Below are 55,987 nucleotides of genomic sequence, written 5' to 3'. Positions count from 1 at the left end.
GTGTTGGATTTACTCGGTTTAATGAGCAGTTTTCCTTTGTACTTCCTATGATTAAAACCTAGGAAGTCAAAACCACGGCTGATGTGGGTAATGTGCGTTTTCTCTTCGGAGAGTGTTAAGCCTCTTTCCGCTAAGAACTCAGCGATCAACGGTTTGATATCGTTCTCCAGCACTTCCTTTGAAGCACATGTGACGACGAAATCGTCGGCGTATCCAATAAAATTGGCTCTAGCACCCTTTTTGAGTGCGGTAGACTTTATGCGTTGCTCAAGTCCTGCAAGAGTCATTAGCATCAAGGTCGGAGATATGACCCCACCTTGTGGTGTTCCCTCGTCAGTACGGTAGAACAGCCCTTTGTCCATAAAACCAGACTTTAACCATTGTTCCAACATGCGTTTATCTACGGCAATGTTGTCCATAAGCCATTGATGCCCGATTTTATCGAAACAAGATTTGATGTCTCCCTCAAGAACCCATTGAGCAGATCGTTTCATAGCTAAGCACTTAAAACACTGCGCGATAGCATCGGCAGTGCTGCGGTTTGGTCTGAATCCATAGCTGTTAGGGTCGGCAAGTGCTTCTGATACTGGCTCCAGTGCAAGAAGATGAAGTGCTTGCTGCGCTCTATCGACCATGCAGGGGATACCAAGTGGTCTGAGCTTGCCGTTTTTCTTGGGAATGTAGATACGCTTGAGCGGTTTGGCTTGGTAAGCTTTTCTGCTCAATTGATTGACTGCTTTCATACGGCGCGTGTCTGTGTTCCAGATAACGCCGTCTATTCCAGGCGTTTTGCTGCCTTTATTTTGTGATACCCGCTTAACAGCAAGAAGTTTTGCCGAGCGCGAGTGAGTCAGTATCCACTGCAACGCTTTCGCTTTGCCGTGTTTACCTTCTCGTGTTGCCTTTGCAATACGCATCTGAAGCTTTAAAACATGGGATTCAACGGCTTTCCAGTTTATGGATTGCCATTGAGCACTGTCAGGAGAGGCACCAATCTCTTTTGAAATCATCATTTGCATTTCTCCTTGAATAAAGTTCTTCAAATTATCTTGCAACGGAAGACCAGTCGGAAGTCAGCCCACTTTCGTGCCAGACATTTGCCTGTATCTGCATCGTTACAATGCAGCCTTCGCTTTTTCCAACATCCTCTACCTGCATCACTATCGGTCACAGAGACTTTCCCAGAGGGAGTGATACAGGCTTACCGTGTTCCGTATGTCGCGCAATGTCAGTTTAGATGCCCGCTATGGTGCGGAGAGTTCAACGATCACGAAAGAGCATGGGGCAATCTCTTTCCAACTCTCGTGCCTTTTGGCTACAGCGTATTAACCACTTCCGCTGTTTCGAAGGATAACGCACCTTACGCGGATTCACTTGTGTTCATCATGCTGACTACCTAGCACTCACCCGACTTGTGGTTATCAAGAGGATCGTCCTCTCACGATTTAGATCCCGATCGGCAACTACCAACCTTCGTTACATTGTCAGAGCCGCTACTTTATTCAGGCTCCTAGGTTCATCTGGTGATACAGATGGTTCACTCGTTGAGCGGTGAACAGCGCTTCATACAACTTCACGTCGCACGCCCCAAAGCTTCTTAGAGTAAAAGCTCATAACATGCTTGTTAACGTGCGTTTCCCCTACCAAAAATTATCCGAACGAGCTGATAAATTAACATCCCCTGATTAAGCCTATCTTGCAAACTAATGTTCGTTCACCTGACTTAACCTATTGACTATTAATTAAACCAAATGAGAAAAACTGCATTTTAAGAAGGTGAAACCACAGTTAGGTGGCTAATAAGCGTTATATCACTCCTCTACTGTCTTCATCTGTGATTAGCTGGTTGAACTTCCTACAAATGTCGGTATTCTCCGTGAGATAATGTTACTTGCTGATAGGAATGCGAAAATGAAAGAGTTTTCTTTAAGAATTGCAGAGCGAAAAGATGTGCAAGCGCTAGTCAATGCCTTGTCTGCCTCAAGTAAAGGTGATGATAGCCTTGAAGCAATGAATAGGTTAAGAAACAGAGTGTTAAATGAAATAAATGGACTTATTCCTAACAGCAAAACTTACATAATAGAATACCTTGGTGAGAGCGTCGGCCGACTCCGTTTGGTCGAAGAAGAAAACGAGTTGTTCCTAGGTGGTATACAATTACTGCCAGAGTATCAAGGCATAGGATTGGGAAGTTTGATACTTCGGCATCTTATTAATCATTCAAAAAGTGAAAACAAGTGCTTACGACTTGAAGTTGAAAGAAATAACCCGAGAGCGAAAAAATTATATTTAAGTTTGGGCTTTGTAGTTGAGCAGAGCTTTGAAGACAAAGAGTTCATGGTTAGAGCAATATACAAACGAGTTTAAAGGGAGTGCTGAATGATGTACTCTGGGCTATTGTCACTGGCGTTATCACGGGTCTTTGGTTTGACAGTATGACGTTGGGGAGCGTCATAGGATGGCCATTGTGACAAACATAATAAGTGCTTCACTCGCTGGTATCTTTATCCCTGTTATTTGAGATACGCTAAAAATCGACCCTGCATTATCAGTTTCTGTCATATTGACTACAGTAACGGATGTGGTTGGTTTCGTCGAATTTTAGGCTTAGGTACACTATTTTTAATATAAATCTTCGCGTACAACTTTAGTTATTTTCGGCGGGTGCTCTGACGTTGAAAAAAATAGGTGTTGCCAACAGCGGACACCTATTTAGGGGGACGGAGTTAGTTGTGTATGATGATCGCACCTCGTTTATTGAGTCATACCCATCCGCATCTAGAGGTTTTTAATAGATTATCAGCTATCAATAATCGAACATCTAGAGATGTTGTTTTGATTAAACGGTCGCGTGACCAAGCATCTAGCGTGGTTTCATGATTGAGTTAGTGTCGAGCATGAGGTAATTGGGCTAACAGGTTTGCAAGATACGCAATACTTCAAGTAATTTATGTGCTGCTAATTTAGCGAAACGCATGACACGTTTCTGTCCGTGCGACGTGAAGTCGCATGAAGCTCTGTTCACCGCGATAAGAGTGAACCGTTTGTATCACCAGACGACCCTAAGGCTCTGAATAAAGCAGCGAGCCTGACAATGTAACGAAGTTTGGAATTGTGCCAAACGGGAGCAAAACCGTGAGGGGATGCTCCTCCTGATAACCACGAATTGGGTGAGTGCTAGGGAATCAGTATGATGAATGAAAGTGAATCCATGTAAGGTGCGTTATGCGTGAAGCAGCGGAAGTGGTTAATACGCTGTAGCCAAACGGCTAAGGGAGTAGGAAAGAGGTTGGACAGTGCTCTTTCGTGATCGACAGGCTCCCCGCATTATAGTGGACATCTACCCTGATATTGCGCGACATGCGGAACACGGTAAGCCAGTATCGTTCCTTCGGGAAAGCTGTCTGTGAAGAGAGCCGATAGCGGTGCTGGTAACGGAGGTTGGAAAAAGCGAATGCTGCAGATACAGACGGATGTCTGACACGAAAGTGTGCCCACTTCCAACTGGTCTCCCATTGCAAGATGATTTGGAAAACTTTATTTAAGAAGGAACGCAGATGATCTCTTCTCATGAAGTGAGTGCCCCTTCTGGCAGCGCCCAATGGCAATCCATCGACTGGAAAGCGGTTGAGCGCCATGTGTTAAGGCATCCAGATGCGCATTGCAAAAGCAATCCGAGAAGGTAAACACGGTAAGGCGAAAGCACTACAGTGGATACTGACTCACTCGAAAACAGCAAAGCTTCTCGCTGTTCGTCGAGTATCACAAAACAAAGGCAGTAAAACGCCAGGAATTGACGGCGACACCTGGAACACCGATGCACGTCGAATGGCGGCAGTCAGTTTACTGAGCAGAAAAGGCTATCGGGCCAAACCGCTCAGAAGAATCTATATCCCAAAGAAAAACGGCAAGCTTAGACCATTAGGTATCCCGTGTATGATAGACCGAGCGCAACAAGCGTTACATCTTCTAGCACTAGAACCTATATCTGAAACAATTGCCGACCCTAACAGCTATGGTTTTAGACCCAATCGAAGCGCAGCCGATGCAATACAGCAGTGCTTCAAATGCCTATGCAAAAAGGGAGCAGCACAATGGGTTCTTGAGGGGGGATATCAAAGCTTGTTTTGACAAGATAGGTCACCAGTGGCTACTTGGATAATATCCCGACAGACAAAAGGATGCTCAAGCAATGGCTGGGATGTGGCTATATAGACAAGGGGCTGTTCTACAAAACGGCAGAGGGAACACCACAAGGCGGGATAATTTCACCCACCCTGATGTTGCTTACTCTTGTCGGACTAGAAAAGTTAACTAAGTCTATCGCTCGCAAAACAGGCAGCAGAGTAAACTTTATAGGTTATGCTGACGACTTTGTTATCACAGGATCTTCAAAGGAAGCCCTTATGAATGACATTAAGCCGCAACTGATGGCTTTCTTACAAGAAAGAGGCTTAACGCTTTCTGAAGAGAAAACGCATGTGACTCATATCAATGATGGCTTTGACTTTCTTGGTTTTAACGCCAGAAAGTACAAAGGGAAATTGCTCATTAAACCGAGCAAGTCCAACGTATTATCATTCTTACGAAACATGCGTGACCTCATTAGAAAACACGCAACAATCCCAGTAGCCGATCTCATCAAGATGATGAATCCGAAACTACGAGGATGGGCGAATTACTATCGCCATTGTGTTGCTAAACAAACCTTCGGCTATGTTGGCCACCAGATGTTTCTAGCGTTATGGCGATGGTCAGTCAGGCGTCACCCAAACAAGGGGCGCAAATGGATCGCACATAAGTACTTTCTAAACTATCAAGGGCAATGGATTTTCCATGGCTGGTTTAAAAAGGATGGACTGTATGGCGTGATCCGACTGTTTCAAATCGGTCAGATGCCAATTAAGCGACATGTAAAAATCATGAGTCAAGCGAACCCGTTTGATCCTTTTTGGGAAGGTTTTCTCAATGAACGTAAGGTGAAAAACACAGGTCGTAACTCATGGTTTGACCCTGTCGCCACTGCTTTGTGAGTTGCTGGGTTACAATAACGCCTTAGTGGAGGCTTGAGCCGTATGCAGTGAAAGTTGCACGTACGGTTCTTAGGAGGGCGGCATCTGGTAACAGGTGTCGCCTATCCGACAAATAACGTTCAGAAAAAACTGTATGGTTCGATGGAGGAGTTACAAAAAGATCTGGACGAATGGATGGACTACAAAAATCATCGTACTTATCAAGGAAAAATGTGCTGTGGCAGAATGCCAATAGAAACATTAGAGGATGGGAAATCAATCTGGACTGAAAAGAATCTAGCCCAGACGTAATTTGACAGGCACTGAGTCGAAAAGTGTGTAACTGTCAGATCATGTCTGAACTATTACAGTTTAGTTGATCACTACGGTGCTAGCTGTTACTTTCCTTCTATTATTCCTGATTATGGTTTTTTTTGAAAACAGTTCTGTCAATTATTGCCTTTGTCACTTCCTTATTTTCATCCGAACTCTTTTCCTTTATCGTGTTGACTTGTTTATGCCTCTTTCAAAGTTAAAAACAGGCTTCATTGTTGTATCGAATATCTGTTTGCAATAATTACTCTAATGATACCGTAGATTTTAATCTGACGTACCATTTTTTTACTATGCTCCTCCCTGTAAGTGATTGATTTAATAGATAATAAAATTTTAATCAAGAAATGCATATCTATTATTTACACATAGTGTATAGTATCTGAAGCTCAAACAGTGAGCTATTGATAATACATTTAGTTCAAGATCTTCTCAGTTTTTATTCGATTAAGTTCGTCATATCTATCCTGCGATACCTTTTTCTTCATTCCTTATTTAGTAGCTTTCTTTTTTATTAATTCAATGTGTCGAGATATATTATGTCAAATAAAACAACTGGATCAGTAAAATGGTTTAATGAAACTAAAGGTTTTGGATTCATCACTCCAGATGACGGTGGTACTGACCTATTCGTTCATTTCAGATCAATTGTTGAAGAAGGTTTCAAAACATTATCTGAAGGCCAAAAGGTTTCTTTTAATGTTGAACAAGGTAACAAAGGCCCACAAGCTGACAACGTTACTTTAGTATAAGAATTATTTAAAAGATCTCTTCGTTAGTCGAGGTCTTTTTTGTTTAATTTTAATAATCAGCCCGATGACTCTAAAAAATAATCTAAAATAATATTGGTATTTCTTGGTCTGTTACCAGAAAATAGGTAAAAAATGATGTACTAAAAAACCATGTTCTTACTAGGTAAAATACCAGCTTCTTTGACCTCTATTTTCATTTTGTGAACTTGAAAATCAAAGATTCATACGTGAGGTTTCGGAGGCATTTTTGTACTCATATCAAAGAAGGAGGCTATCCTTTGAAAAAACCATCGATTAAGAGTAACTCAAGAGTGGTAAAAAATAAAAGATCTAGTACAAATGATAATTATAATAGTATTCATAAAATTAGAAAAAAAATTGAAGATATATTGTTAGAACGAGAAGAAAAAAAACTTTGGGATTTATAAGGTAAGTAGTTATATGAGAAAACCAGTAAGAAAGAAATCGATAAAAAAAACGCAGAAAAACAACTTCGAAGAACGATTTTCTATGATGGTAAAAGAATATCAAGAAGCTAAAGAAACTCTAGAATCTATGGAAGTAGGTTCAAAAGAATATATGGTTCAAAATAAGTTATGCGATAAATTATTTTCAAATGCTGAACGATACATTAATAAAAATTAACCATTTGAAATAGTTTCGTCTACTCTATATCAAATTTACCCAAACTTTTTCTACTAAGAATTACGACCTCTCTTACCTCTTTTAGTATTGATGTCTTAAGTGTTACACTGGTGTTGAACATAAAGTTACGTAAGAGAGGCGGGGTTGTTGAGCACTTTTATCATGGCCTAGGTTTTACCAACTTGAGCAAGTTTCTTGAGCTTAGTTTCTCCCCCAGCAACTACTTCACTTGATACATGGCTGTTTCGGAGAGTGAGCACTTGCCATAACCATAGCGCTTTTTCCACTTCCTATTTGAACCGTAGAGCTTCTAGCAATGCGAGGATCTCCATGTGCCCTTTCGTTTGTGCTGGTGTCTACGACTAAATGTAACTTGCGCCAGATTTTACGTTTTCTTTCAGTTGACCTTCCATTCATCATAAACCTGACCCCGGTAGCAACAATGGCTAGATGTTCTATTACGCCTCTGGTTTCATACTTCTCTACAAGGCTCGTTCCGTTGTAGAAAAACTACCAAATCTGTCCTTATGCGGACATAAATAACCTATACTAATAGTTAAAGATGTATGCTCTCACATAACTACACGTCGCATAACGCTAGTGATAAAAAGAGCCTAGTAATTAGGGGTTACTGTAGAGCTGAGATATAGTTAGAAATCATACAAGCTAATAATTTCTGATTATATTAGAAGTTTAAATAGACCGTCCCTATCCTAAGGCAACACTTAGTAACTAATCGTAAACTGCACACAATTTACTCTAGTTGATTAAGCGCTACCTACCTCATTCAATTTTGCATAGGTCAAATTCCTTACCTATAGCCGGAGGGCATGCTCATGCTCCCAAGTAACAATTCTTCAGGAAACCCCTGGGGCGGAGGTCAGCAAGATCCTCCACATTTGAAAAAAGCTTTTCATACTATTCTTCAGCACTTCAAGAAAATTCTTATCGGTGGCGGACCGTCGAGCTTTTTTTCTCCATTTATTATTTTATTTTTAGTTCTCATTTTATGGTCAACATTTTATACCGTTCCAAGTGATTCTGTCGCTGTCATACAACGCTTTGGTAAGTATGTAAATAATGTTCCTGCGGGGCTCCATATCAAGGTTCCACTTGGTATTGACACGGTAAAAATAGTTCCAGTTAAACGTCAGCTGAAACAAGAGTTTGGTTTTACGACGCCAGGAGCTAATGATCCTCACCAAAGTCCCAGAGTGAACGATCGTCGCCAAGAGACACAAATGGTCACTGGTGATTTAAATGCTGCCCTTGTGGAGTGGGTGGTTCAATATCGAATTTCTGAACCTATTAAGTTTTTGTTCGAAGTCCGGGAACCTAGTGAAACGCTTCGATATGTTTCTGAGTCCGTAATGCGTGAAGTTGTCGGGGATAGAACTGTGGATGAAGTGATCACAATAGGCCGACAAGAAATTGAATATGAAGCGCTTTCAAAAATGCAGGCGCTCTCAACGAAATATGCCTTAGGAATCAGTATTGACCAAGTGCAATTGAAAAACATCAACCCTCCTCAACCTGTTCAGGCATCATTTAACGAAGTGAACCAAGCCCAACAGGAAAAAGAAAAGCTTATTAATGAAGCTCGTCGAGATTACAACAAAGTGATCCCTTTAGCTTTAGGAGAAAAAGATCAAAGGATCAGAGAGGCTGATGGTTATCGTTTAAAAAGAGTGAATGAAGCCGAGGGGGATACAGCGCGATTTAATGCACTATTGTTTGAGTACGTTAAAGCTCCAGAAGTGACCAAACGAAGAATCTACTTAGAAACCATGCAAGCTGTATTACCGAATATTCGGGCCAAAATTATCATTGATGAGCGAGCAAACAATATCTTACCTTTACTTAATCTCAATAAGACACAAGGAGATGCACAATGAAACCGAAAAAAATAGGAGTCATAACCGCATTAGTTTTATGTGTCTCTCTTGGTATATACAACGCACTTTACACCGTGAGTGAAGTACAACAGGTCATTATTACTCAGTTTGGTAAGCCAATAGGAGAACCTGTTGTGGATGCCGGGTTAAAGATAAAAATGCCATTCATTCATGAGATTAACACTATAGACAAAAGAGTGTTGGAGTGGGATGGCAACCCTTCCGATATGCCCACAAAAGATAAGCTGTATATTTCAGTTGATTTATTCGCTCGATGGCGAATAACCGACCCACTTCAATACTTTTTAAGAATCAAAGATGAGCGTAGTGCACAATCTCGTCTTGACGATATTTTAGGAAGTGAGACGCGAAATGCTGTCGCAAAGCATGAACTAATCGAAATAATTCGTACCAACAAAAACAGAAAACCGTTACGAGATGCCTTATTAAGTGACAGTGACGGAGAGTTAAAAATTGGCACCCTTGTTCCTATTAAAAAAGGGCGTCAACTAGTAGAACAAGAAATATTCTCTGCTGCGTCAGAAAAAATAAAGATATTTGGTATTGAATTGCTCGATATTCGCTTCAAACGTATTAATTACAATGAAAGTGTTCGCCCTAAAATTTACGAACGAATGATTAGTGAACGTCGGCAAATCGCGGAACGTTTTTTATCCGAAGGGAATGGGGAAGCAGCGAGGATTCGTGGTGACCGCATCAGAGATTTGAATAAAATCCAGTCTGAAGCCTATCGTGAAGTCGAAGAGATTCGCGGACAAGCTGATGCCAAAGCCGCCGAAATTTATTCGTTAGCTTACAATAAAAGCCCTCAAGCGAGAGACCTTTATGAGTTCACGCGAACAATGCAGTCTTACTCAACTATCATTTCAGAAAATACAACGCTTGTTTTATCTACTAACAGTGACATATTCAGGTTTCTCAATAGCATTGAAGGTAACTTAATACCTACAGTTGAAAACAATGAGTAAAAAAATCCCAATAGTACCAACTAATCCGACTCGATTACCCAAAGAGTACATTGATTGGGTTGCTCAACCAGTAAACCGTTTTATACATATTGAATCCGCAGCAGGCATTGTTCTATTTGTTTCAGCAGTACTTGCTGTTTTACTTGCCAATTCAAATCTAAGTGAAGAGTTTGCTCATTTTTGGCAGATTTCGGTAGGGATTACTTTCGGTGATTTAGTCTTTGAGCGTTCTTTACACAAATGGATAAACGATGCTGGAATGACTTTGTTTTTCTTTCTCATTGCCTTAGAACTTAAGCGTGAGTTGGTGCTGGGTGAACTTCGTAATCCAAAATTAGCTGTACTTTCCATTGCTGCCGCTCTTGGTGGGATGTTGTTACCTCCTCTTTTCTATTTATTTATCCAATTTGGTGAGCCAGGGCATCATGGTTGGGGGACTGTGATGGCGACGGATACCGCATTTGTAATCGGGTGCCTAGCACTCTTAGGACGAAGTATTCCGAGTAGCTTACGAATATTCATGTTATCAATGGCCGTAGTCGATGATATTGGCGCAATCTTTGTTGTGGCTATTGGTTATGGTAATGACATTGAATGGCGGCCCGTGGTTTATGCATTGATAGGTTTTATTATTGTTCGAGGTATGAGCTTCTTGGGAGTTCGCAGTATTGTACTCTTCTCTCTTGTTGGAGGAATGATATGGTTGTCGGTCGACATGTCTGGTATACATCCGACAATTACTGGTGTGATTCTAGGCTTATTAACCCCCACAAATAAGTGGGTCAGCAAGCAACACCTCTCCACTATTGTGGACTCAATAGTGGCATCATCTCCTATGAAGCAATGGAGCGGAGATAAGATTGAAGGAGAGACTTTAAGGACAGCTGCTGCGGCGGCCCGTGAAACGCTTTCACCGGTCGAGCGCTTAGAAATGTTACTTCATCCTTGGGTCGGGTTTATCATTTTACCACTATTCGCCTTTGCTAATGCTGGGATTTCACTAACCAGTACGAACGCGACTTCTCCAATTACTTTTGCTGTCTTTTTGGGTTTTGTTTTTGGCAAGCCTATAGGTATTGTGCTGTTCAGTTGGATATCCGTAAGACTCCGGTTAGCCATGCTTCCAGAAAATATGAATTGGGGAATGATTTTTGGGGGGGGGATGTTGGCTGGCATTGGCTTTACGATGGCCTTGTTTATCTCAGAGTTAGCCTATAGCCCTGATCAAATTAATGCAGCAAAACTTGGAATTTTCTCAGCTTCCATCTGTTCAGCTTTACTCGGTCTCACTTTTTTACGGTATTTCTCTGTAAGAGAAAAACAGAACAACATCTGAATCTGAAATGTATAGACAGTCTGCGGTGAAAAACTACCGCAGACTGCTACCCCGTAATCTAAGACGCGAGACTTCACTATGACATTTTAGGAATATTAGCTGTCAGCTGCTTCAGAACATATTGAAGAATACCCCCCGAGTTAAAATACTCCAGTTCCTTAGGGTTATCTATACGAGCAGTAACAGGTATGGTGAGCTCAGCACCTTGCGCTGTTACTACGATAATATTGAGCTCCAATAACGGCTTAATAGGTTCGTGGGGGGCAATAAAAACAGTCTCATTACCCTCTAAAGTCAGTGAATTTAATTCATCTGGTCGCATCAGTTGAAGAGGCAGTATGCCCATACCGACTAAATTACTACGATGAATTCGCTCAAACGATTCCGCGATGACCGCTTTCACATTCAATAACAAACAACCTTTTGCCGCCCAGTCACGACTAGAGCCTGAACCATAGTCTTTGCCAGCAAATATTACCAACGGAACGTTAAGTTCGATTGACCTCCTGCTGGCGTCGTAAATAGGAATGATGGGAGGAGCTTTCTCAGTGGTTGACATGTTACAGTCATCCAGTTTGGTATCGCCATAACATCGCGTGACACCGCCTATCGTCGGTAAGGCGATTTTGTTTTCCAAACGTACATTTGAAAAAGTCCCACGAACCATGATGTGATGATTTCCTCGGCGTGAACCATAACTATTAAACTCTTCGGGTGTGATGTTTTTTGAAAGTAGATATTGACCCGCCGGACTATGCTCTGAAATGCGGCCTGCTGGTGAAATATGGTCGGTCGTAATTGAATCCCCCAAAATGGCTAATACACGCGCTGATTCAACAGGAAAAGTCGGCGGTGGTACTTCCAAAAAAGGAGGGCGTTGTATGTAAGTGGAGCCTTCGTCCCAAGGGTAGCAGGGGCTATCTTTCATTGACAATTGCTCCCACTCTTCATCACCTTCAGTAATGTCGCTGTAACTCAATCTAAAGTGGCTCTCATGGACTTGATTTAGCATTTCATCTAGCATGGCTTGGCTTGGCCACAGATCTTTTAGATAGACGGGCTCGTTGTTAGTATTGAGCGCAATTGGGTCTATTTCTAAGTCAATACAGGTCGTACCCGCTAACGCAAATGCGACGACTAAAGGTGGCGAGGCAAGCCAGTTTAGGCTAACAGAGGGGTGTACTCTACCTTCAAAGTTGCGATTACCTGATAATACCGCCGATACATTCAGGCTGTTTTCCAAGATCTCAGTTTCAAGATTGTTTTTTAATGGGCCAGAGTTACCAATGCATGTTGTGCAACCGTATCCAACTCGATGAAATCCCAATAGGTCGAGGTAGTCTTGCAAACCCGTATCATTGAGATATCGAGCGACAGCTAATGAACCGGGGGCGAGAGAAGTTTTGACGTAGCTAGGAATGGTTAACCCTTTTTTAACTGCTGCCTTAGCCACCAAACCCGCAGTCAGCATAACAGCGGGGTTTGACGTGTTAGTGCACGAGGTGATAGCTGCAATGACGACATCACCATTATGTAAGGGTCTGGATGAGCCTGGCTGGCTTGAGTTTGCGGCACCTTCAATAGCACATTGGTCAAGAGTCGCTTGCTTAATGGCGCTGATATTAAGTCTGTCTTGAGGTCGTTTGGGCCCTGCTATTGAGGTACCGATAGCAGATAAATCGACTACAACATTTTCGTCATACTCTGGTGAAGGGCGGTTTGTATCCCACCATAGATCTTGCTCTAGAGCGTACGCCCGCACTCTATCAATCAGTGAAGAAGGGCGGTTTGTCAGGGTTAAATAGGCGATAGTATTTTCATCAATTGGGAAAAATCCGCAAGTGGCTCCATACTCTGGTGCCATATTGGCAAGCGTTGCTCGGTCTGCCACCGATAGAGTTGCTAAGCCGTCACCATAGTACTCAACGAACTTACCAACCACGCCATGAGACCTTAACCTTTCTGTGATCGTCAAAACCAAATCGGTCGCAGTCACACCGGGACGCAATTGCCCATCAAGACGTACTCCGACAACTCGTGGGATAGCGATATTTAGTGGCTGACCAAGCATTGCAGCTTCGGCTTCTATGCCTCCCACTCCCCAACCCAACACGCCTAACCCGTTTATCATAGTGGTGTGGCTATCGGTTCCTATTACCGTGTCTGGTGTTAACACTCTTTTTTCGTCTTCGCGCACAACTTGAGATAGATATTCCAGATTAACTTGATGGCATATCCCCTTACCGGGAGGGATCACTGTCAAGTTACGGAAGTTCTTTTGTGCCCATTTTAGAAATGTATAACGCTCTCTATTTCGTGCCATTTCATGTGCGCGATTTGTTTGTATCGAAGATTCTGAACCTGATTGATAAACAATTAACGAATGGTCTATGACAAGATCAACCGGACATTTAGGCGTTACATAACTCGGATCTCCGCCTTCTTGAGCTACTGCATCTCTTATTGCGGCTAAATCGACTAAAGCAGGTATCCCAGTATAGTCCTGCATCAGTACTCTACTAGGATAGAAACTTAATTCTGATGAATTACCGTTGCTCTCTGAGTCGAGAGCCTTATTTTTAAAGAGCAATGCTTCAATAATTTGAGATGACTCTTTTAAATCAGAGGTTTGTCGCATTACATTTTCAATAAGCAGACGTTTAGTTACGGGAATTTTGGACAGGTTTACTTGATAATCTTGGGCAAGTTTTTTTAATGACCAGTATCTGTATTCTGTACCTTTTAAATTCAGTGAACTTAGATATGTTTGGCGCCATGTTTTCTCGTTGGTGGGTATCATGATTTGTTTCCTTTCAATGATGGTTGACCTTTATAAAAGGCACCTCCTTGTCATAGACTGTTTTCTGGGACACTTTTATATTTCCCATATCCAAATAGCTTTGATCAGCTGAAAATCTATAACCTGAAAGGACCAGAGTTGAATTTCGAAAAGAAGGAAGAAGTTGGAATGGACTTTTACCATCAAACAATAACTAGACAAAAAATGAAGGCAAAGCTTTTGATTGCTATGCCTTCAGCCGTATCTAGATGAGAGCCACGTTTGTTGCGTGCGGTCCTTTCTCACCTGGTTCAACTTCAAAACTTACTTTTTGCCCTTCCAACAGGGTCTTAAACCCATCAGACGAAATCGAACGGAAATGGACAAAAATATCCTTGCCATCACTATCTTTGGTGATAAATCCAAAGCCTTTATTCTCGTTAAACCATTTTACTGATCCAGTTTCTCTGTCAGACATATATACCTCGACTAATCCTATAGGTTAAGGCTCTGGTAACTAGAGCTATTTCATAGTCACTCAAGAGGGCTGTCGCAGAAGTTAAACGAAAAATTTCGAAAATAACTGTGAAAGGAAACTTGTTTTATAATGAAAAAATAACTCAAATTCGCGGAGCTACTTTAAGTATAAGTCTTAAATTGAAAATAGTTAGTTTAGTCTTCGGTCATATTTTAATTTGGCTGTAAGGTTATGATTTTAAAAAGCATTAGTAAGTTTCCAATGCATTCGCTAACAAAAAACGACTTTATGCCGACTGCGAGCAAATAGCCGAAGTTGCAACTAGCTAGTTTTTGCGATACTTACAATGCTAATTTAACTAGTGCTACTCACTTTTGTCTATTTTATGCTGACTTGTGTAGTATCATTGTTTATTTCATAGCCAACGTGGATGCGGTGCGAAATTCAGTCAACCATCAAAATAGGATTATATGTGAGCAAATTACCTAACCCGACACAAAAGCAGAAACAACTTGGTCTTAATCCGAAAGGAAAAAGGATTAAATGGATACCAGAAGAGCTTAAGAGAAAGGATGTCCGCAAACGAACAGAAGATATTGAGGAACAAAAGAAGTGGAATAAGGAATGGGGATTGTGAGTTCAAGAAACCTCTCTGAACTTATCAATACGACACTCCTCATGCATTCTGAAAAACTGAGTAACTTGGAAAGAGACATGCTTTCAGGTTTACTCGACCAACTCAACCGTGAACAAGCTTTGACAGACAAACAAATTAAATTTTGTCAAAGGCTAGTACGAAAAACTAAGCAAGCCTGTGTATTTATTGATGACACTCCAAACGAACCGTGATTGCTCGGCAATATCAGTCTTCGATGTTATCAACCCAGCCTTGTTCAAGCATCAATCGAGTCAGAACTTTATCCATTAAATCTTTGATTTCAATTTGGTCAGTACCCTCTGGTGCATGATGCTCTGCGGAACGCTTTGCGTTGGTTAGACTTTTCATGAATATAGATTCGCTATCCATTACGGCGTGTTTCGCGTTGAAGTAAGTGACCTGGTAGGTCGGCATAGTATAATTCCTTTTGTGGGGGGGCGTGAAGATGTGATGTATTCAATATAGCACTTTTTCATGCTTGAGCGTTCTAACTAACTTCGCCTTCTGGGATCAAACTGACTAACCAAGCAGCTGATTATCAAGAAATATGAACGCAAAGTCTACTTCTCCGCCTTTCAATATTATGATGCTGATCGACTCTCGCTGTACTCTCCAAATCCACATACCAACGCGCACTATGACTGACATTTGTCATCGCCCACCATTGTTTTAACAACTCAATGCCGCTCTCTTCAAGATATGATGCCCTGTCCAGACATGTCGTTGGTGTAGACTGTGTTTAGGGATTATCTATTGAAGACAAGGTCTTTCTATGGGCAAATATTGAGCATGCCGTGATCTGAAACGCCCATACTTTTTCCAATACTTAATAAATATCTTTCGACAATAAACTATAGGTCATAAGCAAGCCTATCGATCTCTAACGACTAATAAAATAATATACACACTTGCACAATCGTGCATGTATGTATATTATCCAAAATCTCTTTTTACTTGCTAGAGATTACAATTTTGGATACTAAATTACTTATTGCGTTCAACGAGTTCTTTTATGTAGCGAAAGGCTTAGTTCTTATCATCGCCATCGTGTCACTTTTAACCGGCATCATGCGCGAATACATCCCCCAAAAAAAACTCCAATCAGCGCTGACCAAACACGATAAATGGGGAACCCTTTTGGGTACACTGTTTGGCATGTTAACCCCATTTTGTAGTGCTGCGGTTGTTCCTGTAACCATGGCAATGGCATCAATGGGCGCATCCTTGGGTACAGTAATGAGCTTCATTATTTCTGCACCATTGTGTAACTTCATTGTATTAGCGATGGTGTATGCCACTTTCGGATTAAAGATCACTGTGGTGTACTTCTTGGTGACGTTCACCGCTGCGGTATTGGGTGGCTACGTGATCTCCAAGTCGCCTTGGAAAAATGAAATCAAGCGTGCCGATGAATTAGAAGACAACAAAAGTAAAGGATGCGGCAGCAACACTTCTACTTGTGGCGCAGCACTTTCTTCTACCTCAAGACCGCGCAATGCAATGGCTGGAGCTTGGTCTTTATTCAAACGAATAATCCCATACGTATTGTTAGGTGCAGCGATCAGCGGATTCTCTGCGGTTTACCTACCAGCGGACTTAGTAGATAAATATGTGGGTGGTGATAGCTTCCAATCTATCGTGGTGGCTTCATTTATTGGTATCCCGCTTTACCTACGTATCGAGATGGCGATCCCGCTACTTAACGTGTTAATAGCTAAAGGAATGGGCTTAGGGGCCGCATTGGCACTAATTATTGGCGGTACAGGTGCCAGTTTGCCTGAAATCGCGTTAGTATCTGCAGTTCTAAAAAGAAAAGCAGTAATCGCGTTTGTAGGGATAGTCTTAACGACAGCGATCATTGGGGGCGCTATCTTCCAATACGTTGTGTAAAATCGGTTACTCTGAACAATATAAAACTCGCGCCACTCATCGAGAGTGGCGCCAATCAGTTGAAAGGGTAAAACCATGATGGATGAAAAATACATTGATTCGTTAAAAGCCTTATCAGAACCAAATCGATTGCGATTGTTCTGGTTGTTCCTGCATGTTGATGAATGCATGGCAGTAGCTGAAGCAATGGACATCATTGGTGAAACTCAATACAACGTATCTCGTAATCTTAAAATACTTTACAAAGCTGGCCTCCTGAACCACGAGAAAAAGGGGAAATGGGTTTTCTACACTTTAAAAGAGCAAACCGCCCCGCATTGTCAAGCCTTGGTCGACTCGGTAAGACATTTACCCGAAGACGATTTCAAGGAAGTGGCCAAACGCTGTCTTATTCGGTTATCAATGAGAGTAGACGGCGAATGTGTTATTGGCCCAGATAGCGAGATATGGCACAGCAAGATTAGCTAAATCAAGATAAAGGGGGGCCTAATATTGGTATCCCCTATGAGAATAGAGGTGTGAAGTATGAATACATACACTCAACAAGAGCTTGATTCAGTTCTTGAGCAACACAAACTGTGGTTAGACAAGCAAGGCGGTGAGCGTGCACAATTATGTAATGCCGACCTAAGCAATCGTACAATTAAAAATGCTGATTTGCGTTGCGCCAATCTCACCCGCACCAACTTCAGTGGCGCCAATTTATCAGGTACGAATATGAATGAGGCTGACATTACTTATGCCAATTTCAGTCACGCTAACCTGAACAACGCAACGTTCCGCGATGCGGATTTGAGAAACGCAGACATGAGTTATGCACAAATGAGTAAGGTCGATTTGTATCGTGCGGATCTATTTCGTACTGATTTTGATCACGAAAATATAAGTGATGAGGCATTTAACCGTGTTGATCAAAGTAATACCATCATTGAACTACGTAACCCAAACCAGCAGTGCTTCACCACATAAAAGTTACTCTGATCATCGAGTTACCTATGGATGTGTTCCGCATAGTAGTACCACCTTTAATGGCTAGGGTGCTCCCTGCGAAAGAGCAGGGAGGGGAATAGCCAAAGGTGCGATAGCGCCTTAATGCGGTCTATCCTGTTGCTCGATGTACTGACGAATAACAGTTAGTGGCGCACCTCCACATGTTCCAGCAAAGTAAGACCGACTCCAAAGCACATTCTTACCAAACGCTCCTGCTACATCATTAAATTCCCTGCGAATCCTGCGTGAACTGGTTGCTTTTAACGAGTTCACCAATTTTGCAACGCTAGGTGTATTCGGAGATGTTGATATTAGCAAATGAACATGGTCAGGCTCTCCGTTAAATTCCTTTAGCTCCGCATCAAAGCCCAAACAAAGCTCCCTGAAAGTCGCCTCAAGACTTTGTAGATGCAAATCTCCAAACACTTTCTTTCTGTATTTTGTCACGAAAACGATATGTAAATGCAGTGAATAACAACTATGCCTACCCTTATTAAAATTATCGCACACTGATATTGTCTTTTGTATGTAAGTTGATAATATAAATATATTATCAAGATTCACACTGATTGTCATGTTAATACGCAAAGCATACAAATTTCGGTTAGAACCTACCGCTACCCAAGCGGCTAGACTTGCTGTGCTTTGCGGTCATGCTCGATTTGTGTGGAATCAAGGCTTGCGCCACTGCTTAAACAAGTTGGACTCTGGCGAGAAGATCCCGAACTACGCTGAACTGTGTAAGCAACTCACGCAATGGAAGAAAGAAGACGATCTTGCTTGGCTCAAAGAGGCATACACTGACAATCTACAGCAAAAGCTCAAAGACCTTCATACGGCTTGGATGCGATGCTTCGACAAGTCATTAGCTGCTGATAAGCCTAGATTTAAAAATAAAGGCAAAAACCAAGATTCAGTGCGCTTTGTTAACTTCAACAAATACTGCGAACTAGATGGTAAGCGTGTAAAGCTACCGAGCAAGCTTGGCTGGCTGAAGTTTCGCAAATCACAAGAAGTACAAGGCAACATTAAGAACTGTACTGTTAGTTTTAAGTCTGGTCACTGGTATATCTCGTTCCAAGTTGAGCAAGAAATTGATGAACCTAAGCATACCTCTAGCTCTGCCGTTGGTATTGATATGGGTGTTGCCAAGTTAGTCACATTGTCAGACGGCTCATATCTAAAACCGCTTAACGCATTCCGTAAGCATGAAAAGCGCTTAGCTGTCGAACAGCGCAAGCTATCAAGAAAGGTTAAGTTTTCTGCTAACTGGCAGAAACAGAAAGCCAAAATTCAAAAGCTACACACTCTCATTGCGAATTGTCGCAAGGACTACTTACATAAAGCCTCACATCAAATCAGCAAGAACCACGCGATGATAGTGATTGAGGACTTACGTGTATCAAACATGTCTAAGTCAGCAAAAGGCAATGCAGAAAAGCACGGTAAAAACGTGAAAGCTAAGTCAGGGCTGAACAAATCAATACTTGATCAGGGTTGGTATGAGTTCAGAAGACAACTAGAGTACAAGCAATTATGGAATGGTGGTTTAGTTGTCGCTGTGCCAGCGCAATACACAAGCCAAACCTGCCCTTGTTGCAGTCATGTATCGAAAGATAACCGTAAAACTCAATCTCATTTTGAGTGTATTAAGTGTGGTTACACCAACAATGCAGATATTGTTGGCGCATTAAATATTTTAGAGCGGGGACACCGCTTGTTAGCCTGTGGAGAGTCGGCGTTAGCCGCTTGATGAATCAGGAACTTGCACCTAAAGCAATTTAGCGTGCGCCCATGTAATGGGAATCCCCTAGCGAATCAGCTAGGGGAGGATGTCAATTAGGCGCAGGTCAGTGGTGGTCGGTTCCAGTTTCAGTATTGATTGGTATCCCTCTGTATTCTAATGCGACGGGGGTGATTCCTATCATGGAGAGTCTACTGAGAAATGGTCTTCCCATTAGTACGACATTAGCGTTTTGTATGAGCACTGTCGCTGCGAGTATCCCTGAATTTGTCATGCTGAAACAAGTGATACAATGGCGGCTTACTGGGATTTCTTTTTGGTCTACTGCTAACAGCGTTTACTGTTATGGGGTGGATATTTAACTTACCATTCTGGCAATTTTAGGGGATAGAAATGAAAGCATTTAAGAGTGATTCCCCACGCTTGGCATTTTTAGTTTGGGTCAAGTTTAGTGTTTACGGCGTCCAAGTTAAGTGTCGTGATTGCGTGGCTGGCGTTATATGCCCGTAATAAGAAAGTCGATAGCAGAGATGATCTCGTCTCTAAAAGTGCTTAGATTGCTTACAGGTTCTCTTAGAATTTTGGTTGGTACACTTGCCATTTGATGCGTCAGAATTACGAAGTCACCTTCATCAATATGGATTATGGGGCATAGATGACTGGGTGCTTTTTTCTCTAACAGCTCAATAGGCGTCAACGGAATAACTAACCGAGTGTTCAATGTATCCAGCAATCCACTTTGAACGTCAACAAAGTATGGATATGCGGTTGCAGTGTTTTTATCGTTGTTTTTGTATAGCGAGAATTGTGACATTAGAATACTCGGTAAGAATCAGAAAATAGTCCGTGATTTTCAGTTAGCTCGTTACAAGCATTAATGGCCTCAGAATTTTGCTTTAACCATTCAGCTTTAAGGCGTTGACGTACTTCTTTTTCAAGTGCCTTTTCCATTGTTGCCGAAAGGTTTATATTTAAGCGTTTAGCCTCCGCAAGTAACTCACTGTTTAAGCTTAAGTTTGTAGCTTTCTTTGGTGCTTGCGTACTATATGCGTTTCTCATGATAGTAACCTGTGCGTATTGTGTGTGCGCATAAATTATAGGTGCAATACAAGCATATAACAAACTGTTCGAGATGACTTCGTAACACTTGGCGCTTTCACTCCAAGCCAGTTTAGTGTTTATGACACAATTGTTTAACTAAGGTATTAGCGTGGTTGATACCTTTACAGGGCATTATGATCCACAAGGTAGCGAACATCAGAAGTAAGGTAGTTTGTACTAAATTACGGTATTATGTGTAATTAATCAAAATGTAGCTACTTATGAACATACCCACCTTTTCTACACCAGCTTATTCCTCAAATATATCTTGTTCTAACTGTAAAGCATGCTGTTGTCGGCTTGAAGTAATGATCATTTCTGATACGGGAGTACCAGAACAATTCATCAAACGTGATCAGTATGGTAGTGAGGCAATGCTGCGTCTAAGTGATGGTTGGTGTGCTGCTTTAGATAGAGATAGCTTAATGTGCAAAATTTATGAAAATCGTCCTTGGATATGTCGCGAGTTTGAAATGGCTTCAGATGAATGTTTGGATGAGCGAGATAAGTTCATATAAATCATATTGCTAAGGTTTGTTTTGTTCGTAAAATTAATCGCTCAAGAATGATTCGGCACACGCGGCAATTTCAATATGCGTTTGATGTTTATAATTAAGGTGCTGCAATATTACGTTACTTACTCTTAAAATTGGGTTCGAGCTCAATCCAGTAAAATAAAGCTTTAGAAGCAGATAGCATTTCTTACTACTCGCAACTTGAGGAACGAGAAATGAGCTAACCTGTAAAAGATTATGTTTTTTACATCGAGACTACTTACATGTTGGATTACGAGATAGACGAAGCTTGGTAACAAGTTTCGCTTGCTTGACTTGACAAAAAAATTCTTATGAGACAGCTCAACCTAATACACTTGAATTTTAAGAGTAAAGGTATCTTGAAGTTGTGAACTTTATATGTTCGCTAAGTCTGAATTAAGTTACAACGAACCTAAAGTAAATGACACATTAAATTGATCGAGTCAGTTGACCTTATGCACCTCAGTTCTATTTCTACCGTTATGTTTTGCCTGGTAAAGCGCATCATCAGCACCTTTAAGAATAGCGTTGATCGGTTCTCTTTCTGCAAACCATTGAGACATGCCGATAGAAATAGTCACGTGACCTACAACATCAAACTCGTTTGAATCAATGGCTTTTCGGATTCTCTCAGCAACGTATTCAGCTTGACGTATGTCAGTTTTAACTAAAAAGACCATAAACTCCTCTCCGCCAGAGCGGCAGACAATATCCATCTCTCTCGCCTGAGCCTTGATAATATTTGCCACACTGACAAGTAAGGCATCACCGGCATCATGGCCAAAGGTATCATTGACTTTTTTGAAATAGTCAACATCCAGAGCGAGCACAGAAAATGGAGTGTTTTGTATACGCAAGTTATCAATGGCTTTATCTAAACCTCGACGGTTTAACAGCCCAGTCATTGAATCCGTTAAAGTATCGATATGCAGTTGGTCAATGGTGTTGGATACAATGTTGAATGCGCTGAGAAATGAACACTTTAGATGTGAAGCTTCAAAATACCAAGGTTTAACTTCATTTAAGTCTCGTATAGCAGAAGTACGGTTTTCAAAGCTTTTGACTACATTAGCTAGCTGCCACAACGGTTTTGAGATAAAAGCCGCAGATATCCAAATAACTAAAAGCGTGATGGCTCCAATTGGAAAAGTTTCTACAAGCACATCCCACATTTGGTCGTTAAGTACAGAAAAAGTTAAGCCTTCTGATTTCTGTGCAACTATCCCCCAACCTGAAGCATTAACTGGTGCGTACCCAGTAAGCATATCAATACCCTTGGAGTTAATGATGGCTTTACCACCTTTATTTCCCTGAATAACATCATTTATCGCGTCATTATTAACAATGACTTCTCCCACTCTTTGCCGATCAGGGTGATAGATCAATGTCTGATTCTTATCCACAACGTAGAGGTATGACCCATCTCTATAGCTATGTTGCCCAAGTATGCTCATTAACATGTTCTTCTTATCGAGATAAATAGAGCCACTGACATATCCTAAATACTCTTTTTGTTCGGAGAAAATAGGGTGGGAAATACTTATCAGATAATTACCTGCAGGAGATACGAAGGGATCAGTCACGATTGGAGACTTAGCTTTCAATGATTGTAGCGAACTTTCACTTGTTAATTGGACACCTTTCACTTGTATTGCTTCAGGTGAAACGGCAACAATAATTCCCTTCGCATTGACGATGACTACAGAGTTAAAGGCATTGGTTTGGAGCCTCAACCGATCCACTTCTTGTTGCAACTCATCTGTATCTCGCACCTTGCTTCTAAGCATAAGTGCGCTGTACTCCAATTGTGATAGTGCTGATTCAATGAAAGTGTCCGTCATTCTGGCCATTTTTTCAGCATAAACACGATTGGATTCAATGGTGTTAGTGACAGTTAGTTCACGTTGAACATGATATATGGAGTAAAAAGCGTTTAGAAGGGTGACCATCATACTAAAGATGCTTAAAAATAGTATCAGTTGTCTTAAATTTAACTTATCTCTCAGCCGCTTTGATTCACCCAGGTATTCCATAAATTAAGTCATCCATTGGTCTATTAAAAGTGATTCTACTCGTAACTGTAAATCGATTAAATCCAGTTTGAACAGATTTGACAGTTCAGCCATGTTTGATATGCAACTTCCTTATTAGCTTATATATTTCTTGAAACTCATATAAGCAACATAGATGGTAAACATACAGCAACTAAGCTCTAGACCTGAACAATATTAGGATGGGGGCAATTAGAGGTTCTTGTTACGACGAAACGTCAACTTAATCCGTAAAAGCATGTGTTTAATATGTTGTTTTGAAAATCTAATTGATATATTGCTAGCTTGATATGCAATGTGGTGATAGTTTACTTATTTAAGTATGCTCTTAACCTTGGGCAGTACACGAGTATTTTGTGGTTTATATGAAAAAAAACTTTCTCAGCTCCGCTAAGATCGTTTTGTCCTACTTTGCATTCGCGTCAATGTGGGTATTGTTCTCAGACAAAGCGGTAGAGCTCCTATCTAACAATCAACAAGTATACACCTCGGTTCAGTCACTAAAAGGAATGCTATTTGTTGTGATCACCTCTTTCTTGCTATGGGGGCTGATAAAAAAGAACAACAGGTATATTGAACGAGCCAATGACATTGACTATGTAACCGGTTTACATAGCCCCTACGTCTTTTTTCGCTATTTGGAACAAAAGTTTCGTAATACAAAAAAGGATGAACATTATGTTTTATTTCTTCTCGATATAGACAATTTTAAGCCCGTTTCCGACCGAATCGGTTTTGTAAAGAGTAATCTGTTTCTAAAAGATATCGCACAATCGATTAACTCTTCTACCGTTTCTCCACTTTTCTCTTCAAGGGTGCATTCTGATGGATTTGCTTGTTTGATTCGTATGGAAAGCGAAAGTCAAGTTGATATGCACTTAGCACTTATTCAAAGGCAGTTTAAGCAGAACTCAAAACGTCATGGTATTGATTTGACATGCTCCATTGGTGTTGCGCTTTATCCATTTGATGGGGAAAGTGTAAAACAGCTCATGTCGTCAGCTAAATATGCACTTGCTCAAGCAAAAATCACGAAAAATACTGTCTGCTACCACGACAAAGAGCTCGCTAAACATGAGCTCCAGAGACAGCAGATGACTTCAGACTTACGTAACGCAATACGACAAAACCAAATACAGATTGTTTTTCAACCAAAGTATTGCCTTAAAGATAAGAGAGTCGCTGGAGTTGAAGTGCTCTCTCGATGGAAACACCCCGAATATGGAGATATATCTCCTGCAGTATTTATCACACTGGCAGAAGAGAACAATCTCTGCAGCGCTCTAACAGAACTAGTCCTCAAGCAAGCATCAAAGCAACTTAGAGAAACTCAGCTTCTAGGACGAGCCATTCAAGAGGTATCAGTGAACCTTTCTGCTACTGAGCTAAATAGCATTGAAGATATGCATCGTATCGAAAATTACTTAAAAAAAGATCTTGATTTTGCACAATACCTCTGCTTGGAAATCACAGAGACAGCAACGTTAAACGATGTTGATCAATGCGCAAGTCTAGTCAGAGAACTCAAGAAATCTGGTGTAAAGTTCTCTATTGATGACTTCGGTGTTGGCTATACCTCATTTGCAATATTCAACAAGTTGGATGTCGATGAAATAAAAATAGATCGAAGCTTCATTAAAAACATCGCTATTGATTATCGCTCAAGAGCGATCACTTCCGGCATCGTCAACATCGCAAAGGGATTTGGTATTCAAGTCGTTGCTGAAGGGGTAGAGACCCTTGAACAGTTGTGTGTTCTAGAAGAGTTAGATTGTGAGCTAGTTCAAGGGTTCTATTTAAGTTGTCCAATCCCCATTGCTTTATTGGATAGAAAATTAAATAACATCGCAAATGTTATATATTAAGATGTTGTATTCCACTCTCTGCTCTTTTGCAGGGAGCACCCTAGCCATTAAAGGTGGTGCTGCATTATGTGGTGAATTTTCTACTTAAGTAATTTGTTAAAATCACGCATTGGTATGCAGATATAAATCACGCCCACATTCGCTGTGCCATAGCCAACGGCTTTATGTACGTACCACCACACGGTTCGTAATCCCTCGGCGTTTTCTTCATCCCATTCCAGTACACTACCAATAGGAACATGGTGCGAAGCAATACGCAGCATTAGCGGTTCTAAGGACTCGCCAAGGTTTTCGTCGCCATCGTCCATCATGAAAAAGTTCTCTTGCTCATCTGGACAAGCTAATAAAGCCACCAGCTCTGGCTCACGATAAGTAAGCGTGTCTTGGTTGGTTTCTAGCTCTAACACTGACTCGCTTTGGTAATTATCATCCGTTGGTTCCAGTTCTGGATCCGCAGGGCGATAAAGGGACGCTTCAAAGTGATCAGGTGATAGTTTGATGGCCTTAATCCAATCATCCCTTAAAACACGGTTAAAGGGCACATGGCCTTGGTATCGAGCCTTTCTTACTACAGGTTTAACTGCGTCACTCATTTGATGATTCTCTCTAATCTGCTTGGTGTTACGTTCATCAATTTTGCGAAGTTGGTCAGAGCTTCACTCTTAGTCTTTCCTTGCAGCTTGTAGCCGTCATGGAAGTTCTGGAAGCCGACCTTAATCATATCGATATAACCTTTCTTCTCGTTGGACTCCTGACGCAGTTTGCGCGCTTGGCGCTTAATAGTTTCGCTTTCCCGTTTCTGTTTGGCGATCTGTTTTTCCATTGCGTTCTGAGCACGTAGATATTTCGCGTGTTCGCGCGTAGCTGCGGCCTTATCCACCATTGTTTTACGGTTGCGAGCGGCGGCTTTCTTCTCTTTCTCGTTGAGCAAGTACGTTTTGTTATCTGAGCCAAAACCAACACGGCGCGCTTGCTGTTTCATTTGGTTGGCCAAGATGCGTTGCCATGCCAGTGATTGCAGCATGGTTGTTGCCTTAAGGACGTGTTTACATGCCACACCGGACAATTCAGGGTTTCGGATTTTCGGGAATGCAAACTCTTTAGGCGGCGCTATACAGTAGTTACCCATAGTGGCCAAGTATCGATACCAATACTGGTGACGTCCGCAGTCGCAATCAAAGGAAATACGGCCAGCACACGCCAGTTGCACCGCTTGGTTGTAATCCCCATTAGGCGATTCGTGTAGTAGTTCATCCCACTGCTCAAGACGCACTTTTACTCGGTGTTCTTCATGTCTAGACACGCTTGAGGCTCGGACACGAATAAGCACGATATTGTTCTTAATGCCGATCAACGTGGCCTTGTGAATACCCGTACCGTCATCGACACGGTTGTTAGCGCGGTCTATGTCAATTTGACGCGAGTTCTTCACCAAAAAGGCGTAGGTGATACCCGCTGTCTTACTGTCATAGACCTCTTTGTGTCGCTGGCGAGCCTTGTCGAACTTGATCAGGTCTTCTTTGGTAAACCGTTGCCCTTTAGCCTTTTCGCCTAGCGCTTTTAATGCCTTATTAGTTGGCTTGGCCAGCGTTGAGGCGGTCAGCGTTCGCTTGGCATTGCGGCGGTTTTTCTTTTGCGCCCGTTCAATCTTGTTGAATAGCTGGTTGAACTGTCTCTCATTGAGGCCAAGGCTGGCAAATGAGCCGTTATCCCGTTTCTCCGCTTCAAACTTCTTCGGCATAAGTTACAGCCCCATTTCGTCCATGAATTGACGCATGGAACGACGCACCCAAGATGCTGGTGGCAGTTTGATGGTTTCGCCAACAGGTAGCGGATTCATTGGGTCGTCTACGTCACAGACCAGACTTACCAGCCAATCAAGCTCAACCGTGGCGTAAGCTCTGTAAGAGACAAGATCCGCACGATAAACCTCATCAAGTCGAATGGTGTACTCAAACAGATCGGTATTGCCCGAACGGTTGACGTATTCCATGACGATGGCAAAGAAATGCGCCCGTAGAATATCGTCCTCGATGTTCTCTGCTGAGAGGCGGGATAACTTACTCATGATCACCCCCCATACGATACTTACCGTCTGCGATTAGCCCCGTTTTTGCCTTGAACAATCCCATTGCGCGCGAGGCCATTCCTGGCTCTTTCTTGGGCTTACGTAACAGGCCAAACAAGCTCTTAAGCGTTACCGTGTCGCCGATACTGTCTTGTGTAGCTGCATAGACCACAAACATGAGCGCGTAGGTATCAGGGCGCAGTTCTGACCAGTCAATGTTGTACGTTGGTTTACCATCCGTTCCCCGTACTTCTTCTACGATGGACGGCGACACTTCGAAGCGGCCACCAGCGTTAGGCGGGTAGGTGATAGCACTTAGGGATGTGAGATAGTTATAGGCTTCCATTGCCGACACAATGATCGGTCTGCCTTTTGCGTCCAGTTCGGACAGGCGAACGGCGCGCCCATACTTCGAAAAGTAGGGCGTAACCTCGTCCACCAGCACAATAAAACCGCCTTTTTTGAGCTTTTCTAGCTTCTTAGGCAAGGTAAGTTTGAGGCTCATTAAAGAGCGCTCTAATTGCTGGCATTCGATGATATGGAGTTGGCCATCATCCACACCAGCAAGCATAAGCCGTGGCTGGCCGGATGATAGAGTGAGTACAGCTATGCGCTTTCGTGCCATGTTGTGACCTCTAAGCGCGCTTTTTAAGATGGGGAATCTTGGTCAGTTTAACACCATTAACCAAGCTTTTTTAGCCTCGTTAATGACGTTTGTGTTAATTAGTGTTCGGAATGCTTAGGGTAAATATTTTCCAGTAGTTCAAGCGGCAATCCCGCCAGCTTATAGACCTTAAACAACAGCTCTATCTCTGTACCGTTGTGGATCTTCCATTGCGCTTTCCAGCCGTACTTCCCTTTTGCGTGGATAGGTATCATATCGGAATACTGAGCGCGCTTCTCCGCTTCTAGTAGCGTGTCGTGGTGATAACAACACAAGGGTAATACATACGCATGCGCCCGTTCTCCAACACGACCAAACACATGATGCAAGGAAATCACCGGATTCTCTCGGCCATGCAGCCAACACGCAATACATGGTAAGCGGCCAATGGCATCCATGATGCGCCTTTCCTCTGCCGTGGGCGTTCGGCCTTTCAATCCCTTACTGGCGATCTTTTTGGTCGGTTTCTTCGCTACAGGCTTCGCTTTTTGGCGCTCGATGCGCTGTTGCTGTTTGTCACGCTGCTTTTTCTGGTATTCGGGATCATTTAAGCGCTCGATTTGTCGCTGGCGCTGACGCTCTTGCTGCTGTAATTGCTTTTTGAAGCGTTTCTGCCGTTCCTCGGGATCGTTCATTTTGGCGATTTGCTTTGCTCGCGCCCGTTCCATTGATTGTTTTTGCTTCTCTCGTTGTCTTTGAAGTTTCTCTGCTATTGTCAAAGCCATTAAAAACACCTACTATTTGCTTGCTCTTGTTTCACATTTGCTGGTGGAACATGAAAAGGCTGGTAACTCGAATTTGCTGATTCGAACTGTTTGCTAAGGCCAGCCGCAAAAAAACCGCGTTTATTCGCGGTTTTTTTGTACCTATCAGAAGTAACTCTCAATTAAAACTCGATGGCATGGCTTGCCGTCATCGTTACGCATACGTTGCCCCAAACTGACGATCTTCATGAGCTTGGCCTCGTAGTCCCAAGGCTGATTTCGAGTTAAACACTCTTTGGCTCGTTTAAGCGCTGGCGAGCCAACTAAAAGATAAACGGCTTTGCGAGGTTTCACGCAGCATTCTCCGTAGCAATGTTTGAGGAAGTGATCATAGATAGTGAACGTTCGGCAAACTTAAGCTCTGCTTTGCGCATATCAATGTCGCGCTCTACATGCAGTGTGAAGTTGTCACAGAACACACCTTTCTCTTTCTGGTGCGCGTTCAGCTTCTCTTTAAGTTGCGTTATTTCTTGATTGAGTTTTTCAATGTACGACTTGAAGTAAACCTCGCTGCCGATTTCCAGCATCACCGATGCAGGACTACGAATGATAGACAGGCCATCGCATGTAGATTCGTTGCGTAAAAGGTTAAGAACATGCTCGCCGTCTTGAGTTAAGCTGTAATTCTTGCGGTCTGGTTTACCGTCTTGCGCTTCAATTTCGTGTGACACTAAACCCTTTTCCGTCATGCGACCAAGTTCGCGGTACACTTGCTGGTGGCTGGCTTGCCATGCGCCAGATTCAGGCATTGTTCGGTTTGTTAGGTCATAGCCTGTTTGTGTTCTCTGCTCAAGAATTGCTAGAAGTAGATTACCCAAAGTCATAGTTAGTTACCTTTTGTTATTGATGCCAAATTTCACCCGTATCCTCGTCAATAAATCCATGACATAGATACTCTCTACTTGTTGAGTAATGCGTAAGTCTTCCCTTTAACGCCTTTTTGTTGCGGTTATGCCAGTGCTCGTATCCGGCAGTAAACGCATATTGGTTGTTGTTGTAGTCTGCATAATGCAGATCTGAGCCATTGCGAGCCTCACTCACTCCCGCCGACCAGCTTGCTAGAAAATCGTCACGCTCATTGAGTTTGATAGCTTGTCGCTCATCATCATGCACCCCAAGTAACGTGATAATTCCTAGCCCTTGCATGCGGTCAATGACGGTCGTATCGAAATAGCCGATGTAGATTTCATCGTGCGGGATAAACTCTACTTGTAGTGGCATTTCGTAGACCGTTCCATCTAGCGGTAGAGCTTCCATAAGCTCTATGAGTAGGCTCAACTGGTTTTTTGGAATTGCCATTGGCCAGCGCCTTGTCTAGTTGTTTAACCACATCAGCGCACATGGAAAAGCGAGGCATTTCATTTCGTATCGCTTTTTCGTCTGCGCCCTCAATAAAGGCTTTCGCCTCATCTGCACTCCCTAACACCCAACTCACACACGTTCGCTACCGCGCCAGTGTTGCGGTTAATGGCCATCGATACTGTTGCTCCGTGGTTAGACAGGGCAATAGTGCCTTTGCTGGTATTGAACGTTTTTATGGTCATTTTCTATAAATGATTGAGCGTGTTCGGAATGCGGGATGAGACTACCACATCAAAATTAGGATATGCAATAACTAATTTAGCCCTTAATATCAAAAAAATACACATGGATATGATTTTATGTGTTCGGAATGAAAAAGTGTTGCCATAATCCAAAGGTGGGATTAGATTACGCTCCAAGCAAACAGTCGGAGCAGTTTAAGAAATGAATCTAATTCACGGATTTTGCAGCACTAACCCACTAATTAACCCTGATATGTTGCTAATGCAGAGAGGTACATACGCCCACCAGCTAAAGCGACTTTTCACTGACAGCAAACTACGTGTTGGCCATCTTTATGAAATGAAAACGACAGCAAGTAGCAGTGTTAAGTTTTGGGACTCACTCTCTACTTATTTTGATGAGATTACTTACAAAGCCAAGGAAAGCTACACAGAGATTGATTCTCAATATCAATTTTTAACCTATCTAGCTGATGCGGTTTACTTGATCGAGAAAAAGGGCATTGATTGGGATGTCACCATCCAGTCATTGATTTTGGATGATGACCAAACGCAAGAAACCAACGATCAACAGCTACGCAATATCAGCCACCTTTTGAAGATGACAAAGCAATACGCAGAGCAGTTTTAACGATGGTGACGATTTACCCATTAGATGAACGCAGACACGCTTTGCGAGCTATCTAATGCGCTCGTTGGGGTTGGTGCCAATGATTGCACCGTATCTGCATCTGGCAGCGATATTCGTATCGATTTCGACCGAGAAGCTGACTCATACGGCGAAGCCGTTCAAACCGCGATACAGCAAGTTAATCAGGTGAGTGGTCTTATTGTGAAAGAGAGTGATCATGTGACCTCTCAATTAAAAGAGTTAGAGCCATCCGAATACTTAACCAACCAACAGACTATCCAAGCCTATATTGATGAAGCGGCAAGCACTGGCGAGCCCGAGATCATTGCAGAAGCCTTAGCTACCGTTACCAAGGCCAAAGGTATGGATAACACCTTACACCCGCGCGACAACCCTTCTTTATCGTCACTTATCGGGCTGGCCAACGTTCTAGGCATATCAGTTCGATTAGGTATCAACATTAAATAACTTATTCCAGTAGTTCCGTTGGGCCGAGTTACTGAAATAGTGCCTCGTCAGGTATCTAGTAAATTTAGTTTCACTTCTTACAGAACAGAAACTAACCCGCCAATTACCGGCTGCGACATCGCCTACAAGAAAAAACGGCGCGACAAGATTGATGATCTGAGCAAGGTTTTCGACAGAGCGTTTAGAGAAAGTAATGGACAAGTTCAGTCTCGTCCAAGAAATGGAATAAACTGCTCAAGAAGATTAGAATTAGTCGGATAATGAGTCAGTTATTATCAACGTTTTACTGTGTTCTTTACCGGTGTCCACAAGGCACTACGGGTAAAGCTTAATCCGTTACCTGACATTTGGTTAATGTAGTGAGGTAGCAGACTACTTCACCGAGCTATTTCGCCTTTCAATGGTGTTTGGATTGAGCTATTAGAATAGTCTTGTTGATGAGCAAATGGCTCAAAAACTGGCGATGTTCGTTAACGTACCACTCCAGAGTCAATAGTTACTATTGATAAGATAAAATACGTTAAGAAAAATTAATTATGAGTTTGGCTTTCAAAAATTTTATTTTTATTTCTTAATTTAAACCAAATTTTCTTTCTACCATTATTCTTCAAAATAAAACCTCCAAAACCACACCACTTTGGCCACTTGTTATTCTTTGAAGTAGGTCAAGTTTTGATTTTTGACTATTTGATTTTTTCTTTTTACTGATTTTTTTATTATTAGATACATTTATTAAATCAATGATTTTATTAGACATACAATGCCCCTTACTTAATGATTAGGGTGTACTGAACATGCGTTATTTTATGATATAGAATGAAGGGAGCTTACAGAGAAATTTATTAAGGATGACGCTGGGAAAACTGACTTTATACTTTTTTATCTGAAACAACTATTGATCAGAGCTACTACTTCCTTACCACTGGATTACAAGCGATAAGGAAGCTAAGTTTTGTAAGACTATTACAACGTCGTTACATTTTCTGCTTGAAGCCCTTTAGGACCTTTACCTACGGTAAAAGAAACCTTGTCGCCTTCAATAAGTTTTTTAAATCCATCCCCAACGATGTTGCGGAAGTGAACGAATAGGTCGTCGCCGTTATTTTGAGAAATGAAACCGAAGCCTTTAGCTTCATTAAACCACTTTACTGTACCAATTACTTGATTAGACATATTATGCCCCTTATATAAATTAAAATTAAGGTGCACTGAACATAAGTATTATTTTAAGGATATAGAATTAAGGGAGATACAGAGAAAAACTTGCTAGGGATGACACTGGAAAACTTACTTTATATTTTTTATCTTCAAACAACTCTTCGTCAGAGCAAAATCAACTATACACGTTTCAAAAATTAAAGATAGCTTTATTTTCTATTTTTATACTAATAATGCACGTTACAGACCCCGAAAGCGCGCCATATGAGCCGCTATAGAATGCTTTAAGCAACATTTTGACACCCAAGAGGAGCATTGTTCCTTCTCATCCTACTATAATCATAGAGCAACCTATATGAGTTAAAAGGCCGTTTTCTGTACTCGGTCTATCGTACTGATTTTTTCATATTAGGTCGTTTCAGTCTTCAAGGTGTTAAAGTTGGTATACTAAAACTAAATTATTATAAATGAGCGCAAACATGAAACAAAAGAACTACAACAAACTTAACGATGAAGAATTAGAGTTTGTTAATGACAAGGTCGCAGCCTTACTCCTAACAAGTCCTAGGAGTGCTCGTTTGTTGCTCTGGATAATGGTGAGTCTTTCAATTGTGATGGTTGGTTGGGCATCTTTTTCTGAGATAGATAAAGTCATTGTCGGTTTAGGGAAAGTCATTCCTTCCTCACAGGTTCAAGTTATACAAAACTTGGAAGGTGGGTTAATTAAAGAAATTTTAGTAAAAGAAGGTCAATTAGTCGAAAAAGGTCAACCATTAATTCTCATCGATGACACGCTCTTTCGTTCAGATTTTCGTGAGCATGAACAACAAGTCGCTAACTTGAGTGCATCTGTATTACAATTGACAGCCTCGATAAATAGCGTTCAAGTTAACAATGACTTTGACATTAAAGATTGGCGACAAAATGTCACACTAAACTATGACCAGCTAATGTTCCCATCATTTTTAGAAGAAACTCAACCTGAACTAATCCTACGTCAAAAAGCTGAGTATCTAGAAAACTTAAATAATATACGCAACCAGCTATCAGTGATTGATCAGCAAGTCATACAGAAACAACAGGATTTGATTGAAATAAAAGCACGAGTAGAAAACTTACGTAGGAGTTATCAATATGCAAAAAAGGAACTGGATATTACCAAACCTCTAGCTGACGAAGGTATAGTTCCACGCATTGAATTACTTAAATTACAACGACAAGCCAATGATAGCAGGCGTGAAATGACATCTAGCAAGCTTAAAATTCCCGTATTAGAGTCATTAATTCAAGAGTTCATGCTTAAACGAATAGAGGTCGCGCTACAATTCCGATCTGAACAACAAGAAAAACTTAATAGCACCCAAGATCAACTATCTTCTTTGGTAAAGTCTACAGTTAACTTAGAAGATAAAGTCAATAGAACCGTGGTTTACTCACCAGTAACGGGAAAAATTAAAACGTTGAGCATAAATACAGTTGGTGGAGTTATTCAACCAGGTATGGATATCGTTGAAATTGTGCCAACCGAAGACGCTCTACTGATAGAGGCAAAAATAGCACCAAAAGATATTGCATTTTTACGTCCTGAGCTACCTGTTATTGTCAAGCTTACCGCTTATGATTTTAGTAAGTACGGTGGTTTAAAAGGGGAGTTAGAACATATTAGTGCAGACACAATCCAGGATGAAGAAGGTAACGACTTTTATGTAGTACGTATACGTACTGATAAAACTGATCTCGGTGATAAAGATCTACCAATCATTCCAGGAATGACAACATCAGTTGACATAATAACCGGAAAGAGGACCATTTTAGAATACTTAATGGGGCCAATTCTAAATACAAAAAACACAACAGATTAATAACTTACACTGTTTTCACAAATCGTGATACCCGTTACCATTGAAGATGTTTAACTTCTTATGAAATTGGACTTATAAAGCCTAAGTTGCACAATTACAGTAGCCGCAAACATTTGACCGAGAATACGTACTTTCATATATGTCTCTATGGGCCCCCTCATCGCATTGTCACTAACTAATGAATATTAGTATATTAGGAACTAGTGTTCGGAATTATTATAAATGAATAGAATATTACTTTAACCGTACACTACTAACTTTTTCAATGTGTAACAATACGTCCATTACATCGCTGTGAGCCTTGAGTAACTTTCTCTTAGCAATCGTCCATGCCGCCAATTTCCCATAAGCGTTCACACTTACCTTAATGGAATGCTCATGCTTCTGGTTGTTCTCATCGTACTTGGTGTACCGCGCTACGTAGTATTGCTTACCATCGATGGTAGTTAACCGTGGTTCAAGACTTTTCGGCAAGCGCGCCAGCAAGTTGAATTGCTTACGAACGCGATCCCAACAACGCCCCCATAGTTCCTTGCCGATTTGGTTGCGTATTTTGGTTGCCTTGCGTAGACCTTTCTTTTCACCAATGCGAACAAACCCGACAGAGCGACGAATATAGCCCCCTTCCGGCTTAGGCACACTAACGGCATAACAGGTCTTTTTCTTGGTGATGAATCGATAGCCTGTGTTAGATACGAAATAAGCATAAGCGTTACGACACTCTGACACTCTATAACCCTCAAATAAACAAAACATGTAATTCCTTTCGGTTGGATTTGGCTGGCCATTGTTGCCCTTTCTTGGCCAAATGGATAACGTTACAGTGTAACTATGTTTTCTTATATTCCTAATTAATGCGACAGATTGATAGTCTTTAGGTCGTCATAACTGCAACCAAGCACCAGCTTGATTGCCTTTTTGCTGAACCCTTTTTTCATTAATTCTCTTACCTTTGGTTTAAGGTCATTCGGAATTGAGGTTCGGGAAAGTTCCTGTTGTCGAAGTTTAAATTCGTTTACTCGTAAGTTCGCGTTCATTAGAGCCTTACACATAATTTCCCCTCCCTCTATTCTGCCTTTGGTTTTAATGAAATGCCTGTTGTGTACTCTTTCGCTTCGTCGTGGAACGTTCTTAAGTAGTGGTCAGTCACGGCAACACTAGAGTGACCAAGCGCGTCCTTAATCACTTTCAAAGAGGCTTTCTTTTCAAGCAGGAGCATGGCGTACATTTTTCGCATCGAATGTGTTGATAGCTGATATGGCAATCTCAACTCCATTGCTATGCGCTTATACGCTCGGTTGATATACTGGATGCTGATCGCATTGCCCTTTTTGGCCAAGTGGTGATTAGATTGAAACATCAACTCATTATGCCCATTGTGTAAGTAGATACGTTTAATCAGTTCTTCCAGTTCGGCATTAACGTGAATGGTGATTCGAGCGGCCTCTTTAGCGGCTTTTTCGCTCTTACCTCGGGTCATACGGCCTTTAAAACCTTTTGATTGAACAATGCTAAATGACGACCGGATCACGCCATTTATCATCACATCGCTGAATTTTAGCTTCGAAATGTCGCAATAACGTAAACCTGTACGAACCTCCATTTCAATCATCATAGAGATAAGCGGGTTAATGTCATCCATTAAACGGATTATTTTTTCCAACTCGTCTAAGTCACGCGCAGGGAAAGCAGCCATTAGATCAACTCCACGTGATTAGCATTAACCGTTTTAAACTCGCCACCAACGAACACTTGAATTTGTAGGGTTCGGGATAACAAGCCAAATCCCAAGAATAAGCCTAGTTCGCCATCGACACGCACGAAGTCGTGGTGAACAGGTAAGCGGCCAAAGTGGTTGATCATCTTGGTTTGTGCTTGGATGCTTTGAGCTTCTTTAATTGTGTTTATGGCAAAGCGAAGTTGAGAGCGAATCTTTAGCGCATTATTACCTTTTCGAGCCTTGCTGATCGTGCCTTGCACACAAGGGAAGCCGTAGAAATTGCGAATGACGGCGGCGGCTTGTTCTTGGCCTCCACATTCATTAATTAGCTCATCCAAAGAGATAAAAATAAGGTCGTGGTGGCGCTCTTGGATGGCACTGCGTTTGCTCGACCACTCATCCGAAAGCGACACCAATTCATTTTTTTTAAACATTTTTGCTGATCCTTTTTTAGTAAAATTCCAGTGTTTGCTCGGAATATAATATATTCTAAAGGAATATCCTTTTCAACTCTGTTCGGAATGATTCCATTGAAAGTACAAAGAGTTCCAAAAGTGACCGATTAATCAACCTTTGACAAACAACGCAACAGTGCTCAAAACTCCACCAGCAAGAAGCCATTTTTTATCAATATTCCTATGGAATATTTAGGTTTTTTCACACAAAGCGCCAGGATTAGAAAACAACCCCACACAATGTATAAGTTATTGTTTTTATTATATTTTGTGTATTTAAGAGGAAATGACCAGCGACAAAACATTGAATAATTTAGTTTCAGTTCTGTATAGAACTGAAACTAAAAGAGGTTTTTTGAAACTCGCCACGACAATTACCCGTCTTTGGAAATATAATGACGGTGTTACGTCGTCACGTGACACGAACAAATATACATATCCTCAATTATTATGCGGTATAGGTCACGTTCTCAAAACCTAACTGCTAGTAACGATATGTTTGCATTATTTTGCATATCTAGACAATCAAAGATCACGGTCTCATAATACTCCGCGAACATCAGCTCGGCTGGCGAGAATCCCCTAAACTCTTTCCAAATCAGAGCTATATACGTATTGGCTATCCAGTCAATTGGCTTAAGAGATATAGATATGCACTGCACGTTGAATCAATTAATTCCAATCGAAATACTAGATAAATGTGACCTGTCCCTAGATGTATTTAGCAGCTCGTTCCTCGATGACGCGACCGACATTTGCATGATGCATCTTATCCAATCGCATCCGAACGCACTATGCAATTCATCCATTAATCGTGATGACGTATTAAACTTCGTTCGAGATCACTTCTCCGCTTAAAAAGCAACACTTATAACGTTCTTCTGTTCGTTTTTTATTTAATTCCGAACACAAAAACGGTATGCTACGCATCAAGGATAAAGGTAGGGTTTTTCGTTACTCGCATACGCTCAGGGATGGAGTGTAACCTTTATCCTCCAATGTAATTTGGAGCAACCGTTCACCATGATTAATAAAAAAAATACTGAAATTAAAGATTTAAAAGCTATTGATATAGAAACACTTAATCAATTACTTGCAAACAAACAAACGGCAGATGCGCGCCTAAAACGTGCCTTGAAGCACCGCGCGACTTTTTCCGAACAAATAGATGGCAAGGAAGATAGTGGACTATTCAATGAACGCATCGTAGCTGTAGTAAAACGTGGTAATCCGACCACTCGTTTACTTGAGTATATTGAGGCCGCGAAATCAGCCAATAAAGAGCTTTTAGAGCGCGCACCTCAATACTTCAACAGCTCATCTAACTCATTTAAAGAGACGACCGTAATTGAGAACGTCCGTCGCGTTAACATCACAATTAATAAAGCAGCTAGCAGCCAGAAAGTCACTGGCGCACGTCTAGCCAAAAGACTTGAAGCATACCTACGCGACCTCGACCGTAAACTCTCCTACGATCTTCCAGAAGATGAGAAAGAACAGCTCACTAACAATAAAAACACTGCATTGAATGAATTGAAATACTTCAAAGACAATGCAGACGTTGAGTTTAGAAAGCGCGGTCAAGAACACAATGACATTGTAGCTATCATCCATACCTATGATGGCAACAATGGTGGCATTTCTCGCGTAGCTAAAAAGGTTCACGTTAACGCTGGTGGCCTTGTTCTAATTAGGCATCGCTCTTGTAAAGATCACGATGTGCTAATCACGAACAACACCACTGAGGGACGTTCGATATTCGATGAAGCGAATGCTTTTAAGTCGGTACTGTACCCTAACGCTAATATGTATATAGAAAGCGAAGTTGACGCTATTCGTGAAGCCAGAAAAGAGCTTAGAAGCAAGAACGAAAGCAAAGCACGTTCGCAGTTCGATGGATTAGTGAACTAAGGTTTTAAGCTATATTATTGTTGTTCCGCTTTGATTGGTGATTTGGTGGCGATATTTAACGGTATCGCCACCTTTTCATATTACTTTTATATGTTGGCACCAACGGAATTAAGCATCGTCCGATTCAAGCGCTTCCAGTACCCATTGTTCTACGGAACTGCGAGACTCTAGCATGCTCTCTGTTACTTCCATTTCGTGCGGCACATAATCTACCAATTGAGAAAAACAGTATGTATCCCAACGGTCAGGTGATGGGATGTTCATTTTCTCTTTCATCATCGGTTTTGGCATCATTACCCATTGGCCTGACTCGTTGATTGCACAAGGTATTTTACTGCCTTGTTCTGCCGTCTTGACGTTCTTATCTATCTGCATGCGGCCTTGGTTTATCGCATCCCGAGCCATAACATTGGCATACGCACGCTGGTTAAAGAAACGCTGCTTATCGCTGGTGGAGTGCATCTTCTTACCCCAACGAATGCGCTGTACGCGCCGTCCGTAGCGTTCTAAGCAAGTCGCCGTGTCATAACCTACACCGTCACTATCCACTGCTATCGTGATGTTTGGGTACAAGTCCTCACTACACTCTGCATGGATAATGTCAGCGAACCGAACCGGATCGACCGTGCTTGGTTGTTCAAGCAATTTCACGCTCTTAACGATGCGCTCCATGCGTTGACCCCAAACCTTGCAGATATTGAGTATCGAGCGGTCACGACCATTACCCACGTCCACCAGCGCAGCCCAACCCCAACCATCGGGCATATCGAGGTTGAGCCTTGCGCTTTTGTCCAGTGCATCCCGACTAAGCAGCATGCCAGCAATGGAACTTGGGAACTCCCCACGTACTTTAATCAGGTATTCCGGTGCCTCTCGACCGCCATACTCCAATCGCTTATCGAGGATAAATTCCACGGTTACGAACGGCGATTCCTCGGAGTTAAGCCGGATGGCTCGCCATCGACCACTAGGCTCGGCTAATCGGTGATGCGTATCGTAGAAATAGCCGCTAGGGCGCGTTGGCTGGCTCAATAACAGCATTCGGTTATCTTTCTCGGTCAATGCACCCGCTAACACACCAAAAGCCTTGTCAGAGACGCCTGACGCCTCATCGACAATAACAAACAAGTGTTTAGCGTGTTCACCCGCTAGCGCTTCCTCGTTACCAATACGGCACGATTTAGCACTGGTTTGCCAGATACCTTTTGCTGAGTTTTCAAAAAAGGCTGTCTCGGTAATGGTGAAGTATTGCTGTAACCAACCATGCTTTTGTAAGAGCGTGTTCCAGTTGGATTTTAGGTACTTCCATACACCGATTTGTACCTGTCTCGCGTTGTTCGCCACCAGCACAACACGCGCATTGGGGAAACAGAGCATGAAAGCAATGATCATGATACTGGTCATGTCTGACTTGCCTGTACCGTGGCCAGAGCTGACAGTCGTTCGCGCACCAATACGCTGAGCACTATCAATGATTTTGCGCTGCTGCCAGCTCGGCTTCTTACCGACTAGCTCAACAGCGAGGCGTTTCCAGTCATAGCGATACCGCTTAACTAGGGCAGGGTAACGGGGATCTTGTGTTACGCTCTTTATTCGTCTAGCCACCAAGTACCTCGAAGCTGTCTACATCGTCAAACCCCGACACTCCCTCGTTATCGAGGTCATCATAGGCTTGCTCTTTAGCGGCTTCGTTTTGTATTTGGGATGGGGATAGGGTAGGTTCTACGCCGTTCTCTAGGTCTTCGGCTTCTTTGATTCGTCGGTTTACTTCTTCTTTGCGCGCAGGTAGCCAGTTATCTTGCTGCTCAATCTGCTCTAACGTGTAGTCATCAAACAGCTCATCCAGCTCTTGCTCACTGATACCAGTGTCTTCTACTTCTGGTTCTAGGTTCGCTAGCTCTACCTTAGCTTCATGCAATAGCGTTGCTGGTGGACGTGCACCTAACTTCTCGATTTGCTGACACGTCTCTAAGGCTGTCCAGTTGTTCTTAGTGCGCAGAGAAAGCATTTCTATTACTAGGCTGGTTTCTTCCGCTGGCAGTAAGTGTGGCATCATCAATTCAGCGTATTCCTGTTTACGCAAATCGATGTAGCGCTTGGCCTCTTGTTTGGCCATCGTGGAAATACTCAATTCCAGTTCACGCAATCTGGTGCCATAGCCAAAGATGAGACGGTCACGCATGGCGTTTATGTCTACTGGCTGGTTTTCGTCATCGAGCGGAATGTCTCCGCTTTCTTCCATTTCATCGATCTCTTTAAGGCGTTTAGCTAACGTCTCATTCATTCGGTAATACTGCGAACGGGCAATAATCAGTTCGTTGCAAACCGAAAGCGGATCGGTATCCATGAGAATATCCATGATTTCGCCAGTAATACCCGCACTACGGGCATAACCACCATGCACAACAGGGCGACCCACTTGAGCACTGGAATACTGCGAAAGTCCCTCAACTGATCGCGGCTTGCGCAGTGATCCAATACCTCCTGTTTTCGCGCGATCGCCTTGCGCACTTTGCGCTTGCGCGGTTGCCCCCGCTTCTTTAGACTTTGATTTATCAGCCCTTTTTTTCTTCTTGTCGTTTTTCGCTTCTTGAAATTTCGCTAATTGCTCATCGTAAAGATCAAATAATCGATCAAACTCGGGCAGCGATCGCATGGAATTAAACTGGCGGCGCAATGTCGCACCGTTCACCCCTTTATCTTTCGCAAAAGCGGCCATCGTGAGCGTTGGGTTTTGAGCGCCACGCACGAGAAATTCTTTCAAAAGGGAATGCCAGTCATTGCCCTGACTGGTCTTTTTCGCTTTGATTTTTGGCATAACGGATGGTTGGAACTTGCCGCCCGTTTTGGCTGGCCGTTTTATATATCGCTTAGCGGTGCCGTACTTTAGTCCGTTGGCTTCGCAATACTCGGCCAGCGTCAAAGTCGGCTGCTTCTCTAACTGCTCCCAAAACTGCTGTTGGTGAGCCTGATAGTCAATCTTGCCGGACACGGTTAAACCCCACTTATTTCTTTACGTTCGGAATAATACAGAGTTTATCGAGCCAATCACAACAAGGATTAAGCCAGATGAAACAACCATTTGATTGTCAATAAGGCTTTAAAGACAAAATTTAATAACGCGACATTAAATAGTATTTACAGTAACGATTTTCTGCATATAATCATGGCCAGCTAGTGAGTAACGCTACTTATGTACAATTGATTCTGCGGCACAATATAGTAATTGGCTGCGTTATCTCACTAGCCACCTTTCCCCCATACCCAAGACAACGCGCTACGTGATGAAAGGAATACCCCTTGAAAGCACCCGAGCGCATCAAATTCAGACACAAAGCCAAAACCAAAGCGCGACAAGCCACGTTTAGAACTCGCCAGCGGGAAAAGGGTTTAGCACTACTGCAAGCGCGTATCTCACGCCTTGCTCACGCCAAAGCATGCGAACAATGCGAACAGAACGGCATTACCCTGACTGACCTATATCAATTGGCCATCAACAACACTGACCCGAACCAGCTACCAGAAAAGCACCCCGAGGTGACAGAGGGCGACCTTGTAGGAACACGCCAAATTAGCCCTTGGATTGATCCCGAAGTGGCAAAGACGTTCGAGGAATTGGCCACCAACTACCGCAATCGAACCATAGCGATGAGTGCCATCGTCTATGCGTATTGTGTTCATTGCGAGGAAGAATGAACCGAACCGGACACGCGTGGGGAGCACTGTGCTTTGCGCCCGTTCCTCTCGCCTTAATGGCAGACACAACACCACTGCATTCAATCCTGGCATTTCTTGGTTGCTTAAGCGGTTCGGGCGCACCAGACTGGCTTGAATTTGACAGAATCCCGCACCGAACTTACACCCATACCCTTTCGTTATGGCTCGCTGTAACGGCTTATGGCTATCATTTGGCAATAGGGGATACATTCGTACTCATTGAGGCGTTAAAAGCCACCAGCACGATTCTAGGTGCAATTCTGTGTGGATTTGGATGCGGTTGTATCTCGCATTGGCTTGGGGATGTGCTAAACCGCCAGCCAGTGCCGATTTTTACCCCATTTGATAGGTACTGTTTGAATCTATTCGCTTCGGGGAGCCACCAGCGAATCACATGCGTATTCATTTTCTCGGTAGCATGTATTTTAGTTGGCTTTTTACGGCCTTTGTCATTCCGAATAGACTTGCTAAAAATGACGTTTTTGACATAAAAAAAGGCCACGTTTTACCGTGGCCTTTTGATTTTGAGGAGTTGTCAATAACAGGTAATTCAATAACCAATCAATTGGCCATCTATATTTTGGAGTATCCACGTCCATTTTCTTGCGAGCGAGGTAAATATAGGACACCAAAAACGCCTTTTCAATAGGTTGAAACGCGACACATAAAAAAGAGCCAGTATTTCTACCAGCTCTTTAACTCTCTTTTGCAAACCTACTTTGAATCACTTGTCGAAGCTTTACACTTCAACACGAAACAGGGCAATTATATTGATACTTACTCTGAAAAATCAAGAAAAAAGCGCCAATGGAATAACCAAAGGCGCTTGAGGACAGTTGTCTAAGATTTTTAAAGGAAAACACGGTCGTCACAATGGCAACTATGTAACTCGCGTATAAATAAATTTATCCGTTCGGAATGCGTAGTTCAAGTGTTTTTTTATCCATCAGCACTAGTCAAAGCACACGTTATCCATCAAACAAGGAGTCTGCACCGATTAGCGGTATAAGGCGAAGTAAAACATCCTCCATAACCCCACTTTCAGCGGTGGCAATCTTCTTGGCTTTGCGATCTTTCCAAGACAGGGTTTGGATTAAGCTAGAAGCAACCACACAAGGTTTATCTAGGTTATTTACGGGAACTTCCGTTGCTTGGCCGCGAATACTGGTGCTAATAGGGCAGCAAATGAGTAATCCTGTTTGTTGGTTATATTCTTTGCTGGAAAGCACTAGCGCAGGACGGTACTTGCCAATTTCCTTTCCCTTTGTTGGCTCAAAGTCGAGCCAGATAATATCGTTTCGTTTAGGAATAAACTGCGCCATTATTCACCTAACTCCTTGCCTGAAACTATTGCCAGCTCATCGGCGTGTGCCGTATGTGCATCTAAACCTTTCAATAGTTCTTTTTCGCTAAATGGAAAGCTTTTTTTTGGGCGCTTGATTGGCTCAATGATTATCTTGCCACCATCAGTTTTAACCTCAATATCCGCCCCCTCCGCTAGCCCTAATTGCTTGATAAAGGCAGCAGGGATGATGTTACCGAGGCTATTCCCTATTTTTCGCACTTGAGTACGCATAATCCACCTCTCATGTTAGTACGATGTTATAACAATAATATTGTATACCTTTGACTCAAAGTGTCAACTTTGTTATAACCACCTAGCCAACACTACTTTCAGTTTGCTTAAGGTGATTGTTTATCTCGTGAATCATCTTGCGTAGGGAGTTATCCAGCTCTTTGGTGTACAGCTTATCCTTGGCCAGTTCTCGCTTAAGGATGCGGTCGTGTTTGCGATGCCAGAATAGTTCGTGGACTTTTCTCATAGTGCCTACTCATATAGACGCTCTTTGGTAGGGGATAGATAGAACAAAGGGCTGACCCTCTTTCGAAGATCAACCCTTTACCCTCTTTGGGAGCCTGTAGGTTTTTACCCTACAACGCTTGCACAACCTTATTAAACAAGCGCACCGTATAGGAAATCGTATCCGTCACTGTCCTATGGGGATAATACTAAACTCATTCCGAACACACAGCAATATTAGCTTTCATTTCATTTTGTTATTTTTTACACATTTACAGATCGTTTCTGTCGCTTTTTGCTGGTGGCTTTTTTGAGTGTTTCGTAGTAGCCAATCTTTATCAAAAACAAGTACCAGAGCGCGTTAAGAGGCGTGACTTGCCTAAACTGTAGGGAACATTTTGCATTTCTTTGTTGAAAGTATGGCTTTATGAGCTAAGTTTTATATTGGTTTTTTATTACTGATATTGAGGATAGTATGGCTAGGTATTATGTGAACAAGAATCAACAAGCTAATGGCGATCATGAAGTGCATAAGCAAGGTTGTTCTTACATGCCACTGGAACATAACCGAACGTATCTTGGTGAGTTTGCTAGTTGTGGGCCTGCAGTTTCTGCAGCGAAGAAAACCTATTCAAAGGCCAATGGGTGTTATTACTGCTCAGAAGCTTGCCATACGGGGTAGGAGTTTCCTAGGGTAGCAAGAATAGAGGGATCTGTACTTTGATCCCTCTGCGTAAATGTGTCGCTAGTTAACCACTTTTAGAGTTGGTTGTGAGGTGTTACTGGAAAGGGGAGCTTTCTCATTTCTGACTTTTGATACAACCGCCTTAAACAGAAAAAATGGGTTGTTAAATGTTAAGGCTGAAAGCTCATCTTGAGGTAGTTTCAACTCATTGAGTACTTCGCTCCGAGATATGTTTTTTTCTCTCAATTTATTGAAAATCTTTTGAAATACTAAAGACGTTTCCCTGCTCTCTAGACCCTCTGGCTCTGATTTTCTGCCATAACAGTTTGATAGTTCGATGTTTAATTGACGATAATGCCACTCGGATGACAAACCTAAGTCAAAAGTTCTTCGTATTAGAGCCGCTAATGATACTTTCCAATGCTTCTTCAGCTTCAACAGTTGATTTAGAGAAGGATATGAAGGTACTTTCGCTAGAATACTTCCTTTCGGCATTAGAAATGCTGACGCAAATCGATCCGCTTGTTCCTCGGCTTGGCGTCCGTTGTTAGATGCATGTTTGTGCAACACTAGATGACCCAGTTCATGGGCGGCATCAAAACGACTGCGTTCTGGCGTTTTCATCGTATTCAGAAAAACGAAAGGTTTTTCATCCAACCAAAATGAGAATGCATCTACTTCGACACAATTCTCAGTCAACGAAAAGACGCGCACCCCTTTAGACTCCAAAAGGTGAATCATGTTGGAAATAGACAGTTCACCTAAGCCCCAATGTTCACGTAGAAGTTGTGCGGCACTTTCAGGATCTGCGAAATCTTCGCTGCTGCAATCTAAAACATCATGTTGCTTTAAATTGAATCGACTTTCTAACCAGGTATTAAACTCAACTGCCAGCGTTCCGGCACTAAGAGCTGCGTCTCTTTTGGACGCACTAAGCTTCGTCATAGCTCGGAAGCTTACGCCTTCTTTTACGATTTGCTCAGGATTATCCGCGTAGAAAAATTCAACAGGGTAATTGAGAATATCTGCTATACGACTCACCAAGGTTGAGTCAGTTGTGTCCAGAAGCCCCTTATTTTCATATGTTGAAAGCGTTCTCGTAGTAATCCCTGTTAGTTCGGCTAATGCCTTTTTTGTATATCCTCTTCTTTCTCTAGCAATTTTTAGTCTTAATGAGTTAAACATTGTCGTTACTTACTTCTTCGATATCAAAGTCAATTTCATCATTGAAATCGACTTGTGAATCAACGATTTCTTCGTTGTCCATGTCAATAATTATACGGTTTTCAAGATCAAATCCTGTCACGTAACCTCTCTTATTGTAGGATACAGGTCTCGCCAGCTCAGCGGTAAGCTTATTGTTATTTTTATCAAAATTATGGAGAAGGAACCAAACATCACAATTTAATTTGTTTTTGGTATTCGACTCAGGAAGCGTTTCTGGGAACAAGTCATAGTTGAGATTTTCTTCGAACTTAAGCGCTAAGAGATCAAGAGTAAAGTCGCCTTTGTCTGTAATGGATTGCGGGAAACCAGCTGGGTTTCCAGTTTGCTCACAAGCACTACAAAGGTAGATTGCAATTTTTTCTTCTTTATTGATCGTAAGCTCTACATTACGAATGGATTCTCTAACATATCCGTGTGGTTTTAGTAGTTCGCGGAGAGCGCGGATAGTATCACCATAAAAATACTGACCACCACTGGTGACAGGGTTGTTTTCAGTCATTCTTTTTCTAGCGCTTAAACCTCGTTGCAATGCTTCCTTAATATGTGGAAGATTAGAAACTAAGTGAGCACGCTGGGGATCTTCGATTTGATTACTTTTTTCTGTCTGGGCGCTATTGGTTTGTGCTGAGTTCATTTTTGTCATCCTCAATTCCATTTCCTATATTCTAACCTCGATCGAGATCGAAAAACAAGAAACGAAAGAAGGTGCTGTCTTTCCAACACAGTTTTCTACATTTCCTCGTCGTCGTACTAATCACACTCAACATTTCCCGGCGTCGACGTCAGTAAAATCATGCGGGTAATCAGGTGATGTGATTTTGCTGGTGGATTTAGGCGTGATTCGGGCAGGGTTTCTATGTTGATTGTGCGGTGAGATTACGTCAGACCTTCGCTCATACCATCCGGCTTGTAAATCATCGTGGCGTAACCCTCAACCAAGTCCAACCACCACGTTGTCAGTTCTTCATGTGGTAACAGCATAATGCCGTCACGGCCTTTTCTGGCTTGTTCTAGCGCCTTTTCCAGAAACTCAAACTTAAGGTCAAACGGGGGATTGCACCACCAGCCATCTTCCCATTCGCCTTGTAGGCCATCGAACCCAATGCAAACAGGGTTTAGGAGCTGAGCGGCCTTGTGTTTTGGCTTAAGGCTTGGGAATCCACTCGGCTGTTCGTTAATCCAGTCAGGAGCCACGTAGAAGCGGTTCACCTTGGCGGTTTGTGGCTCGGCGGCCACGTCTAAAACAAACTCTTTTCCGGTATCACGTCGAAAGAGGAATTGAGCATCAAAGAAACAGTCCCAACGAGTCGCCCATTTGTTCTTTGCGCCCTCGACGGTCTTACTTTTGACTAGATGCGCCATTCTCTGACTTCTCCCCACTCTTGGCCGCTACCGTAATGCGCTCGATACGTTCTGCGTCCAAATCAATCTTCACTCGCTCTATCTTTGGATAGACCACCAATCCATAAAAGCTGTATGTGCCAATACCGACAACAGCCACCAGCGCTAACACAATGGTTATAGCCAGTAGCCGAACGGAGCCGATAAAGACACGTAGCCCAATTGCCTTGCTATCATTCATGGACGCGTACCATGCCCTTGTAAGCAGAGAACAATACGCTGTGCTCGGTTTTGACACCTAAGCGCTCTTTCGTCGCCGGATTAATGGTTGTGCGTTCACGCTCTATGTGACGGAAACGGCCAAAGCCTCGAATTTGCACCTCACGGCCTTTCGCAATCTCAACCAGAATGTGATTGATCATTGCGTCCAGACAATCGCCCACCAGCTCTGCATCATCACCAGTAAGCTTTAAGCCAAGGCGTTTAGAAATGTTTCTTTCAATGTCAGTTCGGTTTAAGCGTGTGCTCATTAATGTGCCCCCTTGATCTCGTTTACCTTGTTTGCCAGCTCATCGCGGAATACATCCGATGCACAAAAAGTCAGCTTGTCTCGCGCAACTACAATCGCTGGTGCTCCCGTTTTTGGATTACGGCCAGCTCGCGCTTTCTTAAGGCGAGGTGCGAACGTACCGAAACCACTAAGCAATACAGCATTGCCCTCATTCATGGTTTGAGTTGAGATTTCTTCGATAAAGGCATCAAAAACCAGCTCGCATTCTTCACGTAATGCGCCAGTTTCTTTTTTCATTGCTGAGATCAGTTCGTGCTTACCTACGGCTTTTTGTTTAGACACGCTAAGTCCTCTTGAATATCTTTCAGATAAATTCCGTGCTGTTGGCCTAGAAGATTGATGGCGTAAAGAACCAGTTCTTCTCGACTGCTACAGCCAAGTTCTATTTGGAGTCGCCTAATTTGCTCTCGTTGTGTCGCGCTGGCGCGATAGTATTGACGTTTAATGTCAAACCTAGCCATCTTGGCAAGATGACGATTCCAGCGCTGCTGAGGGGTTAAGGCGTTTTTCTTGGGTTTACGTCCTGCCATGAGACGATTATAACCATTCCGAACACGCCGTAAATATTCCGAACACGACTTCTGTTTTTAACACAAAAAAATACCGCCCATATAGGCGGCATTTGTGGAAAGATGATCAAGGATTGGCGTTAAGCTCGTTTGAACTCCGAAAAGTGGCTGCGCATGCCATCACGAACTTTGAGAGGCGTTTTGCGCAGCTTGGCGCGTGTCGCTGTGTCGTATAAGTATTGTTCCCATTCCCAATAGGACATATCACGTAGTCGGCCTACAGGCTCACCAACACTATTCATGAATATGTAGGTGTTCTTGGCTTGGCCGTTCGGGATTGAGTTGCCATTACCATCCAATATCTCAAAGACCCCTCTCGCACCGACAAACGTCACGGTCAGACCATATTGTGCCGCTGTAGCATCAATCATTGCGCTAGTGAGGTAAACATTCTCGCCAAAGATTTTAGTACGGAGGATTTCACGACGATATTTCTTAATGTCTCGAACCCATTCAAAGATAACGCAGCGAGTATGTGGCGTTCGGATGTTGGTTTTTACTTTGATTAGACCAGCATCGAATAGCATTCTAATGACTCGATAGTTGATCTTCTCTCTTGGTGCAATTGTGTCGCCAGTAGCATCGTAGTCACAAATATGACCACCAGTAAGCCAACGATACGCTTGAGCGCTACCAAATTCCCCTGCGGGAGCATAGCTTAGCAACAACTTGTCATAGTAAAGGTAATCGCATAGGAAGTTACGGACTACCTTTGTTGCTTCTAACACGTCTAAATCAACTGGCTTTTGGCCAATGCTGTGATATTCACTCGCTAACATGAGATAACTAAGCCCTTTTTATATACTTATGCGGCTAGTCTAGTTTTGTTATCAAATGTTGGCAATTGGAGATAGCTATTAATTTGACAAATGCACTCATCAAACCCCTTGGCCACAACCACGTAATACCCTAGATTTTGGAACATTTTTATCTTTTCCTGTTGTTCCTTACTTGGGCGACCTTTTTCCGTTTTCACCTCCAAAAAGAACCCGTGATACACCCCTCTCGGGATAGGAAAAAATATATCTGGCACACCTTTCTTTTGTCCCTCATAGCTCATCATCGAAGCCGCTTTAGGTGTTCGGTAGCCACCATTAGGGATTGAGAAAACCAGCGGGTAAATATCCTTGTACTGCGTCTCTAACGTGTAGAACAAACGCACCTGTAACCAGTGTTCGGCCAGTTTCGTGTCGTTAAACTCTTTCGGGCGCTTAATCCCTTGTGCAAGGCGCGTTTTGTGTGGTGAATCCAGTTCCACTTTCTTCTGTGTTGCAGCGCGCGCAACGTCATTGTCTTTCTCAAGAATACGGATAAGCCAAGCTGGTAGTTCCGACTTATCCACCAGCGCGGTATTAGGGACGTTTATCGATGCCGGATTGATGATGTGATTAACAGAACGGTTAATCTCGTTAAGTGCTGCATCGATATTGAAGTCGTCACCGTGGCCAGCTTTCACGCCTTTGCTTTTCCACTTCTTGCGCTTAGCGACTTGGTTTGCGAGGAAAGAGTGATCGAATCGTGGTGCCTTGGCCATAACTAGATAAGCCCTTGTGTTACTAAAATCTCTTGCTCCTTACGGCGGTTAAAGTAGGCAAATACCTCGTCCTTGGTGAATTGCTTAGCTACCACTTTGCGGCGGCCACCTTGCGAGAAAACACGCTTAGCAATGTCCTCAGATAGCGTCCAACAAAGTGCGGTTTCGATTTCGGATTCGTCATTGATAGCTCGGTAGGCCGTGATCACCTTGGGTAGCTTGGCGAACGCCTTGCGCTCTGACGATTTCATCACCTTGTGCTTGTTGCGTCTCGGGCACGTAAACAGGGACGACCACACACCTTGATGTTGGTGCGAGCCTTGCGCTTTCCATAGCGTTCCTAGCGTGTCCCAATAGGTTGAGTCGTCTTGGATAGCTGGCGCACTGCGAACAAAGAAATCGAGCTGATAACACTCAGGGATGGATAACAAACGGGAAATGATATTGGAGTCGTTAACGTTAGCCACTTTGTACCTCTTTTTTGCCGCCTCACACTGCTTGGCAAGGCGGCCTAACGTTATGATCTTTCGACTAGTGTATTGTGCTTACTTCGGGGTTATGTACTTTGCGAGCTTTTGAGCGCATCGATTCCAGCACCATCGCTATCAGCTCAATTGGGGATGGCTGCCCCTCAAGGCTTGCGTTTTTCGATTTTAAAATGTCATTTTCAGCTCTTAGCACCTTGGCCACTTGCTTGTTACATTGATTGGACAGCTCGCTAGCAATGTTTTCCATCTGTTGACGCGCATCCTCACGGCTCTCACAAGGCTTACTCAATACTTCGGAGCACTTTTGAGAGAATGTCATCAAACGCTCGTCAGCCAATACACTATTAAAGAGCTTTCCAAAGCTCTTAAGCACCGAATCTGGCGCACCCGACATTCGTTCATCAAGCTTGCGCCTCATCGATTCACGAACATTTCTTAAATGGTCAAAATAAAAACTTGGACTTAAGTGAACACGCTTGTTTTCCTCGTCAAATTTAAAAGACAGCCCTTTAACAAGTCTTGTTCCGCAATGTTGCTCAGTCATTGTTTTACTCACTCTTAAAAAATACGTGTTTATACTCAGGTTTGATTGGTTGTAAGCCCTCTACAGACTCCACTCGGTCGCACTCTCGAAAGAACGAAATACGATGAATTGATACCTCTCGTTACCTTGCACACCTCTTGGAATACCAAGGCGCTCTCATACTGCTCTGTCGAGCAAGCCGTAAAGAACATCGGATTGACCACCAGCGAGCCGCTAGAATCGGTTTGTGCCGCAGAACTGTTAGCAACAATCATTGGCACGGTCATCATTAAAGCAGTATTCGCCGCCGTGCTTGTTGTGCTGGTGGATGCTTTGATTGGCGTTGCCGGACGAACAAGCGCAGGAGCAACACGAACTGGCATAGGTGCAACTCGAACAGGGGTTACTACTGGCGCTGAATGCGCTTGAAAAGCGGCCAGCAAGGCCGCCGCTAGTGTAAATTTTCTCAGCATCAGTGAATAGTCTCCCCGTTAGCTACAACTCGTTGAACGTTCTTAACTTCTACGGTTGAATCCGGCTTGGTTTCCACTTTCAGCATGTCAAGCATATCCATAACAAGGCTAAGCATCTGCTTAGTTTCTTCTGACGTACCACCAAGGCGATCATCTGCCGATTTAATGTTGTCTTTGAGCTCATTCGTCAGGTAATCGCAAGCTTGTTGAGATAGGTTCGTTAACACCAAAGGCAAGTGCATTTCGGGATCAAATTCTTCCTCCCCCTTGTACACATATTCCAATTCATTAGCGGCACTCATCGCCAATTGGAATAGCTTGCTGTCCATCAGTAGCGTTTCAGCAATCTTGGTCGCTACTCCCACGACTACTTGAGGCGGTACTGCATCTTTGTCGTTCTCGTCATACTCGTACACCTTGCTTACGTGCATTGGAATTGCTTGAAGAACCACATCACGCACAGCGCGGTAATGGTCGTAATAATAGGGAGCCATCAAAACCACTCCGCCTGTTTCGGGATTAAAACCGACCATCATTGTGTTAACTTCGCAGGATGTTTCGAACTGTTCTTGAGTGTTCATGCTCATGCCTCTCGCTTTCTGGCTTAAACAATTTATTAGGGGTAGGAAAAGCAAGGGAGCGTATCCCTTGCAGGTTTAAATTCTTCTCAGTATTTGTGGCTTTGGTGCGCCAAGTGTGGGTATTCCTTTTCCAGCATGTACCCTTTGCTGCATTTCTCGCATCGATGCGCAAACTCATTATCGACGCGCACCTTACCTAATCGAACTACATTGCCTTTACACTGCTCGTCATCGCATTGGTACGTCACTAGCACGGCTGAAAATGGCTTGTATGTCTCGCTCACTTACGCTTACCTCGTTTCTGGTTACGTTTAGGCTTGCTTGGTTTCTTTGGTGAATCTGGAATACGGCCACCAGCGGAATGCAGCGCGTACTCTGTATTGAATCGTTTGTTGATGCGCTTAATTAGGCTTACGCTGCGTGGTGCAAGCTCTTTCGCACGTTCAATGTGTGTTAGCGCTCGGTTTAGCTCATGTTGAGGCACGTAATCACTTAAGCGCTGCGCAATCTCTACTAGGTTCACTTGGGTACACCAATCCAAATCGAGGACTTTGGCCACACTCACGACTTTCTTTGTGCGCTTAACTGCACGATCTAAAGCTCGCTCAATTTGGTCTACTGGTACTTGCTTAGCGGCCTCGGTAAATTCTTCCCAATACTCTTGTGGCAGTACGCACGATTCGTGTAGCAGCTTAGACATACATAGGGAACCATCTTCACCAATGTAAGCCGTGTGGCCAGCTCCGGTATGCGTGTTCATTAGGTAAATCAGACCAAAACGCTGATCCGGTTTGCCTAGACCCTCTTGAGGCTGAATCGCTGTCGCCTTGCAAAGCATGTAGGCTTGCCAGTTACCGCCTTTCCAAACGGATTTAAGATCGTGGTATTGAACCGCTTCACCTAGATATAGGTTGTCGTTGCGCAGTTCTTCGTTTTCGTGAGCAATGATCGCTGCGTAGGCCAACACCTCATCAATGTTGTGCATCACATAGTGATAGTTCTCGTCAGCGTTCTTCAATCCCTCGCTCATGCTGTTGATTTGCTCGGTTTGAGTCGCCACCAGCTCACTTAGCATTTCGATGTGCTCTTTGCTCTTGGTGAGCTCTGATTCAGTGGCCTTGTATGCCTCATCCAGTGTCACGTTCTTAGCGGCGGTTGCTTTGCGTTTGTCCTCGGCAATGCGTAGTTGCTCTTGAACACGCTCAAGTTGCTGATTAAGCGATTCCAGTTCACCAGATGATGCCACTTGGTTAGCCAATGCAGCGGCTACCTTGTTCTCCACCAGCTTAGGAATGCCGTCCAGTTCTTGTTGAGCGTGACGCAACTCAGTGGTAAGGCGTTTGATCTCTGCTTCTAGGCGTTGGTTGTCCTTACCTAGACGCTCGTTTTCTTTGCGTAGCTCGGCTGCAATCTGCTCGGCTTCGTTACGCTTTTTACGCATCACCTCAGTACCAGCCATTGCGCGGTCACGCGCTGCAAGGATTTCGGTACGTTCATCAAGCATTGCCTGATATTTTTGCTTTAGCGCCTCGTCGGCCTTGGCCGTGCGTTGGGATAGTTTGAATTGCAAGTCATCGATGATGTGCTGCATCAAACCAACAAGCGGGATCTCAAATTCTTTGATTTCAATTGGCGAATTTTCAGGAAGTCCCCAAGGAAGCTCTACAGTAAAAACATCGCTCATAGGAAATTTTCTCTACTACTCAAAAATTGGGATAAGGGAATAGGGTTAAAGTTTTCTTATTCTTGGTTAGCAAAGCGCTCAAGGCGTTCTTCTAAGTCATCCAGCCAAACCAGTATTTCGCTACCTTTGTGAACGTAGTCGAGATCACTTTCTTGGATTAGATTGGCCACCTCTCGCGAACACCCGTTTACCTCTGCCGCGATTGCGCGGTTACTGAAATAGAAAGCATTCGGTGTGTCAGTAAAGTCCGTTTCGCCTGTCGCTTCGCGCATTTCCATAAGCGCTTTAGTGGTCATTCGACGCAGTACAATCAGTAAGTCGTCTTGAGTTGCTAACGCTAAATTTTGTTTACTCATCGTTTAAGCCGCCACGTAACTCAGCATCTTGTAATGACGGAACTCGTTCTGGAACGGTATTTCATCGTCAAAGTCCATTGGTGGCTCGCCGTATTGCTGTTGAGATTGATCCCAACCACCCTGTTGCTGTGGTGAATGCTGTGGTTGTTGAGGTTGACCCCAACCGCCTTGTTGTTGCTGGCCACCAGCTCGGTTATTGCCAAGCATTTGCATCACGCCATTAAAGCCTTGAACTACTACCTCTGTGCTGTAACGGTCTTGGCCTTGCTGGTCTTTCCATTTGCGAGTCTGCAATTGACCCTCGATGTAAACTTGTGACCCTTTGCGTAGGAACTCCCCCGCAACTTCGGCCAACTTGCCGAACAACACCACTCGATGCCACTCGGTTTTTTCTCGGTTCTCCCCTGTCGCTTTATCGCGCCAAGTTTCGGATGTAGCGATCGTGATATTCGCTACTGCACCGCCATTTGGTAGGTATCGGATTTCGGGATCTGACCCCAAGTTACCAACCAGAATGACCTTGTTAATGCCTCTTGAAGCCATTCGTTATTCTCCGGTATCTCTCTTTACCGCTTCGTCTCTGTTAGAAATCGCATCACCAAAGAACAAATAACCCACGTCTGTACTTGTGTAGACCGCTATCAGTTCTAGGTTTTGCACCCTTGGGTTCACCTCGCCATTCTCGATTTTTCGATAAGTGTCTGGTGATAACCCGATTAACCTGCTCATTTCGAGTATGGTTAAATCTGCATGCCGTCTCGCTCGCTTGATTCGCGCTGCACGTTGCTGTCGATACTCAAGCGATTGGATTCGAGCGGCCTGTTTAGTCTTTGCGTCTCGCATTTTCATAGAAGCTCTCCACTTCACTTGCTAGTCGTTCTTCCTCGGTTGTAGTCGCCTTAATCAATGCAACGCGATATTCATGTAACCGATTCTTTGACCAATCGAGGCAGAGCTTTTGCCACTTGATAACGGCAACCGGTTCGGAAAGGTCGTAACCAGTCCCAAAACAGCTACAGCACTCCCACTTGCTAAATAACGACTTGGTGTAACCTGTGCCATTGCAAGTCGGGCAGCGATCCGGTTTGTCGTCCAATGTCACATCGGCATCTTGTAACCGGTTCGCCAGAGCTTCGCGTTCGTCCGTAAGCTCTATGCCCTCGAATGTATCCAGGATTGATGGTGAACTTTCGTCTCGCTCTCTTTGCCGTTGTTCCAGTTGAGAACGCTTAATTTCAGAAATTCCCTTACCCACCATTTATTCCGAACACATCAATTTTATGTGGAGTATAAACCCACTTAAAAAACAATACAAAAAGTATTGATACAAAAAACGAAACGATATATTTTTGTCTCAGCAAACAGGCAAACAGACTCATATGGGGAATCAGCAAATGTCAGAGAACAACAGCAAAAAAGTTCACGACCAAATCCAAGCAGACGTTAAAGAGTACATGACCAACACCTCGAACAGCGTCTTAGACTTCGCTTTGGCCAATGCAATTAAGAGCGGTCAGAACAACCTATATGACTTGTGTAAAAAGTGGAAAATCCCTGTAGATAAGCTACTTAGCAAGATAAACACTTCTCTTTTCAAAGTGGATGATGATAAAATCCACCTCGCATAGACGGATACGTTTAGCTATCGGGATAAGAGTAATGGAAAGCTTCGGGGAAACTCGAAGCTTTTTTTTCCTCAATACTTAATCCGAACACTCAATAATTTAAGGCGCAAAAAAAATCTACCACTTATAGAGAAAGCGCTTTACATTCGGAATTTCATAGAACGAACACCAGAAACAAAAAAAATAACCAAAACAAAAAGCAATACTGTCGTTTTATAAAAAACAAAGTCAAAGTTAGAAAGCATCAATCGCGAAAGCTAGTTTGAATTGATTCATCAAGAAACCTCGTCCGTAAGGTTCTGTTAGCACGCATTCCATTTAAAATAGCGGTATAGTGAAAAACAGATGCCATACGTGATACCGGATCGTTTCACCTGCAATCGTCGTCAAATAGTTGAGTTTAATACTGCCAACACTTAACCTGTTTTATGCAAGTAGTAGCAAAGGAGTAGACCACCAAAAACCTTAAGAATTGTTGTGCTATACAGCCCTATAGTGACTTATAGTGGTTGT

67 protein-coding genes and 3 pseudogenes (1 of these 70 running past the window's edge) are annotated in these 55,987 nt (G+C 42.9%); 24 read left to right on the top strand and 46 right to left on the bottom strand.

Annotated elements, in window-relative coordinates; translation table 11 throughout:
* On the bottom strand, positions 1-1,013 hold the 5' portion of the coding sequence (gene ltrA / locus NB463_RS08160; RefSeq protein WP_047725749.1) for a group II intron reverse transcriptase/maturase. It extends 460 nt beyond the left edge of the window; only the first 1,013 of its 1,473 coding nucleotides appear in the window; it begins with the start codon at positions 1,011-1,013; the stop codon falls past the left edge of the window.
* Between the two features lie 898 nt (positions 1,014-1,911).
* Between ltrA (NB463_RS08160) and NB463_RS08155 the strand changes: the two genes are divergently transcribed.
* The 5 genes and pseudogenes from NB463_RS08155 to NB463_RS08135 all read left to right on the top strand — a co-directional run bounded on the left by NB463_RS08155 (position 1,912) and on the right by NB463_RS08135 (position 6,742).
* Complete coding sequence (locus tag NB463_RS08155; RefSeq protein ID WP_074190780.1) at positions 1,912-2,367, top strand: GNAT family N-acetyltransferase; 456 nt, start codon at positions 1,912-1,914, stop codon at positions 2,365-2,367.
* A 1,190-nt stretch (positions 2,368-3,557) separates the two neighbouring features.
* Positions 3,558-5,033: pseudogene (ltrA, locus tag NB463_RS08150) on the top strand (group II intron reverse transcriptase/maturase).
* Positions 5,034-5,153: 120 nt separating this feature from the next.
* Positions 5,154-5,324 (top strand): annotated as a pseudogene (locus tag NB463_RS08145) (IS481 family transposase); the annotation flags it as partial.
* Between the two features lie 560 nt (positions 5,325-5,884).
* Positions 5,885-6,097 carry a transcription antiterminator/RNA stability regulator CspE gene (gene cspE / locus NB463_RS08140; protein WP_033905381.1) on the top strand — a complete coding sequence of 71 codons (213 nt, stop codon included), beginning with the start codon at positions 5,885-5,887 and terminating at the stop codon, positions 6,095-6,097.
* Between the two features lie 441 nt (positions 6,098-6,538).
* Positions 6,539-6,742, top strand: coding sequence for a hypothetical protein (locus NB463_RS08135; RefSeq protein WP_033905382.1), 204 nt, complete (start codon positions 6,539-6,541; stop codon positions 6,740-6,742).
* 167 nt (positions 6,743-6,909) lie between these two features.
* Here the strand turns inward: NB463_RS08135 and NB463_RS08130 are convergent.
* A pseudogene (locus tag NB463_RS08130) lies at positions 6,910-7,222 on the bottom strand (hypothetical protein); the annotation flags it as partial.
* Positions 7,223-7,578: 356 nt separating this feature from the next.
* Here NB463_RS08130 and hflK point away from each other — a divergent pair.
* Genes hflK through nhaA form a run of 3 tightly spaced genes read left to right on the top strand, consistent with a single transcriptional unit; the run spans position 7,579 to position 10,962 of the window.
* A complete protein-coding gene (hflK, locus tag NB463_RS08125) occupies positions 7,579-8,637 on the top strand; it encodes an FtsH protease activity modulator HflK (RefSeq protein ID WP_033905383.1) in 1,059 nt (352 codons plus the stop codon).
* A complete protein-coding gene (gene hflC, locus NB463_RS08120; RefSeq protein ID WP_074190782.1) occupies positions 8,634-9,626 on the top strand; it encodes a protease modulator HflC in 993 nt (330 codons plus the stop codon). Before hflK ends, hflC begins: the two co-directional genes overlap by 4 nt.
* Positions 9,619-10,962: a Na+/H+ antiporter NhaA gene (gene nhaA / locus NB463_RS08115; protein ID WP_170902614.1), complete on the top strand. Its 1,344-nt coding sequence runs from the start codon at positions 9,619-9,621 to the stop codon at positions 10,960-10,962. The genes hflC and nhaA overlap by 8 nt, the downstream gene beginning before the upstream one ends.
* 76 nt (positions 10,963-11,038) lie before the next feature.
* Here nhaA and acnA read toward each other — a convergent pair whose 3' ends face one another.
* Positions 11,039-13,762 (bottom strand): aconitate hydratase AcnA, encoded by a 2,724-nt coding sequence (acnA, locus tag NB463_RS08110; RefSeq protein ID WP_042522702.1) that lies wholly within the window; start codon positions 13,760-13,762, stop codon positions 11,039-11,041.
* Positions 13,763-14,006: 244 nt separating this feature from the next.
* Positions 14,007-14,219 (bottom strand): cold-shock protein, encoded by a 213-nt coding sequence (locus tag NB463_RS08105; protein WP_005378997.1) that lies wholly within the window; start codon positions 14,217-14,219, stop codon positions 14,007-14,009.
* A 472-nt stretch (positions 14,220-14,691) separates the two neighbouring features.
* Here NB463_RS08105 and NB463_RS08100 point away from each other — a divergent pair, with 472 nt between their 5' ends.
* Positions 14,692-14,856 (top strand): hypothetical protein, encoded by a 165-nt coding sequence (locus tag NB463_RS08100; RefSeq protein ID WP_165615989.1) that lies wholly within the window; start codon positions 14,692-14,694, stop codon positions 14,854-14,856.
* A 225-nt stretch (positions 14,857-15,081) separates the two neighbouring features.
* Here the strand turns inward: NB463_RS08100 and NB463_RS08095 are convergent, their stop codons facing one another.
* On the bottom strand, positions 15,082-15,291 hold the full coding sequence (locus tag NB463_RS08095; protein WP_033905386.1) for a hypothetical protein: 210 nt from the start codon (positions 15,289-15,291) through the stop codon (positions 15,082-15,084).
* A 558-nt stretch (positions 15,292-15,849) separates the two neighbouring features.
* On the opposite strand from NB463_RS08095, the gene NB463_RS08090 reads away from it, so the two are divergent.
* From NB463_RS08090 to NB463_RS08080, 3 genes are all read left to right on the top strand, one after another.
* Positions 15,850-16,767, top strand: a complete 918-nt coding sequence (locus NB463_RS08090; RefSeq protein WP_074190784.1) for a permease — start codon at positions 15,850-15,852, stop codon at positions 16,765-16,767.
* Positions 16,768-16,842: 75 nt separating this feature from the next.
* Complete coding sequence (locus tag NB463_RS08085) at positions 16,843-17,235, top strand: ArsR/SmtB family transcription factor (RefSeq protein ID WP_033905388.1); 393 nt, start codon at positions 16,843-16,845, stop codon at positions 17,233-17,235.
* Positions 17,236-17,292: 57 nt separating this feature from the next.
* Entirely contained in the window at positions 17,293-17,736 is a 444-nt protein-coding gene (locus NB463_RS08080) for a pentapeptide repeat-containing protein (RefSeq protein ID WP_258430895.1), read from the top strand.
* A 120-nt stretch (positions 17,737-17,856) separates the two neighbouring features.
* On the opposite strand, the gene tnpA is transcribed toward NB463_RS08080, so the two are convergent.
* Positions 17,857-18,333 (bottom strand): IS200/IS605 family transposase, encoded by a 477-nt coding sequence (tnpA, locus tag NB463_RS08075; protein WP_373921273.1) that lies wholly within the window; start codon positions 18,331-18,333, stop codon positions 17,857-17,859.
* Between tnpA and NB463_RS08070 the strand changes: the two genes are divergently transcribed.
* Together NB463_RS08070 and NB463_RS08065 are read left to right on the top strand one after the other, a co-directional pair.
* On the top strand, positions 18,332-19,510 hold the full coding sequence (locus NB463_RS08070) for an RNA-guided endonuclease InsQ/TnpB family protein (RefSeq protein WP_062865624.1): 1,179 nt from the start codon (positions 18,332-18,334) through the stop codon (positions 19,508-19,510). The genes tnpA and NB463_RS08070 overlap by 2 nt on opposite strands.
* A gap of 125 nt (positions 19,511-19,635) precedes the next feature.
* Positions 19,636-19,863 carry a permease gene (locus NB463_RS08065; RefSeq protein ID WP_230623503.1) on the top strand — a complete coding sequence of 76 codons (228 nt, stop codon included), beginning with the start codon at positions 19,636-19,638 and terminating at the stop codon, positions 19,861-19,863.
* Between the two features lie 134 nt (positions 19,864-19,997).
* Here NB463_RS08065 and NB463_RS08060 read toward each other — a convergent pair whose 3' ends face one another.
* Both NB463_RS08060 and NB463_RS08055 read right to left on the bottom strand, forming a co-directional pair.
* Positions 19,998-20,315, bottom strand: coding sequence for a CcdB family protein (locus tag NB463_RS08060; protein WP_033905391.1), 318 nt, complete (start codon positions 20,313-20,315; stop codon positions 19,998-20,000).
* Positions 20,315-20,560: a type II toxin-antitoxin system CcdA family antitoxin gene (locus tag NB463_RS08055; RefSeq protein WP_033905392.1), complete on the bottom strand. Its 246-nt coding sequence runs from the start codon at positions 20,558-20,560 to the stop codon at positions 20,315-20,317. Before NB463_RS08055 ends, NB463_RS08060 begins: the two co-directional genes overlap by 1 nt.
* A gap of 263 nt (positions 20,561-20,823) precedes the next feature.
* Between NB463_RS08055 and NB463_RS08050 the strand changes: the two genes are divergently transcribed.
* Positions 20,824-21,120, top strand: a complete 297-nt coding sequence (locus tag NB463_RS08050) for a YkgJ family cysteine cluster protein (RefSeq protein ID WP_033905393.1) — start codon at positions 20,824-20,826, stop codon at positions 21,118-21,120.
* Positions 21,121-21,581: 461 nt separating this feature from the next.
* Here NB463_RS08050 and NB463_RS08045 read toward each other — a convergent pair whose 3' ends face one another.
* Positions 21,582-23,171, bottom strand: coding sequence for a sensor domain-containing diguanylate cyclase (locus tag NB463_RS08045; RefSeq protein WP_017634112.1), 1,590 nt, complete (start codon positions 23,169-23,171; stop codon positions 21,582-21,584).
* A gap of 383 nt (positions 23,172-23,554) precedes the next feature.
* On the opposite strand from NB463_RS08045, the gene NB463_RS08040 reads away from it, so the two are divergent.
* A complete protein-coding gene (locus tag NB463_RS08040; RefSeq protein ID WP_258430894.1) occupies positions 23,555-25,054 on the top strand; it encodes a putative bifunctional diguanylate cyclase/phosphodiesterase in 1,500 nt (499 codons plus the stop codon).
* Between the two features lie 80 nt (positions 25,055-25,134).
* On the opposite strand, the gene NB463_RS08035 is transcribed toward NB463_RS08040, so the two are convergent.
* The 8 genes from NB463_RS08035 to NB463_RS08000 form a co-directional block, all read right to left on the bottom strand.
* Entirely contained in the window at positions 25,135-25,647 is a 513-nt protein-coding gene (locus NB463_RS08035) for a hypothetical protein (RefSeq protein ID WP_050550052.1), read from the bottom strand.
* Positions 25,644-26,795, bottom strand: coding sequence for a hypothetical protein (locus tag NB463_RS08030; protein WP_042522703.1), 1,152 nt, complete (start codon positions 26,793-26,795; stop codon positions 25,644-25,646). Before NB463_RS08030 ends, NB463_RS08035 begins: the two co-directional genes overlap by 4 nt.
* Before the next feature lie 3 nt (positions 26,796-26,798).
* Entirely contained in the window at positions 26,799-27,122 is a 324-nt protein-coding gene (locus NB463_RS08025) for a hypothetical protein (protein ID WP_024703879.1), read from the bottom strand.
* Positions 27,115-27,747 (bottom strand): hypothetical protein, encoded by a 633-nt coding sequence (locus NB463_RS08020; protein WP_074190788.1) that lies wholly within the window; start codon positions 27,745-27,747, stop codon positions 27,115-27,117. Before NB463_RS08020 ends, NB463_RS08025 begins: the two co-directional genes overlap by 8 nt.
* 98 nt (positions 27,748-27,845) lie before the next feature.
* A complete protein-coding gene (locus tag NB463_RS08015; RefSeq protein ID WP_258430893.1) occupies positions 27,846-28,511 on the bottom strand; it encodes a Ref family protein in 666 nt (221 codons plus the stop codon).
* 144 nt (positions 28,512-28,655) lie between these two features.
* Entirely contained in the window at positions 28,656-28,844 is a 189-nt protein-coding gene (locus NB463_RS08010; RefSeq protein WP_042522705.1) for a hypothetical protein, read from the bottom strand.
* The gene (locus NB463_RS08005; RefSeq protein ID WP_052484257.1) at positions 28,841-29,374 is read right to left on the bottom strand and encodes a PadR family transcriptional regulator; all 534 of its coding nucleotides are present in this window, start codon (positions 29,372-29,374) and stop codon (positions 28,841-28,843) included. Before NB463_RS08005 ends, NB463_RS08010 begins: the two co-directional genes overlap by 4 nt.
* Before the next feature lie 16 nt (positions 29,375-29,390).
* The gene (locus NB463_RS08000; RefSeq protein ID WP_048626724.1) at positions 29,391-29,849 is read right to left on the bottom strand and encodes a hypothetical protein; all 459 of its coding nucleotides are present in this window, start codon (positions 29,847-29,849) and stop codon (positions 29,391-29,393) included.
* Between the two features lie 447 nt (positions 29,850-30,296).
* Here NB463_RS08000 and NB463_RS07995 point away from each other — a divergent pair, with 447 nt between their 5' ends.
* Positions 30,297-30,725 carry a hypothetical protein gene (locus tag NB463_RS07995; RefSeq protein ID WP_074190791.1) on the top strand — a complete coding sequence of 143 codons (429 nt, stop codon included), beginning with the start codon at positions 30,297-30,299 and terminating at the stop codon, positions 30,723-30,725.
* Positions 30,726-30,749: 24 nt separating this feature from the next.
* A complete protein-coding gene (locus NB463_RS07990; protein WP_242657431.1) occupies positions 30,750-31,193 on the top strand; it encodes a helix-turn-helix domain-containing transcriptional regulator in 444 nt (147 codons plus the stop codon).
* Positions 31,194-31,800: 607 nt separating this feature from the next.
* On the opposite strand, the gene NB463_RS07985 is transcribed toward NB463_RS07990, so the two are convergent.
* Together NB463_RS07985 and NB463_RS07980 are read right to left on the bottom strand one after the other, a co-directional pair.
* Entirely contained in the window at positions 31,801-31,950 is a 150-nt protein-coding gene (locus NB463_RS07985; protein WP_165615990.1) for a hypothetical protein, read from the bottom strand.
* A gap of 206 nt (positions 31,951-32,156) precedes the next feature.
* Complete coding sequence (locus NB463_RS07980) at positions 32,157-32,366, bottom strand: cold-shock protein (RefSeq protein ID WP_017634094.1); 210 nt, start codon at positions 32,364-32,366, stop codon at positions 32,157-32,159.
* A gap of 464 nt (positions 32,367-32,830) precedes the next feature.
* On the opposite strand from NB463_RS07980, the gene NB463_RS07975 reads away from it, so the two are divergent.
* Positions 32,831-34,213: an HlyD family type I secretion periplasmic adaptor subunit gene (locus NB463_RS07975; protein ID WP_074190792.1), complete on the top strand. Its 1,383-nt coding sequence runs from the start codon at positions 32,831-32,833 to the stop codon at positions 34,211-34,213.
* A 234-nt stretch (positions 34,214-34,447) separates the two neighbouring features.
* Here NB463_RS07975 and NB463_RS07970 read toward each other — a convergent pair whose 3' ends face one another.
* The 3 genes from NB463_RS07970 to NB463_RS07960 form a co-directional block, all read right to left on the bottom strand.
* A complete protein-coding gene (locus NB463_RS07970) occupies positions 34,448-34,969 on the bottom strand; it encodes a hypothetical protein (RefSeq protein ID WP_017634092.1) in 522 nt (173 codons plus the stop codon).
* Between the two features lie 310 nt (positions 34,970-35,279).
* Positions 35,280-35,909, bottom strand: coding sequence for a tyrosine-type recombinase/integrase (locus NB463_RS07965; protein WP_033905402.1), 630 nt, complete (start codon positions 35,907-35,909; stop codon positions 35,280-35,282).
* Entirely contained in the window at positions 35,909-36,367 is a 459-nt protein-coding gene (locus tag NB463_RS07960) for a hypothetical protein (protein ID WP_074190793.1), read from the bottom strand. The genes NB463_RS07965 and NB463_RS07960 overlap by 1 nt, the downstream gene beginning before the upstream one ends.
* A 1,044-nt stretch (positions 36,368-37,411) precedes the next feature.
* Between NB463_RS07960 and NB463_RS07955 the strand changes: the two genes are divergently transcribed.
* Positions 37,412-38,299 (top strand): hypothetical protein, encoded by an 888-nt coding sequence (locus NB463_RS07955; RefSeq protein WP_033905404.1) that lies wholly within the window; start codon positions 37,412-37,414, stop codon positions 38,297-38,299.
* A 108-nt stretch (positions 38,300-38,407) separates the two neighbouring features.
* On the opposite strand, the gene NB463_RS07950 is transcribed toward NB463_RS07955, so the two are convergent.
* Both NB463_RS07950 and NB463_RS07945 read right to left on the bottom strand, forming a co-directional pair.
* Positions 38,408-39,904 carry a hypothetical protein gene (locus tag NB463_RS07950; RefSeq protein ID WP_017634087.1) on the bottom strand — a complete coding sequence of 499 codons (1,497 nt, stop codon included), beginning with the start codon at positions 39,902-39,904 and terminating at the stop codon, positions 38,408-38,410.
* On the bottom strand, positions 39,897-41,291 hold the full coding sequence (locus NB463_RS07945; protein WP_033905406.1) for a hypothetical protein: 1,395 nt from the start codon (positions 41,289-41,291) through the stop codon (positions 39,897-39,899). The genes NB463_RS07950 and NB463_RS07945 overlap by 8 nt, the downstream gene beginning before the upstream one ends.
* 308 nt (positions 41,292-41,599) lie before the next feature.
* Here NB463_RS07945 and NB463_RS07940 point away from each other — a divergent pair, with 308 nt between their 5' ends.
* Both NB463_RS07940 and NB463_RS07935 read left to right on the top strand, forming a co-directional pair.
* The gene (locus NB463_RS07940; protein WP_033905407.1) at positions 41,600-41,995 is read left to right on the top strand and encodes a hypothetical protein; all 396 of its coding nucleotides are present in this window, start codon (positions 41,600-41,602) and stop codon (positions 41,993-41,995) included.
* Positions 41,992-42,507 (top strand): metal-dependent hydrolase, encoded by a 516-nt coding sequence (locus NB463_RS07935; RefSeq protein ID WP_258430891.1) that lies wholly within the window; start codon positions 41,992-41,994, stop codon positions 42,505-42,507. Before NB463_RS07940 ends, NB463_RS07935 begins: the two co-directional genes overlap by 4 nt.
* A gap of 477 nt (positions 42,508-42,984) precedes the next feature.
* On the opposite strand, the gene NB463_RS07930 is transcribed toward NB463_RS07935, so the two are convergent.
* The 3 genes from NB463_RS07930 to NB463_RS07920 all read right to left on the bottom strand — a co-directional run bounded on the left by NB463_RS07930 (position 42,985) and on the right by NB463_RS07920 (position 43,839).
* On the bottom strand, positions 42,985-43,338 hold the full coding sequence (locus NB463_RS07930; protein ID WP_033905408.1) for a type II toxin-antitoxin system PemK/MazF family toxin: 354 nt from the start codon (positions 43,336-43,338) through the stop codon (positions 42,985-42,987).
* Positions 43,338-43,592 (bottom strand): AbrB/MazE/SpoVT family DNA-binding domain-containing protein, encoded by a 255-nt coding sequence (locus tag NB463_RS07925; protein ID WP_033905409.1) that lies wholly within the window; start codon positions 43,590-43,592, stop codon positions 43,338-43,340. Before NB463_RS07925 ends, NB463_RS07930 begins: the two co-directional genes overlap by 1 nt.
* Before the next feature lie 82 nt (positions 43,593-43,674).
* Entirely contained in the window at positions 43,675-43,839 is a 165-nt protein-coding gene (locus NB463_RS07920) for a hypothetical protein (protein WP_155396209.1), read from the bottom strand.
* A gap of 453 nt (positions 43,840-44,292) precedes the next feature.
* Here NB463_RS07920 and NB463_RS07915 point away from each other — a divergent pair, with 453 nt between their 5' ends.
* Complete coding sequence (locus tag NB463_RS07915) at positions 44,293-44,499, top strand: hypothetical protein (RefSeq protein ID WP_172606004.1); 207 nt, start codon at positions 44,293-44,295, stop codon at positions 44,497-44,499.
* 63 nt (positions 44,500-44,562) lie between these two features.
* Here NB463_RS07915 and NB463_RS07910 read toward each other — a convergent pair whose 3' ends face one another.
* The 19 genes from NB463_RS07910 to NB463_RS07820 form a co-directional block, all read right to left on the bottom strand.
* Positions 44,563-45,687: a helix-turn-helix domain-containing protein gene (locus NB463_RS07910; RefSeq protein ID WP_158159306.1), complete on the bottom strand. Its 1,125-nt coding sequence runs from the start codon at positions 45,685-45,687 to the stop codon at positions 44,563-44,565.
* Positions 45,680-46,363, bottom strand: coding sequence for a hypothetical protein (locus NB463_RS07905; protein ID WP_250155210.1), 684 nt, complete (start codon positions 46,361-46,363; stop codon positions 45,680-45,682). The genes NB463_RS07910 and NB463_RS07905 overlap by 8 nt, the downstream gene beginning before the upstream one ends.
* A 242-nt stretch (positions 46,364-46,605) precedes the next feature.
* The gene (locus tag NB463_RS07900) at positions 46,606-47,091 is read right to left on the bottom strand and encodes a hypothetical protein (protein WP_158159307.1); all 486 of its coding nucleotides are present in this window, start codon (positions 47,089-47,091) and stop codon (positions 46,606-46,608) included.
* Positions 47,069-47,311 (bottom strand): hypothetical protein, encoded by a 243-nt coding sequence (locus NB463_RS07895; protein WP_042522716.1) that lies wholly within the window; start codon positions 47,309-47,311, stop codon positions 47,069-47,071. Before NB463_RS07895 ends, NB463_RS07900 begins: the two co-directional genes overlap by 23 nt.
* Complete coding sequence (locus NB463_RS07890) at positions 47,304-47,600, bottom strand: HU family DNA-binding protein (protein ID WP_158159308.1); 297 nt, start codon at positions 47,598-47,600, stop codon at positions 47,304-47,306. The genes NB463_RS07895 and NB463_RS07890 overlap by 8 nt, the downstream gene beginning before the upstream one ends.
* Entirely contained in the window at positions 47,600-47,923 is a 324-nt protein-coding gene (locus tag NB463_RS07885) for an HU family DNA-binding protein (protein WP_158159309.1), read from the bottom strand. The genes NB463_RS07890 and NB463_RS07885 overlap by 1 nt, the downstream gene beginning before the upstream one ends.
* The gene (locus tag NB463_RS07880; protein WP_017634078.1) at positions 47,902-48,171 is read right to left on the bottom strand and encodes a hypothetical protein; all 270 of its coding nucleotides are present in this window, start codon (positions 48,169-48,171) and stop codon (positions 47,902-47,904) included. The genes NB463_RS07885 and NB463_RS07880 overlap by 22 nt, the downstream gene beginning before the upstream one ends.
* A gap of 119 nt (positions 48,172-48,290) precedes the next feature.
* The gene (locus NB463_RS07875; RefSeq protein WP_017634077.1) at positions 48,291-48,989 is read right to left on the bottom strand and encodes a hypothetical protein; all 699 of its coding nucleotides are present in this window, start codon (positions 48,987-48,989) and stop codon (positions 48,291-48,293) included.
* A 26-nt stretch (positions 48,990-49,015) separates the two neighbouring features.
* Positions 49,016-49,744 carry a VRR-NUC domain-containing protein gene (locus tag NB463_RS07870; RefSeq protein WP_258430890.1) on the bottom strand — a complete coding sequence of 243 codons (729 nt, stop codon included), beginning with the start codon at positions 49,742-49,744 and terminating at the stop codon, positions 49,016-49,018.
* Between the two features lie 2 nt (positions 49,745-49,746).
* Entirely contained in the window at positions 49,747-50,211 is a 465-nt protein-coding gene (locus NB463_RS07865; protein WP_258430889.1) for a hypothetical protein, read from the bottom strand.
* Between the two features lie 64 nt (positions 50,212-50,275).
* Entirely contained in the window at positions 50,276-50,776 is a 501-nt protein-coding gene (locus tag NB463_RS07860; RefSeq protein ID WP_258430888.1) for a hypothetical protein, read from the bottom strand.
* Positions 50,777-50,811: 35 nt separating this feature from the next.
* A complete protein-coding gene (locus NB463_RS07855) occupies positions 50,812-51,228 on the bottom strand; it encodes a hypothetical protein (RefSeq protein WP_258430887.1) in 417 nt (138 codons plus the stop codon).
* Complete coding sequence (locus NB463_RS07850) at positions 51,228-51,809, bottom strand: hypothetical protein (RefSeq protein WP_258430886.1); 582 nt, start codon at positions 51,807-51,809, stop codon at positions 51,228-51,230. Before NB463_RS07850 ends, NB463_RS07855 begins: the two co-directional genes overlap by 1 nt.
* An 86-nt stretch (positions 51,810-51,895) precedes the next feature.
* Positions 51,896-52,093 (bottom strand): hypothetical protein, encoded by a 198-nt coding sequence (locus NB463_RS07845; RefSeq protein WP_169628928.1) that lies wholly within the window; start codon positions 52,091-52,093, stop codon positions 51,896-51,898.
* On the bottom strand, positions 52,090-53,493 hold the full coding sequence (locus tag NB463_RS07840) for a hypothetical protein (protein ID WP_258430885.1): 1,404 nt from the start codon (positions 53,491-53,493) through the stop codon (positions 52,090-52,092). The genes NB463_RS07845 and NB463_RS07840 overlap by 4 nt, the downstream gene beginning before the upstream one ends.
* Positions 53,494-53,549: 56 nt before the next feature.
* Positions 53,550-53,849, bottom strand: a complete 300-nt coding sequence (locus NB463_RS07835; protein ID WP_206954367.1) for a hypothetical protein — start codon at positions 53,847-53,849, stop codon at positions 53,550-53,552.
* 3 nt (positions 53,850-53,852) lie between these two features.
* A complete protein-coding gene (locus NB463_RS07830) occupies positions 53,853-54,392 on the bottom strand; it encodes a single-stranded DNA-binding protein (RefSeq protein WP_064369743.1) in 540 nt (179 codons plus the stop codon).
* Positions 54,393-54,395: 3 nt separating this feature from the next.
* On the bottom strand, positions 54,396-54,698 hold the full coding sequence (locus NB463_RS07825) for a helix-turn-helix domain-containing protein (protein ID WP_017634072.1): 303 nt from the start codon (positions 54,696-54,698) through the stop codon (positions 54,396-54,398).
* A complete protein-coding gene (locus tag NB463_RS07820) occupies positions 54,673-55,104 on the bottom strand; it encodes a hypothetical protein (RefSeq protein WP_258515976.1) in 432 nt (143 codons plus the stop codon). Before NB463_RS07820 ends, NB463_RS07825 begins: the two co-directional genes overlap by 26 nt.
* A 94-nt stretch (positions 55,105-55,198) precedes the next feature.
* Between NB463_RS07820 and NB463_RS07815 the strand changes: the two genes are divergently transcribed.
* A complete protein-coding gene (locus NB463_RS07815; protein ID WP_258430882.1) occupies positions 55,199-55,477 on the top strand; it encodes a hypothetical protein in 279 nt (92 codons plus the stop codon).
* Positions 55,478-55,987: the final 510 nt, after the last annotated feature.

Source organism: Vibrio sp. RM-41-2B (assembly GCF_024744415.1).
GTDB lineage: Bacteria > Pseudomonadota > Gammaproteobacteria > Enterobacterales > Vibrionaceae > Vibrio > Vibrio diabolicus.
This window is presented reverse-complemented; position numbering and strand designations above follow the sequence as displayed.

Coding starts and splice junctions, on each gene's coding strand:
- NB463_RS08155 (WP_074190780.1), top strand. CDS start 1,912: ATGAAAGAGTTTTCTTTAAGAATTGCAGAGCGAAAAGATGTGCAAGCG.
- cspE (WP_033905381.1), top strand. CDS start 5,885: ATGTCAAATAAAACAACTGGATCAGTAAAATGGTTTAATGAAACTAAA.
- NB463_RS08135 (WP_033905382.1), top strand. CDS start 6,539: ATGAGAAAACCAGTAAGAAAGAAATCGATAAAAAAAACGCAGAAAAAC.
- hflK (WP_033905383.1), top strand. CDS start 7,579: ATGCTCCCAAGTAACAATTCTTCAGGAAACCCCTGGGGCGGAGGTCAG.
- hflC (WP_074190782.1), top strand. CDS start 8,634: ATGAAACCGAAAAAAATAGGAGTCATAACCGCATTAGTTTTATGTGTC.
- nhaA (WP_170902614.1), top strand. CDS start 9,619: ATGAGTAAAAAAATCCCAATAGTACCAACTAATCCGACTCGATTACCC.
- acnA (WP_042522702.1), bottom strand. CDS start 13,762: ATGATACCCACCAACGAGAAAACATGGCGCCAAACATATCTAAGTTCA.
- NB463_RS08105 (WP_005378997.1), bottom strand. CDS start 14,219: ATGTCTGACAGAGAAACTGGATCAGTAAAATGGTTTAACGAGAATAAA.
- NB463_RS08095 (WP_033905386.1), bottom strand. CDS start 15,291: ATGCCGACCTACCAGGTCACTTACTTCAACGCGAAACACGCCGTAATG.
- NB463_RS08085 (WP_033905388.1), top strand. CDS start 16,843: ATGATGGATGAAAAATACATTGATTCGTTAAAAGCCTTATCAGAACCA.
- NB463_RS08080 (WP_258430895.1), top strand. CDS start 17,293: ATGAATACATACACTCAACAAGAGCTTGATTCAGTTCTTGAGCAACAC.
- NB463_RS08070 (WP_062865624.1), top strand. CDS start 18,332: ATGTTAATACGCAAAGCATACAAATTTCGGTTAGAACCTACCGCTACC.
- tnpA (WP_373921273.1), bottom strand. CDS start 18,333: ATGACAATCAGTGTGAATCTTGATAATATATTTATATTATCAACTTAC.
- NB463_RS08060 (WP_033905391.1), bottom strand. CDS start 20,315: ATGTCACAATTCTCGCTATACAAAAACAACGATAAAAACACTGCAACC.
- NB463_RS08055 (WP_033905392.1), bottom strand. CDS start 20,560: ATGAGAAACGCATATAGTACGCAAGCACCAAAGAAAGCTACAAACTTA.
- NB463_RS08050 (WP_033905393.1), top strand. CDS start 20,824: ATGAACATACCCACCTTTTCTACACCAGCTTATTCCTCAAATATATCT.
- NB463_RS08045 (WP_017634112.1), bottom strand. CDS start 23,171: ATGGAATACCTGGGTGAATCAAAGCGGCTGAGAGATAAGTTAAATTTA.
- NB463_RS08040 (WP_258430894.1), top strand. CDS start 23,555: ATGAAAAAAAACTTTCTCAGCTCCGCTAAGATCGTTTTGTCCTACTTT.
- NB463_RS08035 (WP_050550052.1), bottom strand. CDS start 25,647: ATGAGTGACGCAGTTAAACCTGTAGTAAGAAAGGCTCGATACCAAGGC.
- NB463_RS08030 (WP_042522703.1), bottom strand. CDS start 26,795: ATGCCGAAGAAGTTTGAAGCGGAGAAACGGGATAACGGCTCATTTGCC.
- NB463_RS08025 (WP_024703879.1), bottom strand. CDS start 27,122: ATGAGTAAGTTATCCCGCCTCTCAGCAGAGAACATCGAGGACGATATT.
- NB463_RS08020 (WP_074190788.1), bottom strand. CDS start 27,747: ATGGCACGAAAGCGCATAGCTGTACTCACTCTATCATCCGGCCAGCCA.
- NB463_RS08015 (WP_258430893.1), bottom strand. CDS start 28,511: ATGGCTTTGACAATAGCAGAGAAACTTCAAAGACAACGAGAGAAGCAA.
- NB463_RS08005 (WP_052484257.1), bottom strand. CDS start 29,374: ATGACTTTGGGTAATCTACTTCTAGCAATTCTTGAGCAGAGAACACAA.
- NB463_RS08000 (WP_048626724.1), bottom strand. CDS start 29,849: ATGGCAATTCCAAAAAACCAGTTGAGCCTACTCATAGAGCTTATGGAA.
- NB463_RS07995 (WP_074190791.1), top strand. CDS start 30,297: ATGAATCTAATTCACGGATTTTGCAGCACTAACCCACTAATTAACCCT.
- NB463_RS07990 (WP_242657431.1), top strand. CDS start 30,750: ATGAACGCAGACACGCTTTGCGAGCTATCTAATGCGCTCGTTGGGGTT.
- NB463_RS07985 (WP_165615990.1), bottom strand. CDS start 31,950: ATGTCTAATAAAATCATTGATTTAATAAATGTATCTAATAATAAAAAA.
- NB463_RS07980 (WP_017634094.1), bottom strand. CDS start 32,366: ATGTCTAATCAAGTAATTGGTACAGTAAAGTGGTTTAATGAAGCTAAA.
- NB463_RS07975 (WP_074190792.1), top strand. CDS start 32,831: ATGAAACAAAAGAACTACAACAAACTTAACGATGAAGAATTAGAGTTT.
- NB463_RS07970 (WP_017634092.1), bottom strand. CDS start 34,969: ATGTTTTGTTTATTTGAGGGTTATAGAGTGTCAGAGTGTCGTAACGCT.
- NB463_RS07965 (WP_033905402.1), bottom strand. CDS start 35,909: ATGGCTGCTTTCCCTGCGCGTGACTTAGACGAGTTGGAAAAAATAATC.
- NB463_RS07960 (WP_074190793.1), bottom strand. CDS start 36,367: ATGTTTAAAAAAAATGAATTGGTGTCGCTTTCGGATGAGTGGTCGAGC.
- NB463_RS07955 (WP_033905404.1), top strand. CDS start 37,412: ATGATTAATAAAAAAAATACTGAAATTAAAGATTTAAAAGCTATTGAT.
- NB463_RS07935 (WP_258430891.1), top strand. CDS start 41,992: ATGAACCGAACCGGACACGCGTGGGGAGCACTGTGCTTTGCGCCCGTT.
- NB463_RS07930 (WP_033905408.1), bottom strand. CDS start 43,338: ATGGCGCAGTTTATTCCTAAACGAAACGATATTATCTGGCTCGACTTT.
- NB463_RS07925 (WP_033905409.1), bottom strand. CDS start 43,592: ATGCGTACTCAAGTGCGAAAAATAGGGAATAGCCTCGGTAACATCATC.
- NB463_RS07920 (WP_155396209.1), bottom strand. CDS start 43,839: ATGAGAAAAGTCCACGAACTATTCTGGCATCGCAAACACGACCGCATC.
- NB463_RS07915 (WP_172606004.1), top strand. CDS start 44,293: ATGGCTAGGTATTATGTGAACAAGAATCAACAAGCTAATGGCGATCAT.
- NB463_RS07910 (WP_158159306.1), bottom strand. CDS start 45,687: ATGTTTAACTCATTAAGACTAAAAATTGCTAGAGAAAGAAGAGGATAT.
- NB463_RS07905 (WP_250155210.1), bottom strand. CDS start 46,363: ATGAACTCAGCACAAACCAATAGCGCCCAGACAGAAAAAAGTAATCAA.
- NB463_RS07900 (WP_158159307.1), bottom strand. CDS start 47,091: ATGGCGCATCTAGTCAAAAGTAAGACCGTCGAGGGCGCAAAGAACAAA.
- NB463_RS07895 (WP_042522716.1), bottom strand. CDS start 47,311: ATGAATGATAGCAAGGCAATTGGGCTACGTGTCTTTATCGGCTCCGTT.
- NB463_RS07890 (WP_158159308.1), bottom strand. CDS start 47,600: ATGAGCACACGCTTAAACCGAACTGACATTGAAAGAAACATTTCTAAA.
- NB463_RS07880 (WP_017634078.1), bottom strand. CDS start 48,171: ATGGCAGGACGTAAACCCAAGAAAAACGCCTTAACCCCTCAGCAGCGC.
- NB463_RS07875 (WP_017634077.1), bottom strand. CDS start 48,989: ATGTTAGCGAGTGAATATCACAGCATTGGCCAAAAGCCAGTTGATTTA.
- NB463_RS07870 (WP_258430890.1), bottom strand. CDS start 49,744: ATGGCCAAGGCACCACGATTCGATCACTCTTTCCTCGCAAACCAAGTC.
- NB463_RS07860 (WP_258430888.1), bottom strand. CDS start 50,776: ATGACTGAGCAACATTGCGGAACAAGACTTGTTAAAGGGCTGTCTTTT.
- NB463_RS07855 (WP_258430887.1), bottom strand. CDS start 51,228: ATGCTGAGAAAATTTACACTAGCGGCGGCCTTGCTGGCCGCTTTTCAA.
- NB463_RS07850 (WP_258430886.1), bottom strand. CDS start 51,809: ATGAACACTCAAGAACAGTTCGAAACATCCTGCGAAGTTAACACAATG.
- NB463_RS07840 (WP_258430885.1), bottom strand. CDS start 53,493: ATGAGCGATGTTTTTACTGTAGAGCTTCCTTGGGGACTTCCTGAAAAT.
- NB463_RS07835 (WP_206954367.1), bottom strand. CDS start 53,849: ATGAGTAAACAAAATTTAGCGTTAGCAACTCAAGACGACTTACTGATT.
- NB463_RS07830 (WP_064369743.1), bottom strand. CDS start 54,392: ATGGCTTCAAGAGGCATTAACAAGGTCATTCTGGTTGGTAACTTGGGG.
- NB463_RS07825 (WP_017634072.1), bottom strand. CDS start 54,698: ATGAAAATGCGAGACGCAAAGACTAAACAGGCCGCTCGAATCCAATCG.